We start from the raw sequence: 57,671 nt of genomic DNA, 5'->3' as shown, positions 1-57,671 counted from the left end.
TGACGGCTTTGGTGATCGTGACGGTCGGCATGATCCCGTTCATCGGATTGGTCGTGCCCAATATCATTGCGCGATTGATGGGGGACAATCTGCGCACCACCCTGCCCGCGACGGCGGCTGGCGGCGCGGTTGCGGTGCTGGCGTGCGATATCATTGGCCGTTTGGTGCGCTACCCCTACGAGGTGCCGGTTGGCACGGTGCTGGGGATCTTGGGATCGGGGCTGTTCCTGTGGCTTCTCTACCGTGAGCGCCCCAATGGATGAGGCACGCCAATACCTCGCACAAGACATCGATCTGATCGCGGCCCAAACCGCGGCAAGGCGAAAGCGCCTGCTCGCGGGGCTCGGCCTTGGTCTTTTGATCTCCTGTGCGGCCTATCTCTTTTGGGGGCTCGGCTTTGGGGCATTCGGCCCGCGCCTCGGCTTTGTGCTGGAACTGCGCGCAGGCAAGCTGGTCGGGATGCTGCTGGTTGGCGCCTCTGTCGCGGCGGCGACAATCTTGTTTCAGACCGTCTGCCGCAATCGCATTCTCACGCCGCAGATCATGGGGTTTGATGCGCTTTACATCTTGATGCAGACGGGACTTGTCGCGGGGCTTGGCCTCACAGGCTTTGCATCCCTGCCCGCGCAAGCGAAATTTGGCCTTGAGGTCGCGGTTATGATGCTGGCGGCCCTTGCGCTATTTGGAACATTGTTAGGCCCGCGCTCGCGCGCCGCCAGCGGGCAGGATGTTGCCCGGCTTGTCCTGACGGGGGTGATCCTTGGCGTTTTGTTCCGCTCCATCTCCGGCTTTTTGACGCGGATCATGGACCCGAACGCCTATGCCACGGTGCAAAGTGCGAGCTTCGCGAGTTTTGCCAAGATCGACACGAGCCTTCTGCCATTTGCGACGGTGCTGTTTGGCGGGGCGATCGTCTTCGCGTTGATCCTTGCGCCGAAACTTGATGTTCTGGCGCTGGGGCGACCGATTGCGATCTCGCTCGGGCTGCCGCATGATCGCATCGTTTTGCTCGCGCTCGCGCTTGTCGCGGTGCTGGTCTCGGTGGCGACTGCGCTTGTCGGGCCAGTTGCCTTTTTCGGCCTGCTGGTCTCGGGCCTCGCGCATCACCTCTCCCCCTCGCCACGCCACGCGACCCTGCTGCCCGTCGCGATGCTGATTTCGATGCTCATGCTTGTCGCAGGGCAAACCCTGTTCGAGCGCGCCTTGGGCCTGCAATCCACCCTCTCCGTCGTGATCGAATTTGCGGGCGGATTGTTCTTCTTATGGCTTTTGTTAAAGGGACGGATGCGATGATCACGCTTCAAAATGTGAGCCATGCGATCGGCACAACGCCGATTTTACGCGATCTGACGCTGACGATCCCGAAAGGGAAGATCACCGCATTGATCGGCCCCAATGGCGCGGGAAAATCGACGCTTCTTTCCGTCATCGGGCGGCTAGCGGATTTGCAATCCGGTCAAATTCTCATAGAGGGCGACGATGTTGCACGCACCGATAGTCGCACTTTGGCGCGCCGCATGGCGATCTTATCGCAATCCAATCCCCTGCATAGTCGCCTGCGCGTGCATGAACTCGTCGCGTTCGGGCGTTGGCCCCATCATCAGGGCCGCGCCACAGCGCAAGATCACGCTATCGTTTCGCAAGCCTTGGAGGCGCTCGATCTGGCGCCCCTGTCAAATCGTTTTATCGAGGAGCTATCGGGCGGCCAGCGCCAACGCGCCTTTATCGCGATGAGCTTTGCACAACAGGCCGATTGGCTTTTGCTGGACGAACCGCTCGCCGCGCTTGATATGGCACATGCGCGCGGCGTGATGGCCCATCTGGCGCTGTTGCGGGATTTGGGGCGAAGCATCGTTGTGGTGTTGCACGATATCAATCACGCGGCCGCTTGGTCAGATCATATCGTTGCGATGAAGGCAGGTGAGATCGCGGCACAAGGAACGCCCGCCGAGGTCTGCACCGCGCACGCGTTGGGTCAGATTTACGATATGGATTTGCGCGTGACGGAAATCGACGGCAAGCCTTTGGTGCTTCACCACCTCTGAGTTGGGGCCGACGTGTCGTAAACTCGAATCGATTTGCGAACAAATCGCGCAACTCTGGGCACGATCACTAGGTGAAGCTTGGATCTCAAACTGTTGATTAAAAATGACAAAAAATCCCAACCGCATTTGAGGTTGGGCCGAGGCTTTTTGGTCACAGGATGCTAAATCCATAGTAATTTTGTCAGGTTTATATTCCGTAGTATTTTAGTCAAGATTATAAGCGCCCCAGCGTCACGCGCTTTTGATGAAATGTTACGGAGATACCCATGCGCTTCCCCCCTCAATTCCTACCACGCCTCTTGCCCCTCGCGGGCACATCGCTCCTCGCGATGACCGCCGCGCTGCACGCGCAAGAGGCAGAAACCTTCGCCCTTGATCCGATCACGATCATCCGCGAAGGCGAAGACAACATCACCGCAACAGGCGGCACCGTTCTCACGCTGGGTGATATCGAAACGCTTGCGCCGGCGGATGTCTCGCAACTCTTCTCGCGCAATTCGTCGATCTCCGTGTCGGGCGGCGGCGGCCCTGCCAAGAAGATCCACGTGCTCGGCATGGAGCAATCCAACCTCGCCGTCAGTGTCGACGGCGTCCCACAACCCGCGACAAGCTGGCACCACACCGGCTCGAATGTCGTCGATCCGAAATTCCTCAAGCGCGTTGAGGTCGAAGCTGGCGCCGCCGCAGCCGATTCCGGCTTTGCCGCAGCCGCAGGCGCGATCCGTTACGAGACCGTGGGCGCGCAAGATCTTCTTGAGGATGGCCAAACCACTGGCGGACGCGCATCCGTTTCTTACGGGTCAAACGGCGCAGGCCTGACCACTAGCCTAGCAGGCTATGGCAAATACGCGGGGTTTGATTGGTTCGTCATGGCCAATGAGTCGAACGGGGATAACTACGAGACAGGCGACGGCGTCGAAGTTCTGGGCACAGAACCGGCTGCGACGAATGTCATCGCGAAGCTCGGTTATGAGGTTGAGGATCACCGCTTTGAAGTGAACTTCGAACATGGCCGCGATGCGGCGGACCGCACGATCAAGATGAACCTCGGCCTGTCCACCGACACGACAGCCTATCCAATGGTCGTCACGCGCGATTCCATCAGCCTGAAATACACCACCACCAACGCAACCAACTCGTGGGACCCCGAAGCCACTCTCTACTTCAGCGAGAATGACTATTACCGCGACAATTACACGACCAGCACCAACGGCAACATGCAGTTGGAGGAGGACACGTTCGGCGGCAAAGTGCAAAACACCTTCACCACGGGCATGGGTAAAATCACCGCCGGTGTCGACTTCAAACAGCACGACTATTTCACCAACAACTACGGCAACAACGATCGCCAATACCGCAACTTCTCAACCTCGCAGATCGGCGTGTTCACGCAAGGCCGGTTCGACCTTGGTCAAGATCTATCGCTGTCGACGGGCGCACGCTATGACGCGAGCCGCTTCACCGATTGGGACGGCGAACGGTTCTCCAGCACGGGCGGCAGCGTCAACGGCACGCTGGCCTACAAGGTTACGGAAGGGTTGGAGCTTTTCGCGGGCGCGTCCTCGACCTACCTTGGCTATGTGATCGGCGACTATGGCTATCTCCACGCGCGTGACAGCTCGTTCTACACCGATCCCGGCTTTGATACCGGCCGGTCGCAAAACGTCAAGCTCGGCGCGAACTTCACGCAAAATGACTTCCGCGGCGGGATTACCTTCTTTGACACCAAAATCAACGGCCAGCCCTCCTACGGATGGTCGCCTGCTGTTTTGACCAATGATCCCGACGAATATCGCACGCGCGGCTTTACTCTGAACGGTAACTACGATTTCGGCGGCACCCGCGTTGGCGGCACGCTCACGAAAGCGGATGTGACGATCGGTGGCGAATCCGCCGTGCCAAGCAGTGGCTACTTCATGCCGATCGGCACGATGGCGACGCTTTACGTCGATCATGACCTCGTCGCCTATAATATGACTGTGGGGGCGAGTGTCGAATGGGCGAGCGAGATCTCCGACACGGCGGCGACGGATGCGGGCTTTGTCGATCAGCCCTCCTACACCGTCTTGAGCGCCTATGCCGAATGGCAGCCAGCGCGGTTTGACACGGTCTCGGTGCGCCTCGACGTCGATAACCTGCTCGATGAGACCTATTATGAGCGCACAGGATACGCCTACAGCACCAACCGTGGCGGGATTGATCCCATCTATGCCGCGGGTCGGACTGTCACCTTGGGCGTCACGATGAAGTTCTGAGATCATCGGACGAAAGGCTAAAAAGAAACACCCCGCGATGTGCGTCGCGGGGTGTTTCATATGTCAAGATCAAGGCGATCAGTTGATCGCGCGCTCGCTTTGCAGCCCGCGGAAGATCGCCCAACACATGACGAGCAGTACCACCGTGAACGGCAACCCTGTCGAGATCACCATGGATTGAAGTGATTTCAATCCGCCGACCGACAGCAGGAGCACAATCGCAACGGCCCCCTCGAAGATGCACCAGAATACGCGCTGCGGCACAGGCGCATCGACTTTCCCGCCTGCGGTGATCGTATCGATCACCAACGAACCCGAATCCGACGATGTGACGAAGAACACGATCACCAGAACGATGCCGATGAACGAGGTAATCGACGCCAGCGGCAAGGCATCCAACATCTGGAACAGCTGACGCGGAAGCTCGGCGTCTTGTGCAAGCGTGTAGCCGTCTTGCACGACCTGTTGGATCGCAACGCCGCCAAAGACGCTCATCCACAACACACACACAAGGCTCGGGATCAGCAGAACACAGGTGATGAATTCACGCACTGTGCGTCCGCGGCTGACGCGCGCGATAAACATCCCCACGAATGGCGACCAGCTGATCCACCATGCCCAGTAAAACGCCGTCCAGCCCTGCATGAAGTTGGTATCAGGACGGTTCACCGGATTGGCGAGCGCTGGCAGATATTCGAAATAGGCAATGAGTGACGTGCCGAAATTCGACAAGATCGCCAATGTCGGCCCCACAAGAAGCACAAAGCCTAGCAACAAGAACGCGAGGCCCATATTGATCTCTGAGAGGAGTTTCACCCCCCCGTCCAAACCGCGCAGCACAGACACAAGCGCCACCGCCGTGATGCCCGTGATCAACAAAACCTGCATCGTCGCATTGATCGGCACACCGAAGAGCTCATTGAGACCCGCATTCGCCTGCGTAGCGCCCAAGCCTAGCGACGTCGCCAGACCAAAGAGCGTGGCAAACACCGCCAGAATATCAATGATATGCCCCGGCCAGCCCCAGATCCGCTCGCCCAAAATCGGGTAGAACGCGGAGCGGATCGTCAGTGGCAAGCCCTTGTTATAGCTAAACAATGCCATTGCCAGGCCGACAACTGCGTAAATCGCCCAAGGGTGAAGTCCCCAGTGGTAGATCGTCGCCGCCATACCCAACCGGATCGCCGCTTCCTGATCGCCCTCAGCGCCGCCCAATGGCGACCAATCCGTGCGCACACCGTTCTCAATGCTCACACCACCGAACGCGGTCGAGAAATGGGTCAAAGGCTCCGACACGCCGTAAAACATCAGGCCAATGCCCATGCCCGCCGCGAACAGCATCGCAAACCAGCCCGTATAGCCATAGTCAGGCTTTGCCTCCGCCCCACCAAGGCGCACCTTGCCCAAAGGCGTGACGATCAGCATCAAACAAAACAAAACAAAAATATTCGCCGCGCCGATGAAGAACCAGTCAAACCCCTTCGTCACAGTCCCGAAAAGCCAGCCAAACACCATGCCCGCTTGTTCGGGCAAAGCCAGAGTATAGAATACGAAAGCCACAACGCTGAGGCCCGAAATCTGGAACACAGGATTGTGGATATCAAATCCGAACGGCCCGACACTGCCCTCCAGATTATCTTGGCCGATGGTGTAATCGGTATCGATCACATCCGCCGCACCATCCGGCGAGGGGATCCCCGCCGTGGTTTCATCTGTCATGATCATCCCTCTTTTGGTTAGTCTACGGTCTACATTAGCGTAAATCCGCCGAAACCGCCACCAAGGCAGGGAAGTTTCTCGCCGTGTCTTTCGCTTACCCTATGTAAATCAACGAAAATACAACCTGTAGGCCTGTAATGCGCAGTCGTCAGAGCTTTTCCGCTGCGCCCGGCGCCCCCGCCCAGATGCCCGTGCCCTCAGCCGCGCAGCCTCCCGTTCCATGAAAAAAGCGGCCCCGAAGGACCGCTTTTTGGCTCATGTCGATTGGCTTAGTCGGACAGATCGCCGCCCTTGCCCTTTTTCGTTTTGCCCGCATCGACGTGCTTTTTCAGGCGCGACGGGATCGACTTTTTGCGATCCTTATACGGGTTGTCCTGACCTTGGTCGCGGAACATCAGACGGATCGGCGTGCCAGGCATATCGAAGCTCTCGCGCAGACCGTTTACGAGATAACGGCCATAGCTTTCCGGAATCTTGTCGGTATGCGTCGATTTCACGATAAAGGCAGGCGGACGCGTCTTGATTTGCGTCATATAGCGCAAACGGATGCGACGACCGCCCGGTGCGGGGGGCGGGTGCGCCTCGGTCATCACCTGCATCCACTGGTTCAGCTTTGCGGTGGTGATCCGGCGGTTCCAGACCGCATGCGCTTTCAAGATCGCATCGTGCAAACGATCCAATCCCTTGCCCGTCTTGGCCGAAACCGTGATCAGCGGCGCGCCGCGCAGCTGCGGCAGCAGACGTTCAAACGCCTCGCGCAGCTCGTTGAGCTTGGCCGGTTTGTCGTCCTCAAGATCCCATTTGTTCGCCGCCACGATGACCGCACGGCCCTCGGTTTCGGCGAAATCTGCAATCCGCAAATCTTGCTGTTCAAACGGAATGTCGACGTCGAGCAAAACAACCACGACTTCCGCAAAGCGCACCGCGCGGATGCCGTCAGAGACCGAAAGCTTCTCGAGTTTATCAGAAATCTTCGCCTTTTTGCGCATCCCGGCGGTGTCGAAGATCCGCATCGGCGTGCCGAGGAAGGTCGTCTTGACAGAGATCGCATCGCGCGTGATCCCGGCCTCGGGCCCTGTGAGCAACCGCTCCTCACCCAAGATCTTGTTGATCAGCGTCGATTTGCCCGCATTCGGACGCCCGATCACCGCAAGCTGTAACGGCTTGGCTTCGCTCGGGGCTTGATAGACATCCTCATCCTCAGAGTCCGGATCGATCTCGACATCGGTCTCGGGGATGTTGTGGCGGTTCTTTTCTTCATATTCGTCCGCGAAGGGCACGAGGATGCGGTAAAGATCGTCCATCCCCTCGCCGTGCTCTGCCGAAATCCGCAGCGGCTCACCGAGACCCAAAGTCCAGCCTTCCATCGCGCCCAATTCGCCGGCATTGCCCTCGGCCTTATTGGCCGCGACGATGACGTTGGCGTTTTTACGGCGCAAGATATCCGCGAAAATTTCATCCGCAGGGGTCACACCCAACCGCGCATCAATCACGAACAGACAGATGTCTGCCTCCTCGACGGCGCGTTCGGTCAATCGCCGCATCCGGCCTTGAAGGCTGTCGTCTTCGACAAGCTCCAAACCGGCCGAATCGATGACAATAAAGCGCAAATCGCCAAGACGTGCGTCGCCCTCGCGCAAATCGCGCGTCACACCCGGCTGGTTATCGACCAGCGCGAGGCGTTTGCCGACCAAACGGTTGAACAAAGTGGATTTGCCGACATTCGGACGACCGACGATGGCGAGGGTAAAGCTCATGTTTCTCTCCGTGGAAGCGGACCCCATACACGCTTTGCAAGCAAAGGCAAAGGGGCATTGCTGCCCCTGCCCTCATCTCTCACGTTCGCGGCCCGTTTTTTGCGGGCGCGCGCGTTTACCGGTAAGCGTGCAACACCCCATCCGCAGACACGACATAAAGCGTGCCATTGGCAACGACCGGCGCAGAGGACGCACCGCCCGCGATTGGCGCTGTCGCCGTCATCTGCCCCGAGACAGGATCGAACACGCGCAAGGTGTCATCCGATGACGCCACGAACAATTTGCCGCCCGCCAGAACTGGCCCGTAATGCGCCCGAATATCACGGCGTTTTTTGTCTTTCGACACGGGCACGTAATACGGCAGGTCAATCGCCCAGACTTGCGCGCCCGTAGCGGCATCCAACCGCACGAGCTGGCTGTTGTCGGAGACGAGGAACACCGATCCACCCGCGACTTGCACAGGCCCCAGCGGCCCTTGCGTGGCCGACCAGATCTCCGCGCCCGATCTGGCGTCAAACGCCGTCATCCGGCCTGCCGACGTGCCCGCATACACGCGCCCGCCCGCGATCACGGGATCGCCCGTCACATCGCGGATCGCGGTGTAAGCGCGGCCCAATCGGTTGCCTGCGACGCGGCCCGTCCAAAGATCCCGCCCGCCTTTTTTCAAAACGGCCTTCAGATCGCCAGTGCCAAACGGGAAGACCACGATCTGCCCGTCCACGCCCGGCCCTGCGACGCCCGTGACCCCTGTGCGCGAGGGAAGGCCGGCGAGTTGCCATTGGATTTTACCGTCCGAGGTGCGGATCGCGTAGGCGGTGCTATCGCGCGAGACGACATAGACCAGATCGCCCGAGACCGCAGGCGCGCCGCCCACTGCTGCGGGCAACTCCTGACGCCAGATGACCGCGCCCGTCGCCGCGTCCAACGCAACGAGTTCGCCAAAGCCCGTGCTGACAAACACCTTGCCGCCCGAGGTCGCCAAACCGCCACCCGATGCATCATCCGCCCGCTCGCCGGCGGGGGTGAGGTCGCTTGACCACAGCGTTGCCCCCGCTTCCGACGTCGCCACGACGCCCGCGCGCGAATCGAGTGTGAAAATGCGGCCCTGTGCCACAACCGGATCGGCTGTGATGCGATGCTTACGGCCTGCGCCTGCGCCAATTGGTGCGGTCCAAACCGGCGTTGTGCCCGCGCCAATCGCCGCGTTCACAAAATCATGGGATGCCGAACCGCCGCGATGTGTCCACTCCGCGTTACGGGTTTGCGCCGGCAAGGAAATCGCCACCGCGCGCGGGCCTTCAGACGCCAGCGCCGCACCGGTTTGAGACACATCCAGCGCCGCGCCCGATCCGGTGACATCGCGCGGATCAAGCCGCTCGCCCGCAAGGGGAATTTGCTTGGGGGCACAGGCCGCTAGGGCCGCCAGAAGCGCCAAAACCGAGATGCTGCCGATACGCGTCACTGCGCTTCTCCCTGTTCGTTCCGAGGCGTGTCGTTTCGGTTGAGGACGATAGATCGACGATCCCCGAAACGGGCCTAACTATTACATTCGAATAACCGCGCCTGACCGGCGCGGCCCATCAGTGCCGCATTATGCGGGGGCTTGCTCACCCAAAGTCAGCAAAAGCTCGGAGGCGCGTTGACGCAAGGATGAAGTCACGCCCGGCTCCGAGAGAATTTGATCAAACAAGCTGCGCGCGCCCGCTTCATCGCCCTGATCCAGCAAGATCAGCGCCTGACCTTCCATCGCCAAGGCACGGTATCCATTGCCCGGCACGGCGAGACGGTCGAACACCGCTTTGCGGTCCTCAACGCTCATCTCCGCATCGCTTGCAATCGTCGCCGCCTTGTAAGCCGCCAGATCGCGCAAGGAGGCTGGTATGCCCTCAACCGCCGCGACGGATTGCAGCGTGGCAACCGCGCCGGCGATATCGCCAGCGGTGACCATCTCCGTCGCGGTTAGCAAATCGCGCACCGCGATCCGGCCAACGCCTTCCGCCTCAATCGCGCCAAGCGCTGCGACTTGATCCTCGGTGCTAACGGCCTGCAAGACGGCGTCGCCGAACGCCTGCGCCTGCGATGCATCGCTCGCCTTTTTCCACTCAAACGCCGCCGAGGTGCCAACAATCCCCACAACGGCGGCAATGCCGATCCAACCGTAGCGTTTCATCAGCCCGAAAAGGCGATCGCGGCGAACTTCCTCGGTCACCTCGTCAATAAAGCTGTCAGTATCGCTCATCGCGTGCCCTCATCCCTGCTATGTCCCATGCCCGTTCATTGGACCCGCTCTCGGGCCGGAGCGATCTGCGCGCCGCGCAAACTGCCTCCGCATGGGGCAACCGCGCAAACGGCTGCCTGTTCGGCCCTGTTCTATGGCATCTCATACCGCTTGCCAAGCACAGCCAAACGCAGTTCGCCGAGCAACGCGGGCGCAGGCGGTCTTTCGCGCCAGATTCACAGCGCCAAGCGGCGCGTGACTCGTCGGCGCGACGGGGGTGTTCGGCATGGCTCTGATGGACGGGGCGATCGAAAACCGGCGCGACGACGCGGCAGAAACGCGTGAGAGTCCCCCCACAAGCCATTGCCTAAAAAGGATTTACCGGCATCTCACCGCGACCTCGCCCCGCGCTCGCCCCGCGCGGGGACCAGACTTAAGCGCCCCAGCAACAAGGCCGCGCTACCCCCACCTAAGTGTGATCAAGCCGCTCGGGCGCCGCCTCTGCCGCCGCGTCTTCGTCTTCTGACGATTGACGCGCCCACATCGCGCTATACCGGCCCTGCTGCGCCAGCAATTGCTCATGCGTCCCGCGCTCGACGACCGCACCCGCCTCCAGCACGATAATCTGGTCGGCATCCGCAATCGTCGACAACCGGTGCGCAATCGTAATGACCGTGCGGCCTTCGCCCATCTCTTTCAGGCTCTCTTGAATGTCGCGCTCGGTTTGCGTGTCGAGCGCAGATGTCGCCTCATCCAACAGCAAGATCGGCGGATTCTTGAGGAGCGTTCGCGCGATCCCCACGCGCTGTTTCTCGCCGCCCGAAAGCTTCAATCCGCGCTCGCCGACGGACGTCTCATACCCCTCCGGCAAGCTGATCACAAAGTCATGAATTTTGGCCGCTTTTGCCGCCGCCTCAACCTCGGCACGCGTCGCCTCGGGGCGCCCATATGCAATGTTGTAATAGATCGTATCGTTGAACAGCACCGTGTCTTGCGGCACGACACCGATTTGCGCGTGCAAACTCGCCTGTGTCACGTCGCGGATGTCCTGCCCGTCGATTTTGATCGCGCCCCCCGTCACATCGTAAAAACGGAACAGCAATCGCCCGATCGTGGATTTGCCGGAGCCCGAAGGACCAACCAGCGCCACGGTTTTGCCCGCGGGCAAGTCAATCGACACGTCTTTCAAGATGGGCCGCGCCGGATCATAGGCGAAATTCACATTCGTGAAGCTCAACGCCCCGCCCTCCACCTTGAGCGCCGTCGCATCCGCCTTGTCGTTGATCTCGGCGGGTTGGTGCAGCAAATCGAACATCTCGGCCATGTCGACCAAAGCCTGCCGGATCTCGCGGTAGACAGTGCCCAAGAAGCCGAGCGGCATCGTAATCTGGATCATATAGGCTTGCACCATCACGAAATCCCCGACCGTCAGCTTACCCTGTTGCACGCCCATCGCCGCCATGACCATCACCGTCATCAACCCCAGCGAAATGATCAGCGCCTGCCCGAAGTTCAGCGCCGCGAGCGATTGCCCCGTCTTCACCGCAAGCTTCTCATACCCTTCCATCGACTCGTCATAGCGCCTGGTTTCGCGCGCGGCCGCGCCGAAATAGCGCACAGTCTCGAAATTCAGCAGGCTGTCGATGGCCTTTTGATTGGCCTCGGTATCCGCGGCGTTCATCGCGCGCCGGATCGAGACGCGCCATTCCGTGACCTTGAATGTCCAAGTCACATAGGCCCAAATCGTCACCACGACGACCGCCGCATAACGCAGATCGAAGACGAAGGCGAAAATCCCCGTCACGAACAGCAACTCCAACCCCAGCGGGCCGACCGAGAACAGCATGAACCGCAACAGGAAATCGACACCCTTGACCCCGCGCTCGATAATGCGGCTCAACCCGCCGGTTTTGCGGGTCAGGTGATAGCGCAGGCTAAGACGGTGGATATGGCCGAAGGTTTCCAACGCCAACTGGCGCAAGGCGCGCTGGCTCACGGGGACGAAGATGAAATCGCGCAGCTCTCCGAACCCGACGGTAAAGATCCGCGCGACCCCGTAGGCAATCGTCAACGCCACCGCGCCGAGCATCAACAACAGACTATCATCCCGCATCTCGCCCGATAGCGCGTCCACCGCCGCCTTGTACAAGAAGGGCGTCAAAACAGAAATCACCTTCGCCCCGATCAGCACAATCATCGCCCACACCACGCGCCGCTTCACCCACGGGTGATCGGCAGGCCAGAGATAGGGGAGGACGGATTTGATTGTGCGCAGGGCGCTCGCGCGCTCTTGCGCAGTTGGCTTGCCGCTGACGGTGCTGACGGATCGCATAGGATTTCTTTCGCTGGCGCCCCGCGCGCGTACGCCGCGAGCGGGGAGTTCATGCGCTTGATGGTGCGCTGGCTCACATAGACTTAGGCCGCGCGCCGCAAGGATACCAGTGCGCGCGCCGCGTTTCAGGGCGGATAAATGGTTCGGCGGCTGCGACCCTATTGTGGAATTGTGAACACTTGCCCCGGATAAATCAGATCAGGATCGCGAATTTGCGCGCGATTGGCCTCAAACAGCCGCACATAAAGCACCCCGTCGCCGTAGGAGTTTGATGCGATTTGCCAAAGGGAATTGCCCGGCTGAACGGTCAGGACCGAGAGCTGCGGCGCGGCGCTTGCCGTCGAGGTTTGCGCAGCGCTCGCGTTATCCTCAAGATCTTGCGTCTCTCCCGCCCCCACTGGCGTCTTGGAGACGGCTTGAGCGGCGGCCAAAATCTCCGGCGTCTCGCGCAAGAATGGCGTCTGCGCGCGGCTCACGACTTTGCCGTCGGCGTCCAACGCATCAATGCGCAGTGCGTATTCTCCGGGCGCAACATCTTGCAAAGCCATCCGCCAATCGTCGGCCTGTGCGATCGCCTCGGAGAGGAGTTGATCGTCCAGATAGGCGCGCAACACCTGCCCCGCCTGCGCGCCGCGCCCCCCGACCAAAACTTCCCCCGACGTGCCATAGGCAACCGTATCAATAATCAGCGCCCCATTCGGGGCCGCCTCCACGCGCTTGATCCCGCTCGCATCCGCGAGCAAAAGGCTCGGCGCGCGATCGGCCTCTTGTTCCGCAGCGTTTGGCGCGGCTTCAACCAGCGCCGCCTCCAGTGCCGCCTCCGCGCTTGGCGCCTCAGTGGCAACTTCCGCGACCAAAGGTGCCTCGCCCGATTGGCCAGACTGCTGCGCCGATTGGAGAACCGATTGCGCATCGGTTTGCGCGCCCAAAGCAGTCACTTGATGCGCCGCGACATCGGCGGCGCTGCGCGGCGCGATGATCAAGCTTTGCGCAGATGCCGCAGACGCCCCAGCCGCGCCCGTCGCCCGTAACGTCAGGGCGCGCGGCTCAGTCGATACGGGCACATCAAGAAGTGCTGCGAAATGTCCGGAATTGCTGGCTTTTGTGCTCGCCACAACGACGCCATCGATGACAACATCAATCTGCGCGTCAGGCGCGCTGCGCCCCGCAACGGTTAACGCGCCCGACGCGGTGATGCGCATCGCATCGAACTCGGGTGTCAAATCCGCCAAGGCGCGCGCCTGTCCCGCTCCCTGCGGCTCGGCGGATACGCCAACGGCCTCCATGCCGCCTTCAATGGGCGCGACGGCGGACAGATCACCGGCGCTGACAAGCGGCTTCGGCGTGGCACCCGCCTCGGGTTCCATTTGCAGCGCCGTTTGAGATGCCGATTGAGACGCCGTTTGAGATGCGGGCGTGCTCACGGTTTTGCCCGCGTCATCAAGCGCACGATCGGCGGTTTGCGTGTTATAAAAGCTGACGAGCCCGCCAATGACGACGAGAACACCCACCCCAGCGACGCCACCCAAAAGCGCATTGCTCCGACCCATACCACCAACTCCCTTATCGCGCCGCCCGTCATTCAAAGCGGGCGACTGTCACACATATGTTGCAAGCGCTTGAGACTGCTTGGCAAGCCCGTTATCACAAAAGCACGCGCCATTGCGCGAAAGATTTGCGGGCATTCGCCCTGCGCCGAAATATCCCGAAAGGAACCCCATGTCACAATCGCCCAATCGCCCGCAGGCCCCCGCCGCACAGCATTCTATTTGCGTCTATTGCGGATCGCGGTCGGGCGCGAATCCCAATTACGCCTTGGCCGCACAGGCGACCGGTCAGATGCTGGCGGCGCGCAATTGGCGGCTGGTGTACGGGGCGGGTGATGTCGGTTTGATGGGCGAAGTTGCGCGGTCCGCACAGGCGGCTGGCGCGCAAACTTTTGGCGTGATCCCCGTACATCTTCTGGATTTTGAAGTCGGCAAACGCGATCTTTCGACCTTCATCATCACAGAGAACATGCATGAGCGCAAAAAGGTCATGTATATGAATTCAGACGCGATTGTGGTTTTGCCGGGCGGTGCAGGCTCGCTTGACGAGCTTTTCGAGGTTCTGACATGGCGGCAGATCGGCCTCCATTCAAAACCGATCTATCTCCTAAATACCGATGGATATTGGGAGCCACTCCTCGCTTTGATGCATCATATCGTGGCCGAGGGCTTCGCCGATTCCAGTATTCTTGATTTCCTCACAACCGTGGCGACAGTGACGGATCTCGAGGCGGCGCTGGCCGATTACCTCGGCACTTGAAGATCCTGCGGTAAGTCATTCTGAAATCACAAAATAAAATAAAAAATGCCGCGAGATGATCGCGGCATTTTTTTAATCGGTTCAGCGCATCAAGTCCCGCTCTCGCAGCTTACGCTAGCGCGACAACCTTCACAGATCCGCCCTTCGCCGTCAGGGCGATCTCCCCTTCGGCAAGACGCAACGCATCCGCGCCGAACACTTCCAACCGCCATCCGGTCAAGGCCACAACGTCGCGCATCCCCGCCGCGATCCGGTCAAGATCGGCAGAGGAGGCAATCAGCTTGGGCGCAACGCCGGCCGATTCCGACTTCGCCTTGAGCAACACGCGCAACAGATCCGCCAGCGCCGTGTTGACCTGCAACTGGGTCTTTTCCTCGACGATTTTTGGCAAGGACTCGGGCTTAGCCGCCATCGCCTCTTTCACCGCGCGAATGATCCCATCCGCGATATCGCCCCGACGCGCCTCACGCAGCAGCAATCGCGATTTCCCCAACTCCTCGATGGTCGTGGGTTTCGTCGACGCCAGCTCGAGCAGCGCATCATCCTTGTAAATGCGCGAACGCGGGATGTTGCGCGCCTGCGCATAGCCCTCGCGGAAGGCGGCAAGCTCGCGCACCACGCCAAGGAACCGCGCGGAGGTGGTGCGGGTTTTCACACGCATCCACGCCTCCTCAGGGCGATTGGTGTAGGTTTCGGGATTGAGCAAGATGCCCACTTCCTCCTCCACCCACGCCGAACGGCCCGATTTCGCAAGATCTTTGGCAAGGAATTCATAAATCACGCGCAAATGCGTAACATCCGCAATTGCATAGGTTTTTTGTGCATCCGTCAGCGGCCGGCGCGACCAATCCGTGAACCGTGATGTCTTGTCGAGGTTCTCTTTCGCGATCTTGCGCACGAGCGTTTCATACCCGACCTGCTCGCCAAATCCACAAACCATCGCCGCGACTTGCGTATCAAACAGCGGCTTGGGGAAGACCCCCGCCTCGACGAAGAAGATCTCCAGATCCTGACGCGCGGCATGGAAGACTTTGACCGTCGCCTCGTGGCGGAACAGGTCATACATCGGCTCGAGCGATAGGCCCTCGGACAGTGGATCTACCAGAACCGCCTCTCCGTCTTTGCCCGGCAACGCCATCTGCACGAGGCACAGTTTCGACCAATAGGTGCGTTCGCGCAGGAACTCGGTATCGACCGTTACGAAAGGGTGGGTTTTCGCCTTGGCACAAAATTCGGCAAGGGCTTCGGTGGTAGAAATCGTGATAATGGGGGACTTCATGGAGGCCTTTCTCGCGCGGGGTCATCCCGCTGTCACCCAACGTTTAGGCGAGCGCTTGAAGAAAAGGAAGCGCGGCTCAAGACGGGCCGCGCATTTGCGTGAGTTTTTCGGGAAATCTGCGGTCAATTTGCCGCAAAAAACGCGCGGCATAGCTGCTTTACGCCAACAGATCCAGCCGGCCGCGCTCGCCGCTCAAAAAACGCCGCAAAACCGCCGGGTAGAGGCGATGCTCTTGGATGAGCACCCTCAATGCGAGATCGTCGGCGCTATCGCCCGCCAGAACCGGCACCCGCGCCTGCCCTAAAATAGGCCCATCATCGAGAATGGCCGTGACTTCATGAACCGAACATCCCGCCTCGCTATCGCCCGCCTCCAGCGCGCGCGCATGGGTGTGCAGCCCCGGATATTTGGGCAACAGCGACGGGTGGATATTGAGCATCCGCCCCTTAAAATGGTCGACAAACGCAGGTGTCAGCACCCGCATGTAGCCAGCCAGACACACGACATCAGGCTCGGCTGCAAGAAGCGGCCGCAGCATCTCCGCCTCGAACGCCGCGCGGTCTTTGCCAAAGGGTTTGTGATCGACGCTATACGTGGGCACGCCCAAATCGCGCGCCTTGATCAGGCCGCCCGCTTGCGGATCGTTCGATCCCACCAGCACCGGAAGGCCGTAGCCACCCGCCTGCATATCCTCAACGAGGCGGACCATATTCGATCCGCCCCCCGAGATCAGCAGGGCAACGCGCTTCACAGCAGCGCGCCGGTGTAGGAAACGCCGTCGCCCGCCGTGATCACGCCGATGCGCGACACGGTTTCGCCCTCACCGACGAGCAATTCGGTCAGCGCATCCGCACGGTCCGCCGCGACGACGCAAATCATCCCGATGCCCGAATTGAACGTCTTGAGAAGCTCGGCCTCCTCCATCTTCGCGGTCTCCGCCAGCCAGCGGAACACCGGCGGCAACTCCCACGAGGACAGATCAATCGTCGCGCCCAAGCCCTCGGGCAGAACGCGCGGAAGGTTTTCCGTCAAGCCGCCACCGGTGATATGGGCCAGCGCATGGACGCCCCCCGCACGGTAGGCCGCGAGCGTTTGCTTAACGTAGAGGCGCGTGGGCGCAAGCAGCGCCTCGCCCAGAGACCCCTCCCCAAACGGGCATTCCGCGTCCCATCCAAGGCCCGACAATTCAACCACTTTGCGCACAAAGGAATAGCCGTTCGAATGCACCCCGTTCGAGCCAAGCCCGAGCAGCACATCGCCTTCAACAACGCCCGATGGCAAGGTCGCGCCGCGCTCCATCGCGCCCACCGCAAAGCCCGCGAGATCGAAATCACCCTTGTGATACATCCCCGGCATCTCCGCCGTCTCGCCGCCGATCAACGCGCAGTTGGACTGTGCACAGCCCTCCGCAATGCCATTGATGATGCGGGTCGCCTGATCAAGCTCAAGCTTGCCCGTCGCGAAATAATCGAGGAAGAACAAAGGCTCGGCGCCTTGGCAGACAAGATCATTGACACACATTGCCACAAGATCGATGCCGATTGTGTCAACATTGCCAGTATCGATCGCGATGCGCAATTTCGTGCCCACGCCATCGGTCGCGGCAACAAGAACCGGATCAGTATAGCCCGCATCTTTGAGGTCGAACAGAGCGCCAAACCCGCCCAGACCGGACATCACGCCCGAGCGTGACGTGCGCTTGGCGGCCGGCTTGATCCGCTCAACGAGCGCATTGCCCGCGTCAATATCAACGCCTGCGTCGGCGTAGGTCAGGCCTTTTTGCTCGCTCATGTCGCGCACTCCTCAAGGATAATCTGCGGGGTCTTAGCTGGGATTCTCGCCCAAGCGATTAGCGCATAGGGGCCTTGGGAGCAACGCTGCGCTGACGGTTTCTCGCGGATAAAGCGCGAAAACGCGGGTTTTGCGCCCCCCTGCCTGCGACATGCGCGAAACACGCGCGCCATTCTTGACGCCGCCCGCCGATCTGCTACTCAGTCTGGCGCGTGGGCCTGTAGCTCAACTGGTTAGAGCAGGGCGCTCATAACGCCTTGGTTGCGGGTTCAAGTCCTGCCGGGCCTACGCGAAACCCCTTCCCGTTCACCTTGACGCCAGCATCTCCCCCGCGCAGGCTGCGCGAAATCTTGTGAGCTGGCTGCGCGCGATCCTGTAGCGCGCCCGTCGCGGATGGCGGATGATCCCTCGCGATCCTCCACGCAGAAAGCTGAAAGGAAGTTCAGATGACCGACCTCAAAGACCAGTCTTGCGGTGAATGCAACAGCAGCGTCGTGGCACTCGACGACGAACAAATCGCCCCGCTCAAAGCACAGCTCCATCCCGATTGGACGCTGGACGACGCCGGAAAAACGCTGACACGGCGATTTACCTTTAAAGGATTCTCGAAGGCGGTCCTGACGGCGAATCTGGCGGCCTTTGTCAGCGACAAAGAGGGACATCACGCCGATATCGCCTTTGGATGGGGATATTGTGCGGTCAGCTTTACCACGCATGATGTCGGCGGGCTGTCCCAAAACGATTTTATCTGCGCGGCGAAGCTGGATCTCGCCACCGGCTAACGGCACGCAAAAGGGGGGCAATGCCCCCCTTCCCGATCCGTATTGCGCCGAAACTAGCCGAAAACAGCCGTCAGCGCGCCGTCAACCGCTGCGGTGATCTCGTCGATTTCATCCGCCGTCACAATCAACGCAGGGCTGAAGCACAGCGTGTTGTTGAAGCCCGGCAAAGACCGGTTCGTGGCGCCGATCATCACACCGCGCGCCGCGGTTTCCGCCACGACCCGCTGCACCAAAGCCTCCGCCGCCGGTTCTTTGGTCACGCGATCCGCCACGAGCTCCGCCCCGACGAACAGACCCGCGCCGCGCACCTCGCCGATCACAGCATGTTTTCCCATCAAAGCTTCGAGATTCGCGACCAGCCGCGCGCCCATGGCTTTGGTGTTCTCCAACAAGCCCTCATCCTCGATGATCCGCAGATTCTCGAGCGCCGCCGCAGGGCCCGCCGCGCACCCGCCAAAGGTCGAGATATCACGGAAATAGCTCAGAGGGTCGGTCGGGTCTTTGAACTTCTCAAAGATCTCCTCGGTCGTCACCAAGGCCGAAATCGCCGCATAGCCCGAGGCCAGTCCCTTCGCCATCGTCACGAAATCGGGTTTGATCCCGTAGTTTTGATAGCCGAACCACTCGCCCGTCCGGCCCATCCCGCACACGACCTCATCGATATGCAAAAGCACATCATATTTCGCACAAATCTCCTGCACGCGGTCCCAATACCCCGCCGGCGGGACGATCACGCCGCCCCCTGCCGTCACCGGCTCAAGGCACAGCAAGCCCACCGTCTCCGGCCCCTCGCGCAAGATCACTTCCTCGATCGCGTCGGCGGCATGGCGGCCGTAATCCTCAACATCCCACTGCTTGCGATATTCAAGGCAATGGGGCACCTCGACGAAGCCCTCTGGGAACGGCCCGTATTGCACCGCGCGCTGCGGCTGACCACAGGAGGCAAGAACGCCAAGCGTCGTGCCGTGATAATCGCGCTCGCGGTAGAGGATTTTAGACTTGCCGCCATTATGGAAACGCGCGGAAATCTGGCGCACCATTTTGAACACTTTCTCATTCGCCTCAGAGCCGGAGTTGGCATAGTAGACGCGGCTCATTCCGGGCATTTTCTCGATCAGCTTTTGCGCAAAAAGCGAGCCCGGGATCGAGCCTGCCGATTGCGCGAAATAGTTCATCTCGATCAGCTGGTCGCGCACGGCGTTGGCGATGCTTTCGCGCCCGTATCCGACATTTACCGTCCAGACGCCGCCCGAGACCGCATCAAGGAACTCACGTCCCGCTTGATCCCAGACGCGCATCCCCTTGCCCTTCACGATGATCCGCGGATCGGTCGTCTCCAACGCTTTGTGCTGCAACAAGTGATGCCAGACATGGGCGCGGTCGGCTTCGGTGATGTGAGTGAGGTCATTCGCGCGGCTGGACATGGGGAGGGCTCCGATTGGGGGGTGAGCAACGAGCTGCTTATGACGATTTGGCCACGCGGCGTGCGCCAAAACAATCCTTTATCGTGCCTGTATAAGCTATTGATTTATCTTGATCCGCGCGCAAATGATGTGAATACGCAAACACATGCAACATCGCAAGGAAAGCCATAAGATGTCGGACGAGGTGGATATCGGCGGCAGGTTGCGCAGCCTACGCGAAACACGCGGCCTGTCGCAACGCGCGCTCGCCAAACGCGTGGGCCTGCCAAACTCGACACTCTCGCTGATCGAATCGGGCCGAAGCAATCCGTCGGTCGGCGCGCTCAAACGGATTCTCGATGGCCTGCCGATCGGGCTGGCGGAGTTTTTCGCCTATCAGCCGGAAATGGAGCGCAGCTACTTCTTCAAGGCCGAGGATCTCGTCGAAATCGGGCGTGGGAAAATCTCCTATCGCCAGATCGGCGAGCGAAGTGCGGGGCGCACCTTGCAGATGATCCGCGAAGTCTATCAGCCCGGCGCAGATACCGGCAAAACCGCCCTCAGCCATCAAGGCGAGGAGGTCGGATTGGTGCTCTCGGGCCATCTTGAAGTCACCGTAGATGGCATCCGCAAGCTCTTGGGCGCGGGCGATGCCTACGCGTTTGAAAGCCACCTTCCCCACCGGTTTCGCAATACTGGCGGGGTGGAATGCCACGTCGTCAGCGCCTGCACACCGCCGAGTTTCTGACCCTCCACGCTAATGCGCGCCAAAGCCCTTGCGAATGGAGCGCACCATCAAAAACACTGCCAAAATCACGACGGGGGTCAATCCGGCGGTCATCATCTCTTTGGAAATGCTCAGAGATTTGGCGACGGGATAGGCGAGATAGCCCGCCAAAGAGACCGCGTAATAGCTGATCGCGACAACCGACAGCCCCTCAACCGTGTGTTGCAGGCGTAGCTGTAAATCGGCGCGGCGATCCATGCTCTCGAGCAGCTTCTGATTTTGTTTTGACCGCGCCACATCGACCTGCGTGCGCAGCAACTCGCCCGCGCGCAAGGCCCGCGTGAGCATCTCGCCCAATCGCTTTTCCGTCGATTTCACCGTGCGCATCGCCGGATCGTAGCGCCGCAGCATGAATTCCGAGAACATCTGCCGCCCTTGGAAGCGCGCCTCGCGCAGCACCTGAATGCGCTGCGTCACGATCGCCTCATAGGCAGCGGTTGCGCCAAAGCGGAACGAGTGTTGCACCGCGAGCGCCTCCAACTCCGCCGAGATGCGCAGCAAGTCATGAAGCGTTTCCTCGGGTGCGGAGGCTTCCGTCAGCCCCGCCACCAGATCGGACAGGCGCGGCTCGAGCGCATTGAGACGCTGGCCCAATGTCCGCGCGCGGCCAAGGCCAAGCATCGACATCGCGCGGTAGGTTTCCACCTCGCACAGGCGTTGCACGATGCGCCCCGTCCGCCCCGGCCCCGTTTCGGGATGCACAAAAATAACGAACCGCATCTGGCCTGCGGGATCGATGCGAAAATCGCCCGCGATCACCGCCGCCCCGTCGAGAACCTCCGCGCAGGCAAGGCTTTCCGCGACGAACCAATCGGCCAACATCGCATCGATCTGCGCGGGATCATCGGGGATCACCTCGATGCGCACTTGCAACGCCGCGAGACGCTGCCCCTGCGCCGCGCCGATCCAATCGGCGGGAAACACATCCCCCTCAGCCGGATCAAACGCCCGCGCGGACAAGCTGGGCCGATGGGCGAGGAAACTTGTGAATTCGGTATGGCTTTCCCATTTCAGCTGGTGCTGCCCGATCTGGGCGGCGTGATGGATCACGCCGGAGGACGGCGGCTGCGCCCCTGCCCGCATCAACAGCGCGCCCAGATGCGCCAGATCCGCCGCCCGGTCGCGGTTGGCCGCATTCACCGCCGGTTTGAGCGCCAAAAACGTCACCTGCGCGGGCGCTGCGATCTGCGGGAAGGGCCGCGCATGCAACTCATTCACGCACTCATAGCGCAACGGATGCTCAATAATCTGGCTCATGCTTCCCTCATCCATCCACACCATCCCGCAGGATTTGCAGACATTATCGGGAGGATGCGCGAAGGAAATGCGCAAATTCAGCCGCTTATCCGTATGCCAACGCATACTTGCATGCGCGCAACACATCGTACCCGCGCCGCAGGTAAGCGCCTCTCAATAAAGCGACCCCCGCCCTGCGGACAGGAACGGGGGTCTAGTTTCGTCAATCAGGCTCGTTCTGGTTCACTGCCCTCAAAGATAGTTTCTAGCCGGCCTTCTCAACGTCTAGGGCGAGCGCACCCGCCCCCGAACTTAATGTCTCAGATCAATGCACAGTGCGCGATGCGACGGGCGTCAGTCGCACCACCGATTGCCCGCCTTGCAAGGTAATCTCATCGATCAACATCCGGCCCTGCGCGACGCAGCCCTCATAGGCCTGCACCTCACCCGATCCACAATATTGCTCGTCCAACACCGATTTGAACGCCTCTGCGCCAAACACCGCCTCCAGCGCCTCCGGCGCGCCCTCGGGCGCAAACCGGATTTCCTCGGCCTCGATCAAACGGTTCCCTGCCAGAAATTGCATTTTCATCTCCTTAAGAACAGCCCGACGTGCCGCCGCATGTGTTGCATTTCATACAAGTGCCATTGCGCACGAGCGTGTAGTTACCGCATTCGCCGCAAGCTTCGCCCTCATAGCCCTGCATCTTCGCCTTCAAACGAGCATCCAAAGACACCCGCCCCGATGCCAACGCCGTAGCGCCCGCCATCATCGCGCCCGAGGTGCCCGTCGCCATGCCCTTCGCCGTCTCCGGGATCAGCGCGTTAAGCGCCGCGACCGGATCTTGCGCCACGCTGGAACCGATGCCACCTTGGAATACTGTCAACTCCTGCGGCAAACGCTTGCGCAAATACCCCGAGGACGAGATCTGCCGCAAAACTTCGAGCGATTTGGAAGCAGCCGTCTCCGATGGCGCGGCCACGTTGCGTTTGCCCTCTTCCGCACCGCCGCCCAGATCATCGAAGCTCGCGCCCTTGGGGGCGACATGCGCCAGATCCGTACGATCAAGATAGGACACCGCCAATTCGCGGAAGACATAGTCGAGGATCGAGGTCGCGTTCTTGATGCTGTCATTGCCTTGCACCATGCCCGCAGGCTCAAACTTGGTGAAGGTGAACGCATCGACGAATTCTTCGAGCGGCACCCCGTATTGCAGGCCCACCGACACGGCGATGGCGAAGTTGTTCATCATCGCACGGAAGCCCGCGCCCTCTTTATGCATATCGATGAAGATCTCACCGAGCTGCCCATCCTTGTATTCGCCCGTGCGCAGATAAACTTTATGCCCGCCCACAACCGCTTTTTGGGTATACCCTTTACGGCGCTCGGGCAGCTTTTCACGGTGCGAGCGCACGATCTCTTTGACGACAACCTTCTCGATGATCTTCTCTGCCAGAACCATCGCCTTCTCTTGCTGGCTGCCCGAGGCGAGGATTTCCGAAGCGTCTTCGTCATCTTCCACAAGCGCGGAAGCGAGCGGCTGGCTCAATTTTGACCCGTCACGGTAGAGCGCGTTCGCCTTGATCCCGAGGCTCCATGACAGCTCATAAGCCGCCAGCGTTTCCTCGATCGAGGCCGAGTTGGGCATGTTGATCGTCTTGGAAATGGCGCCCGAGATGAAGCTTTGCGCCGCCGCCATCATGTGGATATGGCTCGCGACGGACAAATACCGCTTGCCCTTCTTGCCGCACGCATTCGCGCAATCGAACACGGCGTAATGCTCAGGCTTGAGGAAGGGCGCGCCCTCCAAGGTCATCGTGCCGCAAACATGATCGTTTGCCGCCTCAACCTGCCCTTTGGTGAAGCCCAAATGCCGCAGGAGGTCGAACGTCGGATCGTTGAGCTTCGCCGTCGGGATTCCCAAGGTTTGCGTGCAGAAATCCTCGCCCAATGTCCATTGGTTGAACACGAACCGGATATCAAACGCCGACGGCAGCGCCGCCTCGATCTTCTCAATCTCGCGCGGGCCAAACCCGTGGCCGATCAACGCGGTATGGTTGATACCCGCGCAATTGCCCAAGCTGCCGTGACCAACGGCATAGGCGATGATCTCCTCGATCTCGGAGGATTTATAACCCAGCTTTACCAAGGCCGCAGGCACGGAGCGGTTGATGATTTTGAAATACCCGCCGCCCGCAAGTTTCTTGAACTTCACCAACGCGAAGTCCGGCTCGATTCCGGTGGTATCGCAATCCATCACCAGACCAATCGTCCCCGTCGGGGCGATCACAGAAACCTGCGCGTTCCGGAAGCCGTGCTTTTCACCCAGATCCAGCGCGGAATCCCAAGCGTTCTTCGCGATTTCGACCAGCGTTTGATCGGGGCATCCCGCAATATCAAGCGGCACCGGCTTGATATCGAGGCCCTCATAGCCAGCCGTCTTGCCATATGCGGCGGTGCGGTGGTTGCGGATCACGCGCAACATATGGGCGGCGTTTTTCTGATAGCCCGGGAAGGCGCCCAGCTCTGCGGCCATTTCCGCCGATGTTGCGTAAGACACGCCCGTCATCACAGCCGTGAGCGCGCCGCACAACGCGCGGCCCTCCTCGCTGTCGTAGCCGTAGCCCATATTCATCAGCAAACCACCGATATTGGCGTAGCCAAGGCCCAAAGTGCGGAAATCATACGAGCGCTGCGCGATCTCTTGGCTTGGGAATTGCGCCATCAAAACCGAAATCTCGAGCGTGACCGTCCAAAGACGCGTCGCGTGAACATAGGCCTCGGCGTTGAACTCGTTTTTCTTGAAGAAAGTCAGCAGGTTCATCGACGCGAGATTGCACGCCGTATCGTCGAGGAACATATATTCCGAACACGGGTTCGACCCGCGAATCTCGCCATCCTCGGGGCAGGTGTGCCACGCGTTGACCGTATCATGGAACTGGATGCCCGGATCAGCGCAGGCCCAAGCCGCGTGCCCTACCTGATCCCACAGGTCGCGCGCCTTGATCGTCTTGGCAACCTTGCCGTCAGTCCGGCGCAACAGCTCCCAATCGGCGTTGTCCTTGACCGCCTTCAAGAAGGCGTCCGTGACCCGCACAGAGTTGTTGGAGTTTTGGCCCGACACCGACACATAGGCCTCGGAATCCCAATCCGTGTCATAGGTCGGGAATTCGATCGACGTGTATCCCTGACGCGCGTATTGCAAAACGCGATTGATGTAAGTCTCCGGGATCATACATTTTTTCGCCGATTTGATCGCCGCTTTCAACGCCTCGTTCTTCGCCGGATCGCTCGCACCCTCAGCGGTGCCATCCCAAGCGCGGATCGCTTCAAAGATCGCATTCAATTCGCGCTCGTGCAATTTCGAGCCCGCGACCAGAGAGGCCACTTTTTGTTCTTCGATCACCTTCCAGTTGATGAAATTCTCGACATCGGGGTGATCCATATCGCAGATCACCATCTTGGCCGCGCGCCGCGTGGTGCCGCCCGATTTGATCGCGCCTGCGGCACGGTCACCGATTTTGAGGAAACCCATCAACCCCGACGATTTGCCGCCGCCCGAAAGCTTTTCGCCCTCGCCGCGCAAGCTGGAAAAGTTCGTCCCCGTGCCCGAGCCATATTTGAACAAGCGCGCCTCACGGACCCAAAGATCCATGATCCCGCCCTCGCCCACCAGATCATCCTTCACCGATTGGATGAAGCACGCGTGCGGTTGGGGATGCTCGTAAGCCGAGGCCGATTTCGTCAGCTTGCCCGTCAGGTGATCGACGTAGTAATGCCCTTGCGACGGGCCATCGATGCCGTAGGCCCAATGCAGGCCGGTGTTGAACCATTGCGGCGAGTTCGGCGCGGCCATTTGCTCGGCCAGCATGAAGCGCATCTCGTCGTAATAGGCGCGCGCATCTTCCTCGGTGCTGAAATATCCGCCCTTCCAGCCCCAATAGGTCCACGCGCCTGCGAGGCGGTCGAACACTTGCTTTGCGGAGGTCTCGCCCGTGAAGCGCTGTTCCTCGGCCAATTGCGCAAGTGCGGCCTCATCCGGCACCGATCGCCACAAAAACTCGGGCACGTTCTTTTCTTTGACTTTTTTGACAACGGCCGGGATGCCCGCCTTACGGAAGTATTTCTGCGCCAGAACGTCCGACGCCACCTGGCTCCACTTTGAGGGGACCTCGACGGCTTCGTTTCTGAAGACGATCGTGCCGTCGGGATTGCGGATTTCGGAGGTCGTCGTATTGAACGCGATCGACCCGTATGCGCCGCTGTCTGCCGTGGTGAACTTCCGCTCGATTTTCATCTTCTGCCCCGTGCAAATTATCAAACCTGTGGCGACCAAGACAATGGCTCCCGTCGCGCTGGCGGCGATGTGCCGCTTTGCGCTGGGCCAAAATGAGGGGCCGCCCGTGACGGGTGAAGACCACCCGTCAAGGCCCGCCGCCCTCACCGGGCCCGGTCACATCTATCGGTCGAGCCGCGCGTGCAACACTATATCTAGTATTAACCTTCGCAGCTGCCCACAAACTGGCGTAGGTTCACGGAACCGTCAATAAAGTTTTCATAATGGTGAGGGGATAAAAAAGCTTGACCAGCCCCCTGTAAATACGGGCGAAAACTGTCCCGTGATTCATCCACAATCCCCCCCGCCCCTGAGCGACCCTCGCGCAATTCAGGATTCTCTTTGTTTCTAGGGGGATTGCGTGGCAAAGCCGATGTGGCCCCAAGATCCATCCACAGGGGCCTGTTTCTTGTGGATAGTTCCGCTATGACAGGAACAACACAGTTGGAGATTTTCCGATTTGGGCACCCAAATGCCGCATAATGGGCCCGTTGATGCGGCAAGCTGGGCCAATCGTCGGCCCTGCCCGATAAATGGGCATTTATGCCCCGTGACCGCATGAATATAGGGCTGACGGGTCTGTAATCAGATCCGCAACGCCTCTCAACGCGCCTAAGATGGAGCCATAACCCTATGACACGCCTTCCAGATCTCGAGGATCGCTCCCTTAACGCGGCCTATAATTGTTCGCGCGCCAACAAAAGCCGCCGTGCCTATCCGGATGAAAATGACCCCAGATATCAAGAGGGCCTGATTCTCCCTGAACTGCGCCCGCGCTTCAAACTGGATCTTGCGACGGGCCAATCGATCTTCACGATCGGCTCGTGTTTCGCCCGCAACATCGAGATCGAGCTTGAAAAACTTGGCGTGGATCTTCCGACGATGGCGTTTTCAGTGCCCGAAAGCGAATGGCAATGGCCGCGGCGCAACGGGATTTTAAACGAATTCAACCCGGGCACGATCGCGCAACGCATCCTCAACGCGTTGCAGGGGCGGCGATCCGATGAGGGAACACTGGTCGCGACCGGACAGGGGTGGGGCGATTTGCTTCTCGCATCGCGCAAGGATGTGACGTGGGAGCGCGGGATCGCGCGGCGCGAGGAGGTGTTTAATATCTACGCCCACCTGCCCCGATCGCAGGCCGTCATCATTACACTGGGCTATATCGAGGCATGGTATGACGCCCAACTTGAGACCTATCTCAACCGGATGCCCTCGCCCCAAGATGCTCGCACCAGCGAGACCCGCTATCGGTATCATCGCCTTGGCGTCCAATCCTCGCTGGATCTTTTGCACCCTGCCATCGAGGCGCTCACCCAGCGCGGGATCAAGGTGTTGATTTCGGTCTCGCCCGTGCCGTTACAAACGACGTTCGAGGATACCGATTGCGTGATGGCGAATGACTATTCCAAATCCGTCTTGCGCGTCGTGGCAGAGGAACTGTGGCGCAGCTACCCGCTGGTTGATTATCTACCCACCTACGAATCCATCCGCACCACGGGCCTGCCGGCCTATGCTGACGACCATGTGCATGTGCGCGCGGATGTCGTCCGCGCGCAGATCGAACATATCATCTCGGCCTATCGCGCCTAAGGGCGCGACTATGCGCTTCTCGGCAGCACCCATCCCGGACGCACGAAGTGGCAGGTGTATCCGTTGGGAAGACGCTCCAGATAGTCTTGATGCTCGGGCTCTGCCTCCCAAAACGGGCCAAGGGGGGCGAGTTCCGTCACAACCTTGCCCGGCCAGAGGCCAGAGGCATCGACGTCTTTAATGGTTTCTTCCGCGATCCGCTTTTGCTCTGCGTCGGCGTAGAAAATGGCCGAACGGTAGCTCAGACCACGATCATTGCCTTGGCGGTTTTCGGTGCTTGGATCGTGAATCTGGAAGAAGAACTCCAAAATCCGGCGATAGCTGAGCCGTTCGGGATCAAACAGGATCTCGATCGCTTCGGCATGGGTGCCGTGATCGCGGTAGGTCGCATTGACGACGTCCCCGCCCGTATAGCCCACACGGGTTTCAACAACGCCGTCTTGCTTGCGGATCAGATCCTGCATCCCCCAAAAACATCCGCCCGCCAGAACGGCGCGGTCAATCTTTTGCTCATCCATTGTCTTGCTCCACCCCGTCCATGTAATCGCCGTAGCCCTGTTCTTCCATCTCGTCGAGCGGCACGAAGCGAAGGCTTGCCGAATTGATACAATACCGCAGCCCCCCCATCTCGCGCGGGCCATCGTTGAACACATGGCCCAAATGACTATCACCGTGGCTCGAACGCACCTCGATGCGGGTCATTCCGTGCGATGTATCGTGCAACTCGGCGACATGTCCCGCAACGATGGGTTTGGAAAATGCCGGCCATCCACAGCCGGAATCGTATTTTGCGGAGGATGCGAACAAAGGCTCGCCCGAGACGATATCGACATAGATACCCGCCTCGAAATGCTTGTCATATTCGCCGGTATAAGGACGCTCCGTCCCGTTCTCTTGCGTGACGCGGTATTGCTCGGGCGTGAGCCGCGCGATTTTATCCTCATCGCGGTGATAGCGTGTGTCGTCAGTCATCAATTGTCTCCTGCGGGCGAAAACGTATCGGCCGATATTTGCGCGCCAAACCATGGGGTCCAATGACGCAATAGGTCTTATCTAATGGTGATCGTGCGGAATTCCAGCGCGCTGACGCAGGGGTGAAGCGCCTGCGCCTCCGCCTTGCGCATCCCCCGCCCTCACACCGGCTCGCCCGCCCGCAGTTTTCGCAAGAAGTCTCCCGCCTCTTTAATCACCACATCGCGGTGCGTGGCCGCCATCTTATCCCATGTGCGGTACATCTGCGCCATGCGAGGATTGCCCCCCAGTGTCTCGCGGTGGCGGATCAGGAAATCCCAATAAAGCAGATTGAACGGGCACGCGTCCTTCCCCGTCCGGTCTTTCACGCGGTACGCACAGCCGCCGCAATAATCAGACATTTTGTTAATGTAGCTGCCCGACGAGACGTAAGGCTTTGATCCGAGCAACCCGCCATCCGCGAACTGGCTCATGCCCAGAGTATTGGGCGCCTCCACCCATTCAATCGCATCAATGTAAACCGCATGATACCACGCCTCCACCTCTTGCGGCGACACACCCGCCAAAAGCGCGAAATTCCCCGTCACCATGAGGCGCTGAATGTGGTGCGCGTAAGCCAGATCTCGCGTTTGCGCCACCGCGGCGCCAAGACAGGCCATTTTCGTGGGCGCCCCCCAATAGGCGGGCGGAAGGTCCTCGGTCTGGTTGAGGTAATTCGACGTGAGGTAATCCGGTCCGGAGATCGCCCAAATTCCGCGCATATATTCACGCCACCCGAGGATCTGCCGGATAAACCCTTCGACGGCGTTGAGCGGAGCCGTGCCGTCAAAATAGGCCGCCTCCGCCCGCTTGCAGACCTCAAGCGGCGATAGCAAACCAAGGTTGATGCAGGGCGACAAAAGCGAATGGCTCAACACCGGATCATCGCGGAGCATCGCATCTTGCTCGTCGCCAAACCGCGGCAGAATATGCGCGATGAAATGATCGAGCGCCTCGAGCGCCTGCGCGCGGTCGGTCGGCCAGTGAAAAGCGTCGAGCGTGCCGAAATGATCCGGGAAGGCGTCGCCAACAACGGTCATCACCTTTGTGACCACGGCGTCAGGCTTGAACTGTTTGGCAGCAACCCGCATCAGGTCAGGCTTGGCGGGCTTGCGATTGTCGTGATCGAAATTCCACTGTCCCCCGACAGGCTGGTCGCGCGCCTCGCCCTCCATCAACAGCCCCGTGCGCCGGCGCATCTCGCGGTAGAACCACTCCATCCGGAATTGCTTGCGCCCCTTGGCCCAGTCTTCAAAAACCGCAGGCGGGCAGATAAACCGGTCATCCGCCAGCATCCGCACCGGAACGGGCAAGGATTCCAGCTCGGCCGTGAGCCGCCAATCCCCCGGCCGCACGACGACAACCTCTCTCGCGCCCGTCTCCTCATACCGGCGCAGCACCTCGGCACGCAGGCTAGGCCCCGTTTCGGCATCCTCCAGTTTGGAGTAGAGAACGGGCATCCCCTCGGCCTCCAACTGCGCCGCGAATTTGCGCATCGCACTGAGGAACAACACAATTTTCTGCGGGTGATGCGGCACGTAGCGCGCCTCGCCCCGGACCTCCGCCATCATCACATGATCGGTTGGCGCGCGATCGCGCAGGCTCGCGAGATCAAAGGAGAGTTGATCCCCCAGAACGAGGATGAGGCGGCTCACCAGATAATCTCCTTGCCATTCGCGTCAAAAAATCCGCCCGTCTGCGCGGGCGAAAGCGCGTCGAGCACTCGGATCAACCCCGCCGCCGCATGCGCGGGGGTCACGGTGGGATGGGTCGCTTGAAACGCCGCGGTGAAGGGCGTCGCCACGGTCAGAGGATGCAGCGCGGCGATGACGGCGTGCGGATGCGTGCGCGCGATTTCGACGGAGGCGGAGCGCAGCAACTGGTTGAGTGCCGCCTTCGCCGCACGGTAACTATACCAGCCCCCCAAACGATTATCCCCGATGGAGCCAACCCGCGCCGAGAGCGCCGCGAACCGTGCCGGCCGGTCGCGGGGCATCAGGCGAAGCGCATGTTTCAGCACCAATATCGGGCCCGTTGCGTTCACGGCGAACTGATCGGCGAGCGCATGCGGGGTAACCGCGCGGAGGGATTTCTCCGGTCCGCGGCCTGCGATTTCCAACGCGCCCGTCGCGCAGATGATCCGCTCGAAGGGACCGCTGAGTTTTGCCAAAGCCCGTTCGATACTGGCCTCATCGGTGACATCAAGCCCGTCATCACGGCGCGAGAGACCGATGATCTGGTCAGGCGCGGTGCCCGCATCCATCGCCGCCTGCATCAAAGCCGCGCCAATGCCCCCAGATGCGCCGAAAATTAATGTCCGCATGTGCCCTCTCCTGTTTGGGGGCGAGCTAGGCCGCCACGGGCATCCGTCAAGCATGGAGCCGCGCGTAAAGCGCAGCAATACTGGCGCCTGACGCATTGGAGCGATGCCGCAACATCGCCCCGTAAAGCCTTACATCTATTTTACTTTTGGTCCCACGACCCGATCAAATCTCGGGGTTGCGTTTGCGGTAGATCAGCGAGGAGATGAAGGCCAGCCCGATAAAGCTCGCACCGAGAAGTCCGGTGATCATTTCGTTGATATGGAACAATGTCTGCCCGAACATGATGATCGAAAGGATCAGGATCGACCAGAACGCGCCATGCTCCAGATAGCGGAACTCCGCGAGGGTCTGACGTTCGACCAGCATGATCGTCATCGAGCGCACATACATCGCCCCGATCCCCAAGCCGATCGCAATCAAGAACAGGTTATGCGTCAGGGCGAACGCGCCGATGACGCCGTCAAAGCTGAATGACGCATCGAGCACTTCGAGATACAAGAACGCCCCCAGCCCGCCTTTCGCGGCAACCTCCAGCGCTTGCCCGCGTTTGTCGAGCACCTGCCCCAAGACCTCAACCGCGAGGAAAGTCACCAGCCCCGCCACCGAAGCAAAGAGGAACCGGCCAACTTCGTGAGCCGGCACAAGCGTGGCGACGACCATGATCAAGCTCAGCACAAACCCGATTTCGAGGCCGCGGATCGAGGCGCAGGCCCGTAGGCGGCGCTCAAATGTTGCGATCCAGTCGACCTCTTTGCCCTCGTCCACAAAATACGTCAGCGCCACCATCATCAAGAAAGCCCCGCCAAAAGCCGCGATCGGCAAATGCGCCGCACCGATGATCCGCGCATAGTCGTCAGGCTTGCTGGCGGCCATAACGATGGCCTCCCATGGGCCGATCCCCGCCGCGATCACAACGATCAAAAGCGGGAAAACAATCCGCATCCCGAACACCGCGATGATGATGCCCCAAGTCAAGAAGCGCTTTTGCCAAAGCGGGTCCATGTCCTTGAGTTTGTTCGCATTGACGATGGCGTTATCAAAGGACAGCGAGATTTCGAGAACGGCGAGAACGGAGGCGATAATCAGGAATGACACCCCGCCGCCTAAATGCCCGGAAAAGCTGGTGCCCAAGATGAAGGAAAGGATAAGCCCCGCCCCCGTCACGATAAAGGGCCAACGGAAATAGCGGAGAGTTGCGGTCATATCGGGCTCCAAAGCTCGAATTGAATGAAATGGCAGTTGCGCGGCTCACATAGTCAGCCCGCCGCCCTGCCACAAGGGGCGCGCCCAAACTCTGCGGCGCGGCGGTGCACGGCGGCAACAACAAGCACAAGTCGAGGGGCTAAGAGACCAGTGCAGCAGGTCTATCAGCGCGGCTTGTCACATATTTTTCAATTATTTAAAGGCACTACTTCATGCGCTTCCAAGGGCCTTCCGCCTCCGACCAATATTGCCCCTCAACCCCCGCCGCCGTCAGCGCCTTCCACTGTCCGCGCGCCACCGTGAGGGCCGCCTCGTCGGTGCCGTCAAACAAGATCCAGAGCCGCTGGCGACCGGCGCAATCGGCGGCGCTCACCTCCGCCCCGCCCACCGTCATCACCGCGTCAAATGCGCCCGCAGTTGACGCGGATTGGGTGATGAGCACGGGCTGATACGCATCATGCGGTCCGCCCTCGATGCCATGGGGCAAAAAGTCACCCGCCGCGCCCTGCCAAAGCCGCGCGTCCAGTTGCGCAAGCGGGCCCGTTTGCGGATTTGCCCGCAGCTCCACCCGCCACCCATGCGACAGCGCACGCGTTAAAAGCATCATCGCCACCTGCTCGCGCGGGCTTCGTGTCAAATGATAAAACAAGGCAGGCGCGGTGTGATCCGCGCCCGCCCCTCGGCCTGCGTCCTGCCCTGAAACATCAGCGCCGTGCATCGTCAGCCCTCAAATCGGTCGCGGATCAAACGGTCCAACGCCACCACGCCCCAGCCGCTCGGCCCTTTGGGCGCAAGGGTGGTTTCCGACGGGGTCAACGCCACCCCCGCGATATCGATATGCGCCCAAGGCGTGCCTTCCTTGACGAAATGGCCCAAGAATTGCGCCGCCGTCACGGCCCCTGCCGCACGCCCGCCGGTATTCTTGATATCCGCCAGCCGCGTTTTGATGAGCTTCTCATATCCCGCCCCCATCGGCATCGGCCACGCGCCCTCGCCCTCAGCCTCCGCCGATTTCACGATCGCATTGACGAGACCGTCGTCATTGCCGAAGATCCCCGCCTTTTCATGGCCAAGCGCGATGATGATCGCCCCTGTCAGCGTCGCGAGATCAATGACAGCACGCGGCGAGAACCGCTCTTGCGCATACCAAAGCACATCCGCCAGAACCATCCGCCCCTCGGCATCGGTGTTCACGCATTCAATCGTCTCGCCCTTCATCGAGCGCACAATATCGCCGGGCCGTTGCGCCTTGCCGTCGGGCATGTTTTCCACAAGGCCGACCAGCCCCACAACATTCGCCTTCGCCTTGCGCAGTGCAAGCGTGCGCATCACCCCCGCAACCACGCCCGCGCCGCCCATATCCATCGTCATTTCTTCCATGCCCGCCGCAGGCTTGATCGAAATCCCGCCCGTATCGAACACGACGCCCTTGCCGACAAGCGCCAGCGGCGCCTCATCCGCCGCGCCGTTCCACCGCATCACAACCACTTTCGACGGGCTTTCAGACCCCTGCCCAACTGCAAGAAGCGACCGCATACCAAGCTGTTCCAACTCGGGCTCGTCGAGGATTTCGACCTCAAGGCCAAGTTCCTGCATCGCGGCCAAGCGGCCCGCGAAATCGTCTGTTGTGAGGATATTCGCCGGCTCATTGACCAGATCGCGCGTGAAGAACACCCCCTCCGCGAGCGCGGCAAGCGGGGCGGCTTCGGCGGCGATGTCCTCGGGTTTGGAGACGGCAAACGTCACGGCGCCAACGGCAGGCTTTGCCTCCGACAGGTAAGGCTCGAACCGATAAGCGCGCAGCGCGAGACCGAAGGAGATTTCCGCCGCACGGCTGTGGTTTTCCGCCAGAACCAACGCGCCCGTTTCGGTCAGCATTTTCCCGATTGCCGCCCCCGCCTTGCGCGCCTCCAGAACGCTTGCCTTCTTAGGCAAGACCACAAGGCTCACCGCATCGCATTCCATCCCTGCGGGATAGGCGAGATCCAGCACATCGCCCGCCTTCACCTTCGCAAATGCCGGCGATCGCAGCGCGCGATCCAAGGCCCCTTTCGTCAACCGGTTGATGCGGCGCGCGCAGGGGCTGCGGCCTGCTTCGGGATCGACAATCAATGCCACGCGCCCCGTTGCCGTCGCAATCGCGTCGAGATCGGTTTCTTGGAATTGGATTTCGGTCGGTTGGCTCATGTCAGTCTCCAATATGGCACGCGGCATCGGGCGGCGGCGGCGCGGCGGCACGACACGGGCGCGGGAATTTGGCCGGAGCCTAGCGGCGGATGCGGCGAATGAAAAGATGCGCCATCGCGTGCGACCCGTTAAGCGGGGCGCGCGGATCGGAGCCATCCGCAAGAGCTGCGATGCCGCCTGCTGCGCGGCGAATCGCCGATGCGCACCCCAACACGCAACAGCGCGGACGCAAATCAGGCGCGGCGCGGCCCCACCCCCCTTTCGCAATCGCGCCCCATTGGGTATGACGAACCTCACCCCCTGCCGCCGCGCGGCGATTACCAGTTTGATGAGGTTCCCTTGGCGCGACTGGATCGATACCTTTTGGCCCAACTTATGGGCCTTTTCGGCTTTTTCGCGCTGGTTCTGGTGTCGGTTTACTGGCTCAACAGGGCGGTGCAATTGTTTGAGCAACTGATCTCGGACGGGCAGTCGGCGCTCGTCGTTCTGGAATTCACCGCGCTCACCTTGCCTTATGTCATCCGCGTTGTGCTGCCGATCGCGGCCTTCGCGGCGACGCTCTATGCGATCAACAAGTTGAGCTCGGAGAGTGAACTCGTCGTGATGCAAGCCACGGGCGCCTCGCCTTGGCGGCTGGCACGGGCGGTGCTCGTGTTTGGGGCGATCGTGGGCGCGATGATGATGATTTTGGTCAATGTGCTCGAGCCCGTGGCCCGCGCCACTTTGGCGGAACGGCAGGCGGAAATCGCCGAAAACATCACCGCGCAATTCCTGAATGACGGTGCGTTTATGCATCCGGCCAAAGGCGTGACCCTATACATCCGCGAAATCTCGTCGCGCGGGGAATTGCTGGATTTCTTCCTGTCCGATGCGCGCAACACCTCCGAGACGATTTATACGGCCGAGCGCGCCTTGGTCGTCAAATCCGATCAAGGCCCAAAATTGCTGATGTTTTCGGGACAGGCCCAGATCCGCAGTGCTGACGGGCGCCTGACGATCACACGGTTTGATGATTTCACCTATGATATCGGCGCGCTGGTGCCCAGCGTCGCGGCGAGCGCGCTTGGTTTGCGCGAAATGACGACATGGCAACTACTGACGGGTGCGGCGGACGGGCTTGATGCGGGCGCGCGCACCGCCGAACTTCACACCCGCCTCGCGGCCCCGCTGCTGGCTCTCTCGGCCGTTTTCATCGGCTTCGCGACCTTAATGACGGCGAGTTTTTCGCGGTTTGGCATCTGGCGCCAGATCGTCCTGGCGATCGGTTTGTTGATTTTGGTGCAGTTCATCGCAAACTGGGCGGAGGCGCAGGTGATCGCGAAACCTGCCCTTTGGGCGCTAAGCTACCTTCCCTCCTTGGCGGGGATGGCGATTGCGGCGGGCTTGCTTGCCCATAGCGTCCGCGCCCGCAACCCCAAACGCAACCGCGAAGATCTTGGCGGAGCGCGCGCATGAAACTCTCTCTCTACATTGCGCGGCGTTTTTTGCGAGCGACTTTCATGGTCGTCGGCGCCTTCTTCGTCATTCTCTACGTCATCGAGATTCTCGAGCAATTACGTAGATTTGGCGGGAATGGCGTGGGGTTTGGCGAGGCGGCCTTCCTTGCGGCGCTGGTCGTTCCCGAACGGATTTACACCGTTTTGCCGATTTTGATGATGCTGTCGGGGGTGGTCTTGTTTATCGGCCTCGCGCGGTCGTCCGAACTGGTCGTGATCCGCGCGGCCGGGCGATCGGCGTTGACGATGTTGATCGCGCCGGTGGTGACGACAATTCTTTTGGGGGCGGCTGCGGTTGCGGTGGGCAACCCGATCCTTGCCGCCTCGGCGCAACGCTATGAAGATCTGGCCGCGCAATACCGCGCAGGCGCCCTTACCGGCGGAAGCGACACGCGGATTTCAATTGGGTCGGAGGGGCTTTGGTTACGCCAAGGCGCGACCTTGACCGGCGCCGAGGCCGATGCCGCACTTGAGGCGGCCGCCCTGATTTCGTCAGAGGCGGAAGCGCAAGACAATCCTGACGCGGATACCGGCACGCAGGCCGTGCAAGACGACCTCGCCAGCACTGTTTTGGGCGCGCTTTCCGAAGCCCTCGCCGAGACGGGCGCCGCTTTGGGGGCGCCATCGCGCTTTTTCCGCGAGGATGGGTCTGTCGATCTCAACATTGATCCGGCCCAGAATGCGCTCACCGTCACGCCGCCAACGTTATCGGCCGAGGCTGCGGCGCGGGCGGCCGCCCTCGCTACATCGCAAGTGGTGATTCACGCGGCACGGGCCAATCTGGATGCGACAACCCTTTACGAGACGACTTTCCTTGTGTTTTCGGCCGATGCGGGGCCTGCGCGGCGCATCGAGGCGCGCGAGGCGATCTTGTCGGACGGCTATTGGACATTGCGGGACGTCAAGGACTGGCCCCTCAAAGGCTCAACCAACCCTGAACGCGATGCGACGACCCGCGCCGTGATGCGCCTGCCCTCCGACCTGACGCCAGAGCGTATCCGCGACGGTTTCGGCACGCCGCAAGCCATCGCGATTTGGGACCTGCCCGACTACATTCAAGAGTTGGAGCGCGCCGGATTTTCCGCGCAGCGCCACCGCGTCTGGTTCCAGATGGAGCTTGCCTTGCCCTTCGTTTTGGCGACGATGGTGCTGATTGCGGCAGGCTTCACGATGCGGCACGTGCGCTTTGGCGGCACAGGGCGGATGGTGATGCTCGCGCTGTTTGCGGGGCTTGGGATGTTTTTCTTGCGCAACGTCGCGCAGGTGCTTGGTGAAAACGGACAGATTTCGGTGTTCTTGGCCGCTTGGGCGCCACCAATGATTGCAGGGATGTTGGCTTTGACGCTATTGCTGCATCTGGAGGACGGATGATGGCGCGGCGCAAGACCCAAATGCTCACTCACATAATCACACCAGCGGATGCGCGCGCGCGCAAGGCAACGCCTCTCAAGGCGTCGATGCTTGCGATGCTGCTTTGCGCCCCGGTTGCGACATTCGCACAGGTAGCGGTTCAGGACGGCAATCTCACCCCACAACTTACCGCAACCCAGTCGCAAGCGGCGACATTGGTCGCGGACCGGGTGACGATTGGCGGTGGCAATACCCTCATCGCGGAAGGCTCCGTCGAGGTCTATTACCAAGGCAACCGCTTAACGGCGGCGCGGATCCAATACGATCCCACCAACGAGACAATGCTCATCACCGGCCCCATCCGGATGATCGATGCGACGGGGCGCGCCGATATTTTGGCCGATAGCGCCTCGATCGATCAAGATATGCAAAACGGCATCCTCAACGGCGCGCGGCTTGTGCTGGCGCGCGAATTGCAGCTGGCCGCAAACCAGATGGAACGGCGCGACGGGCGCTACTCCGTGCTTGATACGGTTGTGGCCTCATCCTGCCAAATCTGCGCCACCGATCCGACGCCGCTTTGGGAAATACGCGCGCGGCGGGTCACGCACGATCAGGTCACGCGTCAACTCTATTTCGAGAAAGCCCAGTTCCGCGCCTTTGGCGTGCCGCTGGCGTATCTGCCTGCCGTCAAGATGCCCGATCCAACGGTCGAACGGATGTCGGGCTTTCTTGCGCCGGTGTTCCGCTCGTCTTCCTTGCTCGGCACCGGGATCAGCCTGCCCTATTTTATCACGATGGGCGACAGCCGCGATCTGACGGTAACGCCGAGCATCACGACGCAAGACGGCTACACACTCGGGCTGCGGTACCGCGAGGCTTACCGGACGGGGCGCCTTGATTGGGAAGGCGCCGTGACGCGCGATGAGGAATATGACGACGACACCCGCGGGTATTTGTTCGCGGATGGCAGCTTTGAGCTACCGCGCGGCTATACGCTGGGGGTGCAGCTGCGCACCGTGTCAGATGATGCCTATCTCGTCGATTACGATATCTCGGATGAAGAGCGCCTATGGTCCGGGATCACGTTGGAGCGCGTGAAGGCCGATCGATTGGTTTGGGGGCGGGTAGGCTATACGCACTCGATCCGCGACGGCGAGGATAATGGCACACAGCCCGCCCTCGCAGGCGATTTGCAACTCAGCCGCAGCTACGGCCTCGCGGGCGGTATTGCCCATCTCGATTGGGATGTTCATGCGCATCGGCGCGCCTCCGATATCGACGGGGATCTAGGGCGCGATGTGGTGCGTTACGGGTTTGAGGCGGGGCTCTCGCGCAACTGGCTTTTGCCAAGCGGTGTGTTGGTGAATGCGACCGGCCTCGTGAACGCCGATTTCTACGACATCCACTCCGACAGCCGGTACGATTCGACGATCGCGCGGGTCGCGCCAACAGCGGCCATCACCCTGCGATACCCGCTCGTGCGGCAAACCGGATCGGCGGCGGAGGTTCTGGAACCCATCGCCCAGATCGTTTGGTCGCGGCGCACATTGCCCGAAGTCCCGAACGAGGACAGCACCTTGGTCGAATTTGACGAGGGCAACCTGTTTTCCCTCACCCGCTATCCGGGCGAGGATGCGCGCGAACGCGGCATCAGGGCAAACCTCGGCTTGAGTTGGACCCGACAGGATGCATCGGGCTATTCCCTCGGGTTGACCGCAGGGCGCGTCATCAAAGCGGATGATCTAGGTCAGTTCGGCACATCGACCGGTCTCACCGGACGCAGCTCAGATTGGCTGGTCGCCTCGCACCTGACGATGAGCTCGGGCCTGATTTTGAGCAACCGCGCCTTGATCGACGATAACTTCTCTCTCGCGCGCGATGAGATGCGCATCTCATACACCAAAGACGATACCTCGCTCTCGCTTGGGTATCTTTGGATGGAAGCCGATCAGATCGAAGACCGCGACGAGCCGATTTCCGAAATTCTGCTCGATACCAGCTTCCCGCTGACCGCAAATTGGAACGGCAGCGTCGACACGCGCTACGATCTTTATACCGAGGGCGCGGCGACGGCGGCGCTTGGTGTCGAATATGTGAACGAGTGTATCTCGCTCGATCTTTCCCTCTCGCGCCGCTTTACCTCATCTAGTAGTGTCGATCCCGAGACCAGCTTGGGAATTTCGATTGAGTTGGCAGGGTTCGGCGCCGGCGCGCAAGGCACCGCGCAAACCTGCACGCGCTAGACGCGCAGCAGGACGCGCGTTACAACGGCGTCAAATCCGAGAGGCGCTTTCGGGTGCTGAGAACGGGCGATGCCGCCCAACCTGCGGCGCAAACGCCGAAAACGGCAACGCCTTCGGGCCGCGCCAAAGAATAGGCCTTCGGGCCGGGAGCTGTTGAAAAGATGCGAGCATCGCTTTTCGTCCTTGGCGTGACCACCGCTTTGACCACCATTTTGACGCCTGCCCTGATGGCGACCACTGGCGCGATCATGCTGCACGCGCGTCCTGCGGCGGCGCAATCGAACCCATTCGCGCCGGTGATTTCCGTCAACGGCCTCGGGATCACGCGCTTCGAAATCGACCAGCGCGCGAAGATGGTGTCGCTGCTCGGGCGCTCGCCCGATCCGGTTGCCGAAGCCGAGAGCGATCTTATCGACGACCGTTTGCGGATGAGTGCTGCGAAATCGGCCGGTATCGAGGTCTCGCGCGAGGCGGTGACGCAGGGCATGGCGGAGTTCGCAGGCCGCGCGAATATGACAGCGGAGCAATTCCTCGCGGCGATTGGCGCAGAGGGCGTAGAGCCCCAGACCTTCCGTGATTTCGTCGAGGCCGGCATCGCATGGCGCGAGGTTATCCGCGCGAAATATGCGGGCAAGGTGAATATCTCGGAGACCGAGGCCGCCTTCGCCTCCGCGCCGGAAGCCGAACGTGGCAAGGGTACGCGCCTGTTGATGCAAGAATTCATCATCCCGACGCCGCCAGGCCGTGAGGCCGAAGCCGCCGCCATCGCCGAACGGGTGAGCGCGGCGGACTCGGAGGCCAGCTTTGGTGCTTTGGCCCGCGAATATTCCGCCACCGCATCACGCGACGCGGGCGGGCGCCTGCCTTGGAAAGCGATCAACGACGTGCCACCGTCGCTGCGCGCTGTGATGCTCGGCCTGACGCCCGGATCGAACACCGAGCCGCTCAACATTCCCAATGCGATCGCGGTTTTCCGTCTGCGCGGAATTGACGAGGAAGGCCCGCAAGAGGCAGACGAGCAAATCCTTGATTACGCAGAGTATCTTATCCCGTCGATCGACACCGAGGCGGGGCAGATCGCCTTGGCGCGAGTTCAGGCGAATGCGCAAACCTGCGACGATCTCTACGCATTCAACAAAGGGCAGGACGCGGCTTTGTTGACCCGAGAGACGCGCAGCCTGCCGGAGATTCCGACCGATGTCGCGCTGCAACTGGCCCAGATGGACAGCAACGAGATCTCGACCGCGATCCGTCGCGGCGGGAATAGTGTTGTGGTCATGCTCTGCGCGCGCACCCGCCCCGAGGCAGAGGGCGCGCCCTCCTCGGAAGCGCTGCGCGACCGTATCGCCAACGCCCGCGTTGGCCAGTTCGCGGAGGGCGATCTGGCGGATCTGCGCGCGAATGCTGTGATCATCCGCTAATGACCAGGTTAGACACAGCGCCACCGGCCAATATGCGCCCCGTTATTTTGACCTGCGGCGACCCTGCGGGGATCGGCCCTGAGCTGGCAGCGAAGGCGGCCGCGAAACTCCGCGCTTCGGTTCCGTTTTGTTGGGTGGGTGATCCTGCCCATTTGCCGAAAGGCACGAAATATCAAGAGATCGAGCGCCCCTCCGATGCGATGTCGATCGCGGGCACCGCGCTGCCGGTCTTGCGTCACGATTTCCCTGCCGCCGCCCCTGCCGGCGCGCCGGACCCTGAAAACGCGCGCGCCGTCATTGACGTCATCGCGCGCGGCGTTGATCTGGTCATGCGCGGCGAAGGCTCTGCGCTTTGTACCTCACCGATCAACAAAAAAGCCCTTAAAGACGGCGCTAATTTCGCCTTCCCCGGTCATACGGAATATCTTGCGCATCTCGCAGGGGGCGCGCGCGTTGTGATGATGCTCGCCTCTCCGATGCTCAAGGTTGTGCCTGCCACGATCCACATCGCGCTCAGCAAGGTGCCGCAAGCCTTCACGCGCGACGTTCTCCGCGACACGGTCCGGATCACGTTCGAGGGGATGCAGCGCGATTTCGGCTATCACAGCCCGCGCATCGCAGTTGCGGGCCTGAACCCGCACGCGGGCGAAGGCGGCGCGATGGGGCGCGAGGAACTCGAATGGATGACGCGCGAAATCAAAGACTTGCGCGCCGATGGCTATGCGATTACCGGCCCGCTTTCCGCTGATACCATGTTCCACGCCCGCGCGCGCGAGGCGTATGATGTGGCAATTTGCGCCTATCACGACCAAGCCCTGATCCCGATCAAGACGCTCGATTTTGACGGCGGCGTCAATGTGACGTTGGGCCTGCCGTTCATACGCACCTCGCCCGATCATGGCACCGGATATGATATCGCGGGCAAAGGCGTTGCGACGCCTGCAAGTCTGATCGCCGCCCTGAAAATGGCGGCGGATATGGGCCGGAATCGCGGCTGACCGTGGCCCGATGCAGCCCTCGTCGCGTGACAACGCTACATTTTGAAAGAGGCCCCTATGAGTGCGATTGACGGACTTCCACCGCTGCGTGAAGTGATCCGCGACCATGACCTTGTGGCGAAAAAGCAGTTGGGGCAAAACTTCCTGCTCGATCTCAATTTGACGTCGAAAATCGCCCGTGCAGCGGGTGATTTGAAGGGATGCGATGTGTTGGAAGTCGGGCCGGGTCCGGGCGGGCTGACGCGCGGCCTTCTTGCCGAGGGTGCGCGCCGTGTGCTGGCCGTGGAGAAAGACCCGCGTTGCTTGCCCGCATTGGCCGAAATTTCCGCGCATTATCCGGATCGGCTGGAAGTTATCAACGGCGATGCGATGGAAATTAACGCGTTAGAATATCTCACGCCGCCGATCAAGATTGCCGCCAACCTGCCCTATAACGTCGGGACGGAGTTGCTCGTCCGCTGGCTCACACCCGCGATTTGGCCTCCGGTCTGGACGTCTTTGACGCTGATGTTTCAACGCGAAGTCGCGGAAAGGATTGTCGCGAAAGTGGGCGACAATCATTACGGGCGGCTCGCGCTTTTGGCGCAGTGGCGGTGTGATGCGAAAATCGTGATGAGCCTGCCGCCAGAGGCCTTTACCCCCGCGCCCAAAGTGCATTCGGCGGTGGTACATTTGACCGCACTCCCCGCGCCGCGCTTTGAGGCCGATCCGAAACTGCTTAATCAGGTCATCGCTGCGGGCTTCAACCAACGCCGCAAGATGCTGCGCGCGTCGCTTAAATCGCTCGCGCCGAATATGGAAGCGCTGATCGAGGAGGCTGGCATCCGCCCAACTGAGCGCGCCGAACAAGTCACTTTGGAGCAATTCTGCGCGCTATCGCAAATTCTAAAACGCGAGCGGGCTGCCGGACGCGGTTGAGGGAACGATCTGATCGAACACCAAAAAACGCCGCGTCTGGGACGCGGCGTTTTGTTTGACTAGATGCGGATTACTCGTTGGCCGATGGCTCGCCCTTATCGGCGGGCTCTGGCTTGGCTGTCGCCTCAGCCGCGTCCGGTTTGGGCTTTGTCACGCGCGGTTTACGCGGTGCACGTGGCTTGCGCGGTGCGCCCTCCACTGCCTCACCTGCACCAGCCTCAACGGGTGCTGCCTCAACCTTGGGTGCGCGGGCGGCGGGTTTCGACGGCGCGCTTTCGGGTGTGCTCACGATATCGGCATGGCCGTCATCCGAGGTAAAGCTCGTGTCAGGCTCTGTGCGGCGCGGCGGCTGGCTGATGAAAGCCGGCAGCTCATCTTGCACAGGTGTGCGATCGGCATTGCCTTGATCGGCCGCGGTCGCCTGCGTCGCTGCGGGCTGGTTTTGATCGCCGCGGGTCTCGCCATCCGAGCTGCGCGAGTCGTTGTTATCCCGACGGTTGCGATCACGGCGGTTGTTGTTGTCACGGTTGTTATCGCGACGGTTGTTATTCTCGCGGCGATTGTTGTCGCGGCCACCGTTGTTACCCAACTCGTCACGGTTTTGATCGTTCCGACCTTGGTCATTCCGGTTCTGATCATTGCGGTTCTGGTCGTTCCGGTTCTGGTCATTCCGGTTTTGATCGTGGCGGGGTTGATCGTTCTGATCGCGGCCCTCGTCCCCCGACCCATTCTGGCCGTTGTGATGGCCGTTTTGCTGGCGCTGCTCTTGTTCGCGCGCCATTTCCTTATTCGCCTCACCCAACATGCGGGTGTAATGCTCTGCGTGTTGCAGGAAGTTTTGTTCCGCAACGCGATCGTTGGAAAGCTGGGCATCGCGGGCAAGCTGCAGATATTTATCAATAATCTGCTGCGGCGTGCCGCGCACTTTCCCTTCCGGCCCCGAACTATCGAAGACGCGGTTGATGATATTGCCGATCGAGCGTTGGCGGTTCGATTTCGAACGCGAACGGGATTTGGAAGATCTCATGAGACTCGTCTTCTGAGGTGTTAATCAAACGGACCTTAACGGCCCTTGCCGGACCCTCGGCCTGCGCGAGATCGGCGTTACCCGAATGCGGACCAGATCTGATGGCTGAGACGTGAGGGGAATATTCTTCGCCGCTCACGGGGATGAATAACCATGAGAGCGGCACGCTGGCAAGCACAAACTACGAAAAATGCGCGTAATTGCGCGGTTGTGGCGGCGATTTGCCTGCCTGCGGAGGATTTCTAGCGCGAAAGACGATTTTTCATCCCATCGACGCGCGGACCACGCGGTCGCGCCCGTCGAAATCGTGCAAAACCGCCACATCGGCAAATCCTGCGGTGCGGAAAAATTCTGACACGGCTTGCCCTTGGGTCGGGCCGATTTCCACCAGCACCCTGCCCTGAGGCCGCAGATACAGCGCCGCTTGCGCCGCGATAATCCGGTAGGGCCCGAGCCCATCGCCACCCGGCGTGAGGGCAAGATGCGGCTCGTGCAGGCGCACCTCAGGCGAGAGCGCGGCCATCTCGTCCTGCGCGATATAGGGCGGGTTCGACGTGATGAGATCGAACTGGCCTGTGATGTCTTCAAACCAATCCGAGAGACGCAGATCGGCGCGCTCACCAAGACCAAATCGCGCAGCATTTTCGGACGCGACGCGCAACGCGGCGGCGGAGATATCGCCACCTACCCCGCGGGCCGACGGACGCTCCGCCAACAGCGTGAGCAAGATGCAGCCCGTTCCCAAGCCAAGATCAAGCACCGTCTCGAACGGGTCTTGTAGCGCCGCATCGATCAAGATCTCCGTCTCTGGACGCGGGTCGAGCGTGTCTTTCGTAACCCGAAACTCGCGCCCCCAAAACGCCCGCACTCCGGTGATATGGGACACCGGATGACGCGCCGCCCGAGCCGCGATTGCGGCATCGAACCGCGCGGACGCATCGGCGGGGATGGCGTCATGGAGGTGCAACGTCAGGCGGTCAGGCACGATATCAAGCGCGAATGCCATGAGCCTGCGCGCATCGCGCGGCGCGCCCTCCACACCAGCCTCTTTGAGCGTTTTTATTCCCGCGATCAGGGCCGATTGGGCCGTCGCGCCCGCGCTCACCCGTTCATCTCCGCCAGTTTCTCGGCCTGATCATGGGCGATCAGGGCCTCGATGATCTCGCGAATTTCGCCCTGCATCACCTTATCGAGCGAATAGAGTGTCAGGTTGATGCGGTGATCCGTCATACGCCCTTGCGGGAAATTATAGGTGCGGATGCGCTCGGATCGATCGCCGGACCCGACTTGCGTTTTGCGACTGTCGGCGCGCTCGCCCGCGATCCGCTCACGTTCCATCTCAAAGAGCCGCGCGCGCAAAACGGCCATCGCATTGGCGCGGTTCTGGTGCTGGGATTTTTCCGAGGATGTCACGATGAGGCCGGTCGGCAAATGGGTGATGCGCACGGCGGAATCGGTGGTATTGACGTGCTGCCCGCCGGCGCCGGACGCACGCATGGTATCGATGCGAATATCGGTAGCAGGGATGTCGATATCGACTTCCTCGGCCTCGGGCAAAACGGCCACAGTCGCCGCGGAGGTATGGATGCGACCGGAGGCCTCGGTCGCGGGGACGCGTTGCACGCGGTGCACGCCGCTCTCGAATTTCAGGCGCGCAAAGACACCCTCGCCCTCAACCCGCGCCATAGCCTCGCGCACGCCGCCCAATTCAAACTCGGAGAGTTCGAGAAGCTGGAACGACCAGCCCTGCAACTCGGCGTATTTTTGATACATCCGCAGCAGATCCCCCGCAAAGAGCGCCGCCTCATCGCCCCCTGTGCCGGGCCGGATTTCCAAAATGGCTGGGCGCGCATCGGCGGCATCCTTGGGCAAGAGCGCGATTTGCAGCGCCTGCTCCATCAACGGGATCTGCGCCTTGATCCGCGGCATTTCTTCCTCGGCCAAGGCGCGCATTTCGGGATCACCGAGCATCTCCACCGCCTCGGCAAGATCCGCAACGGCTTGGCGATACGCGTGGATTTGCGACACGACGGGTTTGAGGTCGGAATATTCGCGCGACAAACTGGCGATCTCTGCGGGGGCCGCGCCGCCGCTGAGTTTGGCCTCAATAAATTCGAAGCGCTGCAAAATCTGGTCGAGGGCGTCTTTGGGGATCATATCTGGGGAATGGCGCGGATTTGCGGGGCGGTCAAGAGGCTGATGCGCGAGACTATGACGACGCGTCAACCCTTCACGCACAAGTCACGCGCGCTCACGGCTATGTGCGCAAAGCATAGCGTGATGCAAACTCGGCATTTGAAGCCACCGCGAAATCGGCCCTACCTTCCCCTCACAAAAAAAATCATAACGGGGAGCCTATAATGCTCAATTTTACAAATAGCATCGCGAAGCTGGCGGGGCCGGCATTGATCGCGGCGCTGACAACGGCCGGTTTTTCAACCGCTGCGATGGCCGAAAATACTTTGCGCGTCGCCTATGATGCCGATCCGGTGTCGCTTGATCCCTACGAGCAACTCTCGGGCGGGACGCTGCAACTGTCGCATATGGTTTTCGATCCGCTCGTGCGCTGGACGCAGGATTTCGAATTCGAACCCCGTCTGGCCGAAAGCTGGGAGCAGATTGACGAGACCACGATGCGGTTCAAACTGCGCGAGGGCGTCAAGTTCCATTCGGGCAACAGCTTCACCGCAAAAGACGTGGCATGGACCTTTGACCGGATCAAATCCTCGGAAGATTTCAAAGGAATCTTCACGCCGTTCACCGCCGTCGAGATCGTCGACGATTACACGGTCGATCTGAAAACCGCCGAACCCTATCCGCTGGTACTGCACACCGCGACCTATCTGTTTGCGATGGATAGCGCCTTCTATTCGGGCGAAACCGAGGATGGGAAATCCAAATCCGAAATCGTGAAGCACGGCGACAGCTTCGCCTCGCGCATGATGTCGGGCACCGGCCCGTTCATCGTCACCGCCCGTGAACAGGGTGTGCGGATGCAGTTTGATCGGTTTGACGGCTATTGGGACCCGGAGACGGGCAATGTCGACACCATCACATTGACCCCGATCAAGGAAGATCCGACCCGTGTCGCGGCGCTGTTGTCGGGCGATGTCGATTTCATCTCGCCCGTACCACCGACCGACCTCGCGCGGATCGAGGAGACGGAGGGCGTGAACCTGATCACGATGCCGGGCACCCGCGTGATCACCTTCCAGATGAACCAAGATCGCGTCGAAGCATTCAAGGATAAGCGCGTCCGCCAAGCCATTGACTATGCTATCAATAACCAAGGCATCGTCGACCGGATCATGCGCGGCTTCGCCACCACCGCCGGTCAGGCCTCGCCCGAGGGATATTTGGGGTATGACGCCGCCTTGGCACCGCGCTTTGATCTGGAAAAGGCGAAAGCGCTGATGACGGAGGCTGGCTATGAGGATGGGTTCTCGATCACCATGCTCGCGCCCAACAACCGCTATGTGAACGACGATAAAATCGCGCAAGCGGCCGCGTCAATGCTGTCGAAAATCAACATCACCGTCGATCTGCAAACCGTTCCAAAGGCGCAATACTGGCCGATGTTTGACGAGCGCGCAGCCGATATGATGCTGATCGGCTGGCATGCCGATACCGAGGATTCCGCGAATTTCCACCAGTTCCTCACCGCGTGCTATGATGAGGAAACCGGGAATGGCCAGTATAATTCGGGCATTTACTGCAATCCGGAAGCGGATGCTTTGATGACGTCGACCAACACCGAGATCGACACCGAGAAGCGCGGCGAGTCGCTGCGGGCGCTGGAGGCGATGCTCTATGAGGACGCGGCCTTCATCCCCCTTCATTGGCAAAACCTTGCGTGGGGCGCGAAGGATGGCATGAACGCTGACGAGATCGTCAACGCGCTCGACTTCCCTTATTTCGGTGATCTGGTGATCTCGGAATAACGCTGTCCTTGCGCGGCACGCCCGCGCAAGATCACGTGACGGGCCCGACCGGATTTCTCGGCGGGCCCGTCTTTTCCCACATAAATAACGGCGCTGGCGCCTTGCGCTTGCCGCGCGACAGCCCCCCAGATAGGGGCTTGCGATCCCCAACAACCAGGTGGTTTTGATGTTTGCCTATCTCGTTAAACGAGTGTTCCAAGCGATCGCGGTCATGTTCGCGATCTCGCTGATCGCTTTCGCAATCCAAGGCAATTTAGGCGATCCGCTGCGCGAGCTTGTCGGGCAATCGGTGTCGGAGGAGGTCCGCGCGCAGCTGCGCGAGCGCATGGGTCTTAACGATCCGTTCCTGACACAGTATTTCAGATTTGTTTCCAATGCCTTGCAAGGCGATCTTGGCACATCGTATTTCTTCAAAGAACCTGCGCTTGACGTGATCTTGAAAAAGCTGCCCGCGACGTTGGAGCTGGTGTTCGGGGCCACGGTGATCATCATCGGGCTGTCGGTGCCGCTGGGTGTTTATACCGCGATCCGGCCCGGCTCCATCTTGAGCCGGATGATCATGGGGCTGTCGATTATCGGCATTTCGATCCCTGTTTTTCTCACCGCAATCATGATGATCTTCATTTTTTCCGTCGAGCTTGGGGTGATGCCTTCCTTCGGCCGCGGGGAGGTTGTCCATATCATCGGATCATGGGAGACGAACTTCCTCACCGCTGACGGCTGGGCGCATATCATCTTGCCCTCGGTCGCGCTGGCGTCGATCATGTTGCCGATGTTTGTGCGTCTCATCCGGTCCGAGATGATGGAGGTTCTGCAAAGCGAGTATGTGCGCTTTGCCCATGCCAAGGGCATACAACCATGGCGGATCTACTTCGTTCACGCGCTCAAAAACACGCTTTTGCCCGTTATCACTGTGGGCGGCGTGCAGATCGGGACGATGGTGGCCTATACGATCTTGACGGAGACGGTCTTCCAATGGCCGGGGATGGGCTTCATGTTTTTGGAGGCGGTGAACCGTGTCGATACCCCGCTGATCGTGGCCTATCTGATCGTCGTCGGCTTTATTTTCGTGGTCACAAATACACTGGTCGATCTGATCTACGGCCTCGTTAATCCGACAATTAAACTTGCAAGGATGGGCGCATGAGCAATCTTCCCACACCCGCCGCCCCCTCAAACAGGCCTGCGCGCCCCAAGCTGCTTGCCGCGATGTGGGATAGCCAGATGGGCTACAGCTTTCGCCGCAATCCGGTGGCGATCGTCAGCTTTCTGATTTTCGCGATCATTGCGCTGCTCGCGGTGCTCGCGCCCTTCATTGCGCCCTACAACCCCTACGATCCGGCGCAGATCGACATTATGAATTCGGAATACCCGCCCTTCTGGGTGGAAGGCGCGTTGCCCGAATTCCCTTTGGGCACGGATGATCAGGGCCGCGACCTGCTTTCGACGATCCTCTACGGCACACGTTTGTCGATCCTGATCGGGATTTGCGCCGTGTTGTTGCAAGCCTTCCTCGGGATTTCGGTGGGCTTGCTGGCGGGCTATATTGGCGGGCGCACCGACAGCTTGCTCATGCGGCTCGCGGATATCCAACTGTCGTTCTCGACATTGATGGTTGCCATCATCTTCCTCGCCGTCACTCAAGCGCTGTTTGGCACGGAGACCTTCAACCAATATGCGGTTTTCTTCCTGATTGTCGTGATCGGGGTTGCCGAATGGCCGCAATATGCGCGCACTGTGCGGGCGACGGTGCTGGCGGAAAAGAAGAAGGAATATGTCGATAGCGCGCGGGTGCTGGGGTTTGGGCCGCTGCGGATCATGTTGCGCCATATCTTGCCAAATTCCTTGTCCCCGATCTTCGTTATCTCGACGGTGCAGGTCGCCAATGCGATCATCTCCGAGGCCTCGCTTAGCTTTCTCGGGCTCGGGATGCCGCCCAGCCAACCCTCGCTCGGCGCGCTGATCTCGTCGGGCTTTAACTATATCTTCTCGGGGAGCTGGTGGATCACGGCGATCCCGGGCGTTGTGCTGGTCGTGCTGGTGCTGGTGATCAACCTGTTGGGCGATTGGATGCGCGACGTGCTCAACCCCAAACTCTACAAAGGATGAGGGCGATGGCATTGCTTTCGGTAAAAGACCTCACGGTGAAATTTGCGGTGCGTGGCGGGCCTGTGACGGCGCTCGACGGGATTTCGTTTGATGTCGATAAAGGCGAGCGGCTCGGGATCGTGGGGGAATCCGGCGCGGGGAAATCGATCACCGGATTCGCGCTGATGAACCTGCTCTCGCGTCCGGGCTATATCGACCAAGGCGAAATCCTGTTTGACGGGGACGACGTGGTGAAGATGTCGCCCCGCGCGCTGCGCACGATGCGCGGTGACAGGATGGCGATGATCTTCCAAGATCCGATGGTCACCCTCAACCCTGTGCTGACGATCGGTCAACAAATGGTCGAGACGCTGCTCGCACATCGCAAGATGAGCAAACGCGAGGCGCGCCAGATTGCCCTGCTCAAGCTGCGCGAGGTTTACATCCCCTCGCCCGAAGCGCGGCTGGATCAATACCCGCACGAGCTTTCCGGCGGGATGCGCCAGCGGATCGTGATCGCGATTGCGCTGTTGCTGGAGCCCAAGCTGATCATCGCGGATGAGCCGACCACGGCGCTGGACGTTACGATTCAGGCCGATATCATGGAGTTGCTGCTCGAGCTGTGCCAATCCAACCAAGTCAGCCTGATCTTGATCACGCATGATCTGGGTGTTGTGTCACAAATGACGGAGCGCACATTGGTGATGTATGCGGGACGGATCATTGAATCGGGCCGCACGCGCTCGATCATCAACGATCCCCAACACCCGTATACCCAAGGCCTCATCAACGCCCTGCCGCAACAGACCGAACCGGGCGAACGCCTGAAGCAAATTCCGGGCACGATGCCAGGGCTCGCGCAGGTGCCGCAAGGCTGCGCCTTCCATCCGCGCTGCGCCTTTGCGGATGATCACTGCCGCGCGCAAAAACCTGTCACGCGTCATTACGGGCCGGTATCTGTTGCGTGTTTTGAGGTCGAGCGCCTGAGCGCGGATCAAAGCCTCAAGGAGGAAGACGCATGAGCGAACATCACTTGAAGACCGCCTCGCAACCACCCGTAATGAAACCGGAAAATGGCGCTTCACCCTTGCTCCAGATCAAAGGCCTGCGCAAACAATTCGATCTCGATGAAGGGTTTTTGGAAAGTCTGAAGCTGCGCCGCGGGAAGATCGTCCGTGATCGGCGCGCGGTGCATGCCGTGAACGACGTCTCGCTCGACGTCTACCGCGCCGAGGCTGTTTGCGTCGTAGGCGAAAGCGGCTGCGGGAAATCGACGATCGCCCGTCTTGTCGCCGGGCTCCTGACGCCCTCAAACGGCGAGATCCTGTATGACGGGGCGCGCATCGACACGCTATCGCGCCGCCAGATGCAGCCCCTGCGCAAGAAGATCCAGATGATCTTCCAAAACCCCTATGCCTCACTCAACCCGCGCATGACCTTGGCGCAATCCTTGCAAGAGCCCGTGCGCCATCACAATCCGCGCATGAGCCGCGCCGAGGTCGAGGACCGTGTCGCCGAGGTCATGCTCTCGGTCGGGGTCGATCCGAACTGGCTCAAGCGCTACCCGCACGAATTTTCCGGCGGCCAGCGCCAGCGCATCGCCATCGCCCGCGCCCTGACCGTCGATCCCGAGTTCATCGTCGCGGATGAGCCGATCAGCGCGCTTGACGTCTCCATCCAAGCGCAGGTTTTGAACCTGATGTTGGAGGCGAAAGAGGCGCGCGGGCTGACGTATCTTTTCATCACCCATGATCTGAGCGTGGTCGAGCATTTTGGCACGAAAGTCGTCGTGCTCTATCTTGGCTCGGTGTGCGAGATTGCCGATACGCGCACCCTTTTTGCCGCGCCCAAGCATCCCTACACGCGCGCGCTGCTCTCGGCGGTGCCGCAACTGAAGGATGACAAGCCCAATCACATCCGTCTGAAAGGCGAAATTCCGACGCCAATCGATCTGCCCGCGGGATGCCCCTTTGCGAGCCGATGCGGGTTTGCGGATCAACGCTGCCTCATGCAAAAGCCGCAGGTCATCGCCCAGCCGGACGGCAGCCGCGTTGCCTGTCACGCGGTTGAGGAGGGGCGGATAAGTGACACCGCCTCAGGGGCCGCGCTGTGAAACGGGGCCGCTCGACAGGGGCCGCGCCGCATGCAGACGCGTGCGGCCCTGATCTGCCGCGCAACGCAACGGCACTTTCCCCTGCGCGGCGCCAAATGTTGACCACCGCGTCCTGCGGGCTAAGGTTGGAGCCCTCAACGCGCGCACCGCGCCCTTTCATCTGGTCCGCCTGCTGTGGAATTTAACTGGCTCAAAGACTTTATCGCCTTGGCCGAATGCCGGAATTTTTCCCGCGCGGCGGAGGAACGTTATGTCAGCCAGCCCGCGTTTTCGCGGCGGATCAGGGTGTTGGAAACGACCGTTGGCGCGCGGCTGATCAATCGCGAGACCCTGCCCTTATCGCTGACCCCTGCGGGCGACCTGTTTTTGGAACAGGCCCGCGCCGCCTTGCAAGCCATGGACGAGACGATTGAGCGATGCCGCGCGATTGATTCCGAGGATGAGCGGATGGTGCGCTTGGCCGCGTCGCAATCGCTCTACTTATCTTATGTGAATGACGAGTTTCTTCCTCTCTCGTCGGATATCACCCTTGATCTCAACTCCGTCTCTTGGCCGGCCGATCGCTTTGTGGCGAGTTTGCAACAGGGCTATTCGGATCTGATCCTCGTCTACTGGCACCCGATGATGAGTTTCCTCGCGCCCCTTGGCGGGGCGGAATTCACCTATCAGACCTTGGTTGAGGATGTCTTGATCCCTGTGTCGAAACCGGATTCCAACGGCGCGGCGATGTTCAACTTATCGCCTCAAGACCCGCCTGCTGCGGGCAGCGCGCGCGCCAATGCCGCCTCGCGCCACCCCAAAGACCGGCTGCCGGTTCTGTCATACGGGCGGGATTCGGTGTTTCGGGCGGTGGTCGATGATCTTTTGTCGGGGCATAAAAATCGGCCCCTTGCGGACGCAGCACACGACACGGGGATGCCTTCTGTTCTGCAAGTCAGTCAAAATGCGCTCTCGAATTCCGTGAAAGCGATGATTTTGGAGGGCTTCGGTTTGGGCTGGTTGCCTCGAAGGATGTGCCTTGAGGAACTCGCATCAGGGGCATTGGTGATTGCAGGGAACGAGCGATTCCAAGCGCCGCTGGAAATTCGCGCCTACCGGATGACCCAATCCAGCAAACCCTTGCTCGAGACATTCTGGGCCGAGCTGCGTGCGATGACGCCGCGCACCGCGCCAAAGTAGCGCCGCGCTAAAGTAGCGCCGCGCGGCCCCCACATCTCCCCGTCATACTCCCCGCAGAGCGCGGCGGGGTGACGGTATTTTGATACCCCGACCCCGTATTTTGCGCGAGCGTTGGGCGGCTTGCTGGTGCATACTGGGCACAACACCCCGCCATCCCCCCGCAAGACCACCTGCCACAGATCGGATACCGCAAAAACAATGGAGATTGTTGCCCTTACGACGATTGTTGCCCTGTTATTCTTCCTCGTCGGGTTATGTGAACCACTTGCCGAGCGCCTGCGCCTGCCCTTCAGCGTGACCTTGGCCGCGGCGGGGATGATGATCGGCGTCGGATCGGCGCTGTTCCTGACGCTAGATTTCGCGAACTCGTTGAATTTCATCGCGCTGAGCTTCACAGAAATGCCGATCCGCGCGAATTCCTTCCTGTATATTTTCCTGCCAACACTGTTGTTTCAGGTGACATTGGGGATGGAGATCCGCCGAATTCTGGACGATTGGGTGCCGATTGTTTTGCTCGCCGTGGTCGCGGTGGTGCTCTCGACGGTGATCATCGGCGGGTCGCTCAGCCAGCTTGGCATCGTGCCGCTGACGACGGGGCTTTTGATCGGGTCTGTTGTCTCCACAACGGACCCATCGGCGGTGGCGGGAATTTTCCGTTCCCTCTCCGCGCCCAAACGGCTCGGTCGGATCATCGAGGGCGAAAGCCTCCTCAATGACGCCGCCGCGATTGCGATTTTCGGGCTGATCATCACCTTCGTCATGTCCGGCCCCGATCCCGACGCGAGCAAGGCGCTTGGCGAATTTCCCTACCTTGTGATGGGCGGCGCCGTGATCGGCATAGCGATGGCGTGGGCGGGGCTGCAAGTTCTCATCGCGCTCAACCGCTTCCCCCTCGCACAGCTCAGCGTGTCGATCTCGATTCCCTATATGGCGTATATCCTCGCGGAACGTGGGATCGGCGCCTCTGGCGTGATCTCGGTTGTGGTGTGCGGGCTGGTGTTGACCTTTGCGGCGCCCGGACGAATTGATCCCAAGCGGTGGGAAAAGCTGCGCGAGCTTTGGGATATTCTGGCGCATTGGGCGGGGGCACTCATCTTCGTTCTCGCCGCGATTTTGATTCCCAAATTGATGGCGGATGCGACGTGGATTGATATCGTTTACGTTGGTGTCGTCGCGATTGCCGCTTTCGCGGCGCGGGCGCTGGTATTGTTTGTGCTGTTGCCATTGCTCACGGTGCTGCGCCTCTCGCCGCGGGTCGAGACGCCCTATAAGGCCGCGATTTTATGGGGGGGGTTGCGCGGCGCAGTCACCTTGGCGCTGGCCTTGGCGGTGACGGAAAACCCCGCGATCGCCACGGAGACGAAGCGCGCGGTCGGGATTTTGGCGACGGGGTTTACCTTGTTCACCTTGCTGGTGCAGGGGACGACCCTGCGGATAGTCATCACCAAGCTGCATCTCGACAAGCTCACGCCGCTTGATCTTGCCCTGTCCAAACAGGTGGTTGCGGTTGCGTTGCAATCGGTGCGCGAGCGGGTCGCGGGGGCGGCAGAGAATTATGACCTGACCAAAGAGATCGTGCGCGCGGAGGCCAAGGATTTCGGCGAGCGTCTGGGCGGCGCGGTGAGTGAAGCCGAGCGCGAGGAAGGCTTGTCGGATCGCGATCGTATCACATTGGGCCTGATCGCCCTTTCGGGTCATGAAAAGGACTTGATCGATCAAGGGTTTGAGGGCGGGCTGATGTCCTCCAAAAGCTATGAGCGCGCCCGCGTTCTGGCCGAACGGCTATTGGAGGCGACGCGTAGCGGGGGGCCATCGGGCGGGCGTTCGGGCTACCGCGCGGTTTACCGCCGTGCGCTCTCATTTAGCCGTGGGTTCCGCTTGGCGGTCTGGTTGGACAACCGCGCACGGATTTCACGTCCCCTCGCCTCCCTCACCGCAGACAGATTCGAATTTCTGCTCAGCCAGCGCCTTGTTCTCAAGGGGTTGGACGGGTTTATCGATACGCGCATCCGCCGCATCCATCGCCGCCGTGTGGCGGATTTGTTGCACGAGCTGGTCGCGCGCCGGGTTGAGGGGGTTGAACAGGCGCTGGAGGCGCTCAAGCTTCAATATCCGGGCTATGCCGAGGAATTGGAACGGAAATTCTTGCGCCGCACCGGATTACGTCTGGAGCGGCAGGAGATTGACGACCTGCGCCGCGAGGGGCTGATCGGGCCAGAGCTGCATCAATCCCTCACACAAGGCATTGAGGACAGGATCGCGCGCGAACGCAAGCGCCCGAAACTTGATCTGGCGCTTCGGCGGGCCGAGTTGGCGCGGCAGGTCCCGCTTTTGTCTCATCTGGATGAGGCGATGCTCAAGCGGCTCGCAAAAGGGTTTGTCACGCGCCACGCCAATGCGGGCGAAGTGATCCGCCGCCGCGCCGAGGCCCCGCGTTCGGTATATTTCATCGCCAGCGGCGCGGTGGAGGTGACCACCGCCAAGCAGACCAATCGATTGGGGCGCGGCGAGATGTTTGGACAAATCGCCCTTTTGGCGGGGCGCGCCTATCAGGGCGAGGTGAGGGCAATCGCGCCGACAACTCTGCTGGTTCTGGATGAAGCTCGGTTTATGAAGATCTTACGCGCCAAGAAACACGTGCGCGAGGCCGTCTTGACGATGGCGAAAGAGCGCGGCCTTTCTGAGGCGGGTCTGGCGAAGCTCACCGCCGCATTGGAGGCCCCCGCCGCGTAGCCTCACCCAGCGTTTACCCTCCCGCGCAAAACAACCCAACATTGGCGTGAGACTGCACGGGAGTTCTTTCCTTTGTCATAGCGCCGTGATAGACGCGCGACAGAATTGAACTGGGTGGATTAGCCGCCCCAAGATAACCTGAAAGGCTCACCAAATGGCCCTCGAACGCACGTTCTCGATCATCAAACCGGATGCCACGAAGCGCAACCTCACCGGCAAAATCGTTGCTAAATTTGAAGAAGCGGGTCTGCGCGTTGTCGCATCCAAGCGCATTCAGATGACGCTGGCACAAGCACAACAGTTCTACGGCGTTCACTCCGAGCGTCCGTTCTTCGGCGAACTGTGCGAATTCATGATCTCCGAGCCGATCGTGGTTCAAGTTCTCGAAGGCGAGAACGCAATCACGAAAAACCGCGAAGTTATGGGCGCAACCAATCCGGCTGACGCTGCTGACGGCACGATCCGCAAGGAATTCGCCCTCTCGATCGGTGAGAACTCGGTTCACGGGTCGGACGCTCCAGAAACCGCAGCGGAAGAAATCGCTTTCTTCTTCTCCGGTCTCGAACTGGTCGGCTAATCGCCACCCGAGCGGGCCGATCGGTTAGATCAGGCCAATCTCGTTGAAAAATGCTTCAAGGGCCGCGCTATCCGTGCGGCCCTTTCCATATGCGCCGCCCTTTTGCGCGGCGACGGCGCGGGCCTTGATCGCATCGAACCGCACGCGCAGGCCGTCTTTCTCCGCGCCTTTGCAATCGTTCCAAGCGCGCCCCTGTAGCCCCATCACCATCGCATAGTAAAAGATGAAATGCGGCCGGTGCCCCGCGCAGAGATAGGCCAGATAGGCCTCATCGGGCCCCAAAGCGCGCAAGGCCTGCGCGGAATGGATACCGGCGGCGGCGAAGCCCTCTTGCGAGGCGGGGCCGAGATTGGGAATCGAGGAAACGGGATCGAGATGCACTGCCATGGCGCACTCAAACGCGGCGCGGTCGGCGGCGCAAGGGCGCAGGTGACGGCAGGCCGAGATTGTCAGACGGATCTGTTCGCGGCGTCATACCCGTCTGTGACAGGGTCGAGCAGGCTGCGCGAGGCAGGGTTGCGCTCGCTGCGCAAGGGTTCGGAACGAAGGCCATCAAAACAGCCTTCGGGAATGTCTTTGCCGCCGGACTCTGCGGGTGCTCCTGCGCTGCGTTAGATCGCGGCCCAGTCTTTGAACTGCACCGGTGCCTTTGGCATCGATTGTGCCTGTTGGCGCGGCGCGGTGAGGCTTTGCCCCATCTGATGCGCGCCGTGGTCGGCGGTTGTATCACAAGGCGCGCCACCGGATTGCTGGCTTTCGAAGTAGCCGCCCATTTGCGATTGTTGGCTCATTGTCTCTCTCCAAAACATCTTCACCATCTGGCCTTTATAGGCGGGGAAAACGGCGAATGTGCGGCGCTCTAATCCCCGGCTGTGTGGCGGTCAAGCGCAAAGCAACGCGCGATGACCGGCTCGCAGTTTCGTGACTTTTACGAAGCATTTGGACGTGCATTTTTGCGCAAGCCCCCTGCTTTACGCGTGCATCATACAGCTCGCGCTCTGGCGTTCGCCGCTGTGAC

At 60.6% G+C, this 57,671-nt stretch carries 48 protein-coding genes and 1 tRNA gene (2 of these 49 only partly in view); 23 read left to right on the top strand and 26 right to left on the bottom strand.

All coding sequences use genetic code 11. The features are described from left to right. From SJY32_RS05640 to SJY32_RS05625, 4 genes are all read left to right on the top strand, one after another. On the top strand, positions 1-263 hold the 3' end of the coding sequence (locus tag SJY32_RS05640) for an ABC transporter permease (RefSeq protein ID WP_376872654.1). 757 nt of this gene lie to the left of the window's left edge; only the last 263 of its 1,020 coding nucleotides appear in the window; its start codon lies beyond the left edge, outside the window; its stop codon occupies positions 261-263. Beyond that, positions 256-1,293 carry an iron chelate uptake ABC transporter family permease subunit gene (locus SJY32_RS05635; RefSeq protein ID WP_376872651.1) on the top strand — a complete coding sequence of 346 codons (1,038 nt, stop codon included), beginning with the start codon at positions 256-258 and terminating at the stop codon, positions 1,291-1,293. Before SJY32_RS05640 ends, SJY32_RS05635 begins: the two co-directional genes overlap by 8 nt. Then, on the top strand, positions 1,290-2,045 hold the full coding sequence (locus tag SJY32_RS05630) for an ABC transporter ATP-binding protein (protein WP_376872648.1): 756 nt from the start codon (positions 1,290-1,292) through the stop codon (positions 2,043-2,045). The genes SJY32_RS05635 and SJY32_RS05630 overlap by 4 nt, the downstream gene beginning before the upstream one ends. Positions 2,046-2,311: 266 nt before the next feature. Next, positions 2,312-4,300, top strand: a complete 1,989-nt coding sequence (locus SJY32_RS05625) for a TonB-dependent receptor domain-containing protein (protein ID WP_376872645.1) — start codon at positions 2,312-2,314, stop codon at positions 4,298-4,300. A gap of 78 nt (positions 4,301-4,378) precedes the next feature. Here the strand turns inward: SJY32_RS05625 and SJY32_RS05620 are convergent, their stop codons facing one another. From SJY32_RS05620 to SJY32_RS05595, 6 genes are all read right to left on the bottom strand, one after another. Next, positions 4,379-6,019, bottom strand: a complete 1,641-nt coding sequence (locus tag SJY32_RS05620; RefSeq protein ID WP_376872642.1) for a BCCT family transporter — start codon at positions 6,017-6,019, stop codon at positions 4,379-4,381. Between the two features lie 269 nt (positions 6,020-6,288). Beyond that, positions 6,289-7,776 (bottom strand): ribosome biogenesis GTPase Der, encoded by a 1,488-nt coding sequence (gene der, locus SJY32_RS05615; RefSeq protein ID WP_376872640.1) that lies wholly within the window; start codon positions 7,774-7,776, stop codon positions 6,289-6,291. Between the two features lie 115 nt (positions 7,777-7,891). After that, on the bottom strand, positions 7,892-9,238 hold the full coding sequence (locus SJY32_RS05610; RefSeq protein WP_376872638.1) for a PQQ-binding-like beta-propeller repeat protein: 1,347 nt from the start codon (positions 9,236-9,238) through the stop codon (positions 7,892-7,894). A 129-nt stretch (positions 9,239-9,367) separates the two neighbouring features. After that, positions 9,368-10,015 (bottom strand): tetratricopeptide repeat protein, encoded by a 648-nt coding sequence (locus SJY32_RS05605; protein ID WP_376872636.1) that lies wholly within the window; start codon positions 10,013-10,015, stop codon positions 9,368-9,370. A 448-nt stretch (positions 10,016-10,463) separates the two neighbouring features. Further along, positions 10,464-12,326: an ABCB family ABC transporter ATP-binding protein/permease gene (locus SJY32_RS05600; RefSeq protein ID WP_376872634.1), complete on the bottom strand. Its 1,863-nt coding sequence runs from the start codon at positions 12,324-12,326 to the stop codon at positions 10,464-10,466. Positions 12,327-12,484: 158 nt separating this feature from the next. After that, complete coding sequence (locus SJY32_RS05595) at positions 12,485-13,876, bottom strand: LysM peptidoglycan-binding domain-containing protein (protein ID WP_376872631.1); 1,392 nt, start codon at positions 13,874-13,876, stop codon at positions 12,485-12,487. Positions 13,877-14,045: 169 nt separating this feature from the next. Here SJY32_RS05595 and SJY32_RS05590 point away from each other — a divergent pair, with 169 nt between their 5' ends. Next, on the top strand, positions 14,046-14,633 hold the full coding sequence (locus SJY32_RS05590) for a TIGR00730 family Rossman fold protein (RefSeq protein ID WP_376872628.1): 588 nt from the start codon (positions 14,046-14,048) through the stop codon (positions 14,631-14,633). Positions 14,634-14,742: 109 nt separating this feature from the next. Here SJY32_RS05590 and rnd read toward each other — a convergent pair whose 3' ends face one another. The 3 genes from rnd to purM form a co-directional block, all read right to left on the bottom strand. Further along, a complete protein-coding gene (gene rnd, locus SJY32_RS05585) occupies positions 14,743-15,900 on the bottom strand; it encodes a ribonuclease D (RefSeq protein ID WP_376877597.1) in 1,158 nt (385 codons plus the stop codon). A gap of 169 nt (positions 15,901-16,069) precedes the next feature. Further along, entirely contained in the window at positions 16,070-16,663 is a 594-nt protein-coding gene (gene purN / locus SJY32_RS05580; RefSeq protein ID WP_376872625.1) for a phosphoribosylglycinamide formyltransferase, read from the bottom strand. Then, entirely contained in the window at positions 16,660-17,703 is a 1,044-nt protein-coding gene (gene purM, locus SJY32_RS05575; RefSeq protein ID WP_376872623.1) for a phosphoribosylformylglycinamidine cyclo-ligase, read from the bottom strand. Before purM ends, purN begins: the two co-directional genes overlap by 4 nt. A 214-nt stretch (positions 17,704-17,917) precedes the next feature. Here purM and SJY32_RS05570 point away from each other — a divergent pair. Continuing rightward, a tRNA-Ile gene (locus tag SJY32_RS05570) sits at positions 17,918-17,991 on the top strand. A 158-nt stretch (positions 17,992-18,149) separates the two neighbouring features. Continuing rightward, positions 18,150-18,485 (top strand): 4a-hydroxytetrahydrobiopterin dehydratase, encoded by a 336-nt coding sequence (locus tag SJY32_RS05565; RefSeq protein WP_376872620.1) that lies wholly within the window; start codon positions 18,150-18,152, stop codon positions 18,483-18,485. Between the two features lie 53 nt (positions 18,486-18,538). On the opposite strand, the gene SJY32_RS05560 is transcribed toward SJY32_RS05565, so the two are convergent. Then, positions 18,539-19,909 (bottom strand): aspartate aminotransferase family protein, encoded by a 1,371-nt coding sequence (locus SJY32_RS05560; protein ID WP_376872618.1) that lies wholly within the window; start codon positions 19,907-19,909, stop codon positions 18,539-18,541. Between the two features lie 172 nt (positions 19,910-20,081). Here SJY32_RS05560 and SJY32_RS05555 point away from each other — a divergent pair, with 172 nt between their 5' ends. Continuing rightward, the gene (locus SJY32_RS05555; protein ID WP_376872616.1) at positions 20,082-20,636 is read left to right on the top strand and encodes a cupin domain-containing protein; all 555 of its coding nucleotides are present in this window, start codon (positions 20,082-20,084) and stop codon (positions 20,634-20,636) included. Positions 20,637-20,645: 9 nt separating this feature from the next. On the opposite strand, the gene SJY32_RS05550 is transcribed toward SJY32_RS05555, so the two are convergent. The 3 genes from SJY32_RS05550 to SJY32_RS05540 all read right to left on the bottom strand — a co-directional run bounded on the left by SJY32_RS05550 (position 20,646) and on the right by SJY32_RS05540 (position 26,209). Further along, positions 20,646-21,932, bottom strand: a complete 1,287-nt coding sequence (locus SJY32_RS05550) for a DUF3422 family protein (protein WP_376872614.1) — start codon at positions 21,930-21,932, stop codon at positions 20,646-20,648. A 304-nt stretch (positions 21,933-22,236) separates the two neighbouring features. After that, a complete protein-coding gene (locus SJY32_RS05545) occupies positions 22,237-22,497 on the bottom strand; it encodes a hypothetical protein (protein ID WP_376872611.1) in 261 nt (86 codons plus the stop codon). Between the two features lie 10 nt (positions 22,498-22,507). Next, positions 22,508-26,209, bottom strand: coding sequence for a vitamin B12-dependent ribonucleotide reductase (locus SJY32_RS05540; RefSeq protein ID WP_376872608.1), 3,702 nt, complete (start codon positions 26,207-26,209; stop codon positions 22,508-22,510). A gap of 672 nt (positions 26,210-26,881) precedes the next feature. Here SJY32_RS05540 and SJY32_RS05535 point away from each other — a divergent pair. Next, positions 26,882-27,841, top strand: a complete 960-nt coding sequence (locus SJY32_RS05535) for a GSCFA domain-containing protein (RefSeq protein ID WP_376872605.1) — start codon at positions 26,882-26,884, stop codon at positions 27,839-27,841. Between the two features lie 8 nt (positions 27,842-27,849). On the opposite strand, the gene msrA is transcribed toward SJY32_RS05535, so the two are convergent. From msrA to SJY32_RS05500, 7 genes are all read right to left on the bottom strand, one after another. Beyond that, the gene (gene msrA / locus SJY32_RS05530; RefSeq protein ID WP_376872602.1) at positions 27,850-28,359 is read right to left on the bottom strand and encodes a peptide-methionine (S)-S-oxide reductase MsrA; all 510 of its coding nucleotides are present in this window, start codon (positions 28,357-28,359) and stop codon (positions 27,850-27,852) included. After that, positions 28,352-28,813, bottom strand: a complete 462-nt coding sequence (gene msrB, locus SJY32_RS05525) for a peptide-methionine (R)-S-oxide reductase MsrB (RefSeq protein WP_376872599.1) — start codon at positions 28,811-28,813, stop codon at positions 28,352-28,354. Before msrB ends, msrA begins: the two co-directional genes overlap by 8 nt. Positions 28,814-28,974: 161 nt before the next feature. Then, on the bottom strand, positions 28,975-30,507 hold the full coding sequence (locus SJY32_RS05520) for a cryptochrome/photolyase family protein (RefSeq protein WP_376872596.1): 1,533 nt from the start codon (positions 30,505-30,507) through the stop codon (positions 28,975-28,977). Further along, positions 30,504-31,175 (bottom strand): SDR family NAD(P)-dependent oxidoreductase, encoded by a 672-nt coding sequence (locus tag SJY32_RS05515; protein WP_376872594.1) that lies wholly within the window; start codon positions 31,173-31,175, stop codon positions 30,504-30,506. Before SJY32_RS05515 ends, SJY32_RS05520 begins: the two co-directional genes overlap by 4 nt. A gap of 163 nt (positions 31,176-31,338) precedes the next feature. Continuing rightward, entirely contained in the window at positions 31,339-32,379 is a 1,041-nt protein-coding gene (locus SJY32_RS05510; RefSeq protein ID WP_376872592.1) for a DUF475 domain-containing protein, read from the bottom strand. A gap of 205 nt (positions 32,380-32,584) precedes the next feature. After that, entirely contained in the window at positions 32,585-33,097 is a 513-nt protein-coding gene (locus tag SJY32_RS05505; RefSeq protein ID WP_376872589.1) for a DNA polymerase III subunit chi, read from the bottom strand. Positions 33,098-33,099: 2 nt separating this feature from the next. After that, positions 33,100-34,566, bottom strand: coding sequence for a leucyl aminopeptidase (locus tag SJY32_RS05500; protein WP_376872586.1), 1,467 nt, complete (start codon positions 34,564-34,566; stop codon positions 33,100-33,102). Positions 34,567-34,905: 339 nt separating this feature from the next. Here SJY32_RS05500 and lptF point away from each other — a divergent pair, with 339 nt between their 5' ends. The 6 genes from lptF (at position 34,906) to rsmA (ending at position 42,995) form a co-directional block, all read left to right on the top strand. After that, positions 34,906-36,021, top strand: a complete 1,116-nt coding sequence (lptF, locus tag SJY32_RS05495; protein ID WP_376877594.1) for an LPS export ABC transporter permease LptF — start codon at positions 34,906-34,908, stop codon at positions 36,019-36,021. After that, positions 36,018-37,433 (top strand): LptF/LptG family permease, encoded by a 1,416-nt coding sequence (locus SJY32_RS05490; protein WP_376872583.1) that lies wholly within the window; start codon positions 36,018-36,020, stop codon positions 37,431-37,433. The genes lptF and SJY32_RS05490 overlap by 4 nt, the downstream gene beginning before the upstream one ends. A gap of 20 nt (positions 37,434-37,453) precedes the next feature. Beyond that, a complete protein-coding gene (locus SJY32_RS05485; RefSeq protein ID WP_376872581.1) occupies positions 37,454-39,658 on the top strand; it encodes an LPS-assembly protein LptD in 2,205 nt (734 codons plus the stop codon). Between the two features lie 161 nt (positions 39,659-39,819). Continuing rightward, entirely contained in the window at positions 39,820-41,079 is a 1,260-nt protein-coding gene (locus tag SJY32_RS05480) for a peptidylprolyl isomerase (protein ID WP_376872578.1), read from the top strand. Then, positions 41,079-42,077 (top strand): 4-hydroxythreonine-4-phosphate dehydrogenase PdxA, encoded by a 999-nt coding sequence (pdxA, locus tag SJY32_RS05475; RefSeq protein ID WP_376872576.1) that lies wholly within the window; start codon positions 41,079-41,081, stop codon positions 42,075-42,077. Before SJY32_RS05480 ends, pdxA begins: the two co-directional genes overlap by 1 nt. Positions 42,078-42,134: 57 nt before the next feature. After that, the gene (gene rsmA, locus SJY32_RS05470) at positions 42,135-42,995 is read left to right on the top strand and encodes a 16S rRNA (adenine(1518)-N(6)/adenine(1519)-N(6))-dimethyltransferase RsmA (RefSeq protein ID WP_376872573.1); all 861 of its coding nucleotides are present in this window, start codon (positions 42,135-42,137) and stop codon (positions 42,993-42,995) included. A gap of 70 nt (positions 42,996-43,065) precedes the next feature. Here rsmA and SJY32_RS05465 read toward each other — a convergent pair whose 3' ends face one another. From SJY32_RS05465 to prfA, 3 genes are all read right to left on the bottom strand, one after another. Continuing rightward, positions 43,066-44,022 carry a DUF4167 domain-containing protein gene (locus tag SJY32_RS05465; protein ID WP_376872571.1) on the bottom strand — a complete coding sequence of 319 codons (957 nt, stop codon included), beginning with the start codon at positions 44,020-44,022 and terminating at the stop codon, positions 43,066-43,068. A gap of 262 nt (positions 44,023-44,284) precedes the next feature. Continuing rightward, on the bottom strand, positions 44,285-45,127 hold the full coding sequence (gene prmC / locus SJY32_RS05460) for a peptide chain release factor N(5)-glutamine methyltransferase (protein WP_376872569.1): 843 nt from the start codon (positions 45,125-45,127) through the stop codon (positions 44,285-44,287). After that, positions 45,124-46,179 carry a peptide chain release factor 1 gene (prfA, locus tag SJY32_RS05455; protein ID WP_376872567.1) on the bottom strand — a complete coding sequence of 352 codons (1,056 nt, stop codon included), beginning with the start codon at positions 46,177-46,179 and terminating at the stop codon, positions 45,124-45,126. The genes prmC and prfA overlap by 4 nt, the downstream gene beginning before the upstream one ends. 290 nt (positions 46,180-46,469) lie before the next feature. Here prfA and SJY32_RS05450 point away from each other — a divergent pair, with 290 nt between their 5' ends. The 8 genes from SJY32_RS05450 (at position 46,470) to ndk (ending at position 56,653) form a co-directional block, all read left to right on the top strand. Next, entirely contained in the window at positions 46,470-47,963 is a 1,494-nt protein-coding gene (locus tag SJY32_RS05450) for an ABC transporter substrate-binding protein (protein WP_376877591.1), read from the top strand. 166 nt (positions 47,964-48,129) lie between these two features. Further along, positions 48,130-49,110: an ABC transporter permease gene (locus tag SJY32_RS05445; protein ID WP_376872565.1), complete on the top strand. Its 981-nt coding sequence runs from the start codon at positions 48,130-48,132 to the stop codon at positions 49,108-49,110. 62 nt (positions 49,111-49,172) lie between these two features. Then, positions 49,173-50,072 (top strand): ABC transporter permease, encoded by a 900-nt coding sequence (locus SJY32_RS05440; RefSeq protein WP_376877588.1) that lies wholly within the window; start codon positions 49,173-49,175, stop codon positions 50,070-50,072. Between the two features lie 5 nt (positions 50,073-50,077). After that, positions 50,078-51,073, top strand: a complete 996-nt coding sequence (locus tag SJY32_RS05435) for an ABC transporter ATP-binding protein (RefSeq protein WP_376872562.1) — start codon at positions 50,078-50,080, stop codon at positions 51,071-51,073. Between the two features lie 38 nt (positions 51,074-51,111). Then, positions 51,112-52,164: an ABC transporter ATP-binding protein gene (locus SJY32_RS05430; RefSeq protein WP_376877585.1), complete on the top strand. Its 1,053-nt coding sequence runs from the start codon at positions 51,112-51,114 to the stop codon at positions 52,162-52,164. Between the two features lie 174 nt (positions 52,165-52,338). After that, complete coding sequence (locus SJY32_RS05425) at positions 52,339-53,343, top strand: LysR family transcriptional regulator (RefSeq protein ID WP_376872559.1); 1,005 nt, start codon at positions 52,339-52,341, stop codon at positions 53,341-53,343. Between the two features lie 198 nt (positions 53,344-53,541). Beyond that, positions 53,542-56,076 carry a cation:proton antiporter gene (locus SJY32_RS05420; protein WP_376872557.1) on the top strand — a complete coding sequence of 845 codons (2,535 nt, stop codon included), beginning with the start codon at positions 53,542-53,544 and terminating at the stop codon, positions 56,074-56,076. Positions 56,077-56,230: 154 nt separating this feature from the next. Then, positions 56,231-56,653: a nucleoside-diphosphate kinase gene (gene ndk / locus SJY32_RS05415; RefSeq protein ID WP_376872555.1), complete on the top strand. Its 423-nt coding sequence runs from the start codon at positions 56,231-56,233 to the stop codon at positions 56,651-56,653. Positions 56,654-56,677: 24 nt separating this feature from the next. Here ndk and SJY32_RS05410 read toward each other — a convergent pair whose 3' ends face one another. The 3 genes from SJY32_RS05410 to SJY32_RS05400 form a co-directional block, all read right to left on the bottom strand. Continuing rightward, a complete protein-coding gene (locus tag SJY32_RS05410) occupies positions 56,678-57,040 on the bottom strand; it encodes a TfoX/Sxy family DNA transformation protein (protein WP_376872553.1) in 363 nt (120 codons plus the stop codon). A gap of 224 nt (positions 57,041-57,264) precedes the next feature. Next, entirely contained in the window at positions 57,265-57,444 is a 180-nt protein-coding gene (locus SJY32_RS05405; RefSeq protein ID WP_376872551.1) for a hypothetical protein, read from the bottom strand. A 180-nt stretch (positions 57,445-57,624) separates the two neighbouring features. Beyond that, positions 57,625-57,671, bottom strand: the end of a protein-coding gene (locus SJY32_RS05400) for an RrF2 family transcriptional regulator (RefSeq protein WP_376872548.1). It continues 424 nt past the right edge of the window; 47 of the gene's 471 nt are visible here — the last part of the coding sequence; the start codon falls outside the window, past its right edge — the gene reads right to left on this strand; its stop codon occupies positions 57,625-57,627.

Origin of the sequence: Albirhodobacter sp. R86504, from assembly GCF_042466415.1 — a bacterium.
Taxonomy (GTDB): Bacteria; Pseudomonadota; Alphaproteobacteria; order Rhodobacterales; family Rhodobacteraceae; genus Albirhodobacter.
This window is presented reverse-complemented; position numbering and strand designations above follow the sequence as displayed.

Excerpts from the sequence above, each read along its gene's own strand:
- der (WP_376872640.1), bottom strand. The coding sequence starts at position 7,776 with ATGAGCTTTACCCTCGCCATCGTCGGTCGTCCGAATGTCGGCAAATCC.
- ndk (WP_376872555.1), top strand. The coding sequence starts at position 56,231 with ATGGCCCTCGAACGCACGTTCTCGATCATCAAACCGGATGCCACGAAG.
- SJY32_RS05625 (WP_376872645.1), top strand. The coding sequence starts at position 2,312 with ATGCGCTTCCCCCCTCAATTCCTACCACGCCTCTTGCCCCTCGCGGGC.
- SJY32_RS05600 (WP_376872634.1), bottom strand. The coding sequence starts at position 12,326 with ATGCGATCCGTCAGCACCGTCAGCGGCAAGCCAACTGCGCAAGAGCGC.
- SJY32_RS05605 (WP_376872636.1), bottom strand. The coding sequence starts at position 10,015 with ATGAGCGATACTGACAGCTTTATTGACGAGGTGACCGAGGAAGTTCGC.
- SJY32_RS05420 (WP_376872557.1), top strand. The coding sequence starts at position 53,542 with ATGGAGATTGTTGCCCTTACGACGATTGTTGCCCTGTTATTCTTCCTC.
- SJY32_RS05405 (WP_376872551.1), bottom strand. The coding sequence starts at position 57,444 with ATGAGCCAACAATCGCAAATGGGCGGCTACTTCGAAAGCCAGCAATCC.
- purM (WP_376872623.1), bottom strand. The coding sequence starts at position 17,703 with ATGAGCGAGCAAAAAGGCCTGACCTACGCCGACGCAGGCGTTGATATT.
- SJY32_RS05595 (WP_376872631.1), bottom strand. The coding sequence starts at position 13,876 with ATGGGTCGGAGCAATGCGCTTTTGGGTGGCGTCGCTGGGGTGGGTGTT.
- SJY32_RS05515 (WP_376872594.1), bottom strand. The coding sequence starts at position 31,175 with ATGCGGACATTAATTTTCGGCGCATCTGGGGGCATTGGCGCGGCTTTG.
- SJY32_RS05410 (WP_376872553.1), bottom strand. The coding sequence starts at position 57,040 with ATGGCAGTGCATCTCGATCCCGTTTCCTCGATTCCCAATCTCGGCCCC.
- SJY32_RS05540 (WP_376872608.1), bottom strand. The coding sequence starts at position 26,209 with ATGAAAATCGAGCGGAAGTTCACCACGGCAGACAGCGGCGCATACGGG.
- SJY32_RS05445 (WP_376872565.1), top strand. The coding sequence starts at position 48,130 with ATGTTTGCCTATCTCGTTAAACGAGTGTTCCAAGCGATCGCGGTCATG.
- SJY32_RS05465 (WP_376872571.1), bottom strand. The coding sequence starts at position 44,022 with ATGAGATCTTCCAAATCCCGTTCGCGTTCGAAATCGAACCGCCAACGC.
- SJY32_RS05505 (WP_376872589.1), bottom strand. The coding sequence starts at position 33,097 with ATGCACGGCGCTGATGTTTCAGGGCAGGACGCAGGCCGAGGGGCGGGC.
- rsmA (WP_376872573.1), top strand. The coding sequence starts at position 42,135 with ATGAGTGCGATTGACGGACTTCCACCGCTGCGTGAAGTGATCCGCGAC.
- msrA (WP_376872602.1), bottom strand. The coding sequence starts at position 28,359 with ATGGATGAGCAAAAGATTGACCGCGCCGTTCTGGCGGGCGGATGTTTT.
- SJY32_RS05635 (WP_376872651.1), top strand. The coding sequence starts at position 256 with ATGGATGAGGCACGCCAATACCTCGCACAAGACATCGATCTGATCGCG.
- SJY32_RS05485 (WP_376872581.1), top strand. The coding sequence starts at position 37,454 with ATGCTCACTCACATAATCACACCAGCGGATGCGCGCGCGCGCAAGGCA.
- SJY32_RS05560 (WP_376872618.1), bottom strand. The coding sequence starts at position 19,909 with ATGTCCAGCCGCGCGAATGACCTCACTCACATCACCGAAGCCGACCGC.
- SJY32_RS05620 (WP_376872642.1), bottom strand. The coding sequence starts at position 6,019 with ATGACAGATGAAACCACGGCGGGGATCCCCTCGCCGGATGGTGCGGCG.
- SJY32_RS05490 (WP_376872583.1), top strand. The coding sequence starts at position 36,018 with ATGAAACTCTCTCTCTACATTGCGCGGCGTTTTTTGCGAGCGACTTTC.
- SJY32_RS05565 (WP_376872620.1), top strand. The coding sequence starts at position 18,150 with ATGACCGACCTCAAAGACCAGTCTTGCGGTGAATGCAACAGCAGCGTC.
- SJY32_RS05590 (WP_376872628.1), top strand. The coding sequence starts at position 14,046 with ATGTCACAATCGCCCAATCGCCCGCAGGCCCCCGCCGCACAGCATTCT.
- pdxA (WP_376872576.1), top strand. The coding sequence starts at position 41,079 with ATGACCAGGTTAGACACAGCGCCACCGGCCAATATGCGCCCCGTTATT.
- SJY32_RS05550 (WP_376872614.1), bottom strand. The coding sequence starts at position 21,932 with ATGAGCCAGATTATTGAGCATCCGTTGCGCTATGAGTGCGTGAATGAG.
- SJY32_RS05450 (WP_376877591.1), top strand. The coding sequence starts at position 46,470 with ATGGCCGAAAATACTTTGCGCGTCGCCTATGATGCCGATCCGGTGTCG.
- prfA (WP_376872567.1), bottom strand. The coding sequence starts at position 46,179 with ATGATCCCCAAAGACGCCCTCGACCAGATTTTGCAGCGCTTCGAATTT.
- SJY32_RS05535 (WP_376872605.1), top strand. The coding sequence starts at position 26,882 with ATGACACGCCTTCCAGATCTCGAGGATCGCTCCCTTAACGCGGCCTAT.
- msrB (WP_376872599.1), bottom strand. The coding sequence starts at position 28,813 with ATGACTGACGACACACGCTATCACCGCGATGAGGATAAAATCGCGCGG.
- SJY32_RS05440 (WP_376877588.1), top strand. The coding sequence starts at position 49,173 with ATGTGGGATAGCCAGATGGGCTACAGCTTTCGCCGCAATCCGGTGGCG.
- SJY32_RS05500 (WP_376872586.1), bottom strand. The coding sequence starts at position 34,566 with ATGAGCCAACCGACCGAAATCCAATTCCAAGAAACCGATCTCGACGCG.
- SJY32_RS05435 (WP_376872562.1), top strand. The coding sequence starts at position 50,078 with ATGGCATTGCTTTCGGTAAAAGACCTCACGGTGAAATTTGCGGTGCGT.
- SJY32_RS05545 (WP_376872611.1), bottom strand. The coding sequence starts at position 22,497 with ATGCAATTTCTGGCAGGGAACCGTTTGATCGAGGCCGAGGAAATCCGG.
- SJY32_RS05510 (WP_376872592.1), bottom strand. The coding sequence starts at position 32,379 with ATGACCGCAACTCTCCGCTATTTCCGTTGGCCCTTTATCGTGACGGGG.
- SJY32_RS05480 (WP_376872578.1), top strand. The coding sequence starts at position 39,820 with ATGCGAGCATCGCTTTTCGTCCTTGGCGTGACCACCGCTTTGACCACC.
- SJY32_RS05630 (WP_376872648.1), top strand. The coding sequence starts at position 1,290 with ATGATCACGCTTCAAAATGTGAGCCATGCGATCGGCACAACGCCGATT.
- SJY32_RS05430 (WP_376877585.1), top strand. The coding sequence starts at position 51,112 with ATGAAACCGGAAAATGGCGCTTCACCCTTGCTCCAGATCAAAGGCCTG.
- SJY32_RS05555 (WP_376872616.1), top strand. The coding sequence starts at position 20,082 with ATGTCGGACGAGGTGGATATCGGCGGCAGGTTGCGCAGCCTACGCGAA.